This window comes from Alloyangia mangrovi (assembly GCF_002300555.2).
GTDB classification, from domain to species: domain Bacteria; phylum Pseudomonadota; class Alphaproteobacteria; order Rhodobacterales; family Rhodobacteraceae; genus Salipiger; species Salipiger mangrovi.
On record NZ_NTHN02000002.1, the window covers coordinates 53,136 to 107,045 of the forward strand.

Annotated in this window: 63 protein-coding genes (2 of these 63 running past the window's edge); 44 read left to right on the top strand and 19 right to left on the bottom strand. The window is 64.7% G+C overall.

The genetic code is table 11. The features are described from left to right. From CLG85_RS01580 to CLG85_RS27640, 16 genes are all read left to right on the top strand, one after another. Positions 1-103, top strand: the final stretch of a protein-coding gene (locus tag CLG85_RS01580; RefSeq protein WP_311734938.1) for an MT-A70 family methyltransferase. The gene continues 482 nt to the left of window position 1, outside the view; 103 of the gene's 585 nt are visible here — the last part of the coding sequence; the start codon falls outside the window, past its left edge; the stop codon is at positions 101-103. Beyond that, on the top strand, positions 100-258 hold the full coding sequence (locus CLG85_RS01585) for a hypothetical protein (RefSeq protein ID WP_176476446.1): 159 nt from the start codon (positions 100-102) through the stop codon (positions 256-258). Before CLG85_RS01580 ends, CLG85_RS01585 begins: the two co-directional genes overlap by 4 nt. Next, positions 255-440, top strand: coding sequence for a hypothetical protein (locus tag CLG85_RS01590; protein ID WP_095880516.1), 186 nt, complete (start codon positions 255-257; stop codon positions 438-440). The genes CLG85_RS01585 and CLG85_RS01590 overlap by 4 nt, the downstream gene beginning before the upstream one ends. After that, positions 437-1,006 carry a transcription termination/antitermination protein NusG gene (gene nusG, locus CLG85_RS01595; RefSeq protein ID WP_095880515.1) on the top strand — a complete coding sequence of 190 codons (570 nt, stop codon included), beginning with the start codon at positions 437-439 and terminating at the stop codon, positions 1,004-1,006. Before CLG85_RS01590 ends, nusG begins: the two co-directional genes overlap by 4 nt. Before the next feature lie 443 nt (positions 1,007-1,449). Further along, positions 1,450-1,965, top strand: coding sequence for a putative phage abortive infection protein (locus CLG85_RS01600; RefSeq protein ID WP_260348318.1), 516 nt, complete (start codon positions 1,450-1,452; stop codon positions 1,963-1,965). Positions 1,966-2,185: 220 nt separating this feature from the next. Next, a complete protein-coding gene (locus CLG85_RS01605) occupies positions 2,186-2,800 on the top strand; it encodes a putative metallopeptidase (RefSeq protein ID WP_095880513.1) in 615 nt (204 codons plus the stop codon). Positions 2,801-2,823: 23 nt separating this feature from the next. After that, on the top strand, positions 2,824-3,282 hold the full coding sequence (locus CLG85_RS01610) for a DUF2280 domain-containing protein (protein ID WP_095880512.1): 459 nt from the start codon (positions 2,824-2,826) through the stop codon (positions 3,280-3,282). Continuing rightward, complete coding sequence (locus CLG85_RS01615) at positions 3,266-4,729, top strand: PBSX family phage terminase large subunit (protein WP_217989674.1); 1,464 nt, start codon at positions 3,266-3,268, stop codon at positions 4,727-4,729. Before CLG85_RS01610 ends, CLG85_RS01615 begins: the two co-directional genes overlap by 17 nt. After that, a complete protein-coding gene (locus tag CLG85_RS01620) occupies positions 4,726-6,105 on the top strand; it encodes an anti-CBASS protein Acb1 family protein (RefSeq protein ID WP_217989673.1) in 1,380 nt (459 codons plus the stop codon). Before CLG85_RS01615 ends, CLG85_RS01620 begins: the two co-directional genes overlap by 4 nt. A gap of 10 nt (positions 6,106-6,115) precedes the next feature. Continuing rightward, positions 6,116-7,258, top strand: coding sequence for a hypothetical protein (locus tag CLG85_RS01625; protein WP_095880511.1), 1,143 nt, complete (start codon positions 6,116-6,118; stop codon positions 7,256-7,258). Positions 7,259-7,261: 3 nt separating this feature from the next. Beyond that, positions 7,262-7,705: a hypothetical protein gene (locus CLG85_RS01630; RefSeq protein WP_095880510.1), complete on the top strand. Its 444-nt coding sequence runs from the start codon at positions 7,262-7,264 to the stop codon at positions 7,703-7,705. Between the two features lie 13 nt (positions 7,706-7,718). Next, positions 7,719-8,777, top strand: a complete 1,059-nt coding sequence (locus CLG85_RS01635; RefSeq protein ID WP_095880509.1) for a major capsid protein — start codon at positions 7,719-7,721, stop codon at positions 8,775-8,777. Between the two features lie 61 nt (positions 8,778-8,838). After that, positions 8,839-9,198 (top strand): hypothetical protein, encoded by a 360-nt coding sequence (locus CLG85_RS01640; RefSeq protein WP_095880508.1) that lies wholly within the window; start codon positions 8,839-8,841, stop codon positions 9,196-9,198. Continuing rightward, entirely contained in the window at positions 9,198-9,611 is a 414-nt protein-coding gene (locus CLG85_RS01645) for a hypothetical protein (RefSeq protein ID WP_095880507.1), read from the top strand. The genes CLG85_RS01640 and CLG85_RS01645 overlap by 1 nt, the downstream gene beginning before the upstream one ends. Next, positions 9,608-9,991: a head-tail joining protein gene (locus tag CLG85_RS01650; protein ID WP_260348323.1), complete on the top strand. Its 384-nt coding sequence runs from the start codon at positions 9,608-9,610 to the stop codon at positions 9,989-9,991. Before CLG85_RS01645 ends, CLG85_RS01650 begins: the two co-directional genes overlap by 4 nt. Positions 9,992-10,801: 810 nt before the next feature. After that, on the top strand, positions 10,802-11,062 hold the full coding sequence (locus CLG85_RS27640) for a phage minor head protein (RefSeq protein WP_375796891.1): 261 nt from the start codon (positions 10,802-10,804) through the stop codon (positions 11,060-11,062). Between the two features lie 125 nt (positions 11,063-11,187). Here the strand turns inward: CLG85_RS27640 and CLG85_RS01660 are convergent, their stop codons facing one another. From CLG85_RS01660 to CLG85_RS01670, 3 genes are all read right to left on the bottom strand, one after another. Further along, on the bottom strand, positions 11,188-11,559 hold the full coding sequence (locus CLG85_RS01660) for a helix-turn-helix domain-containing protein (protein ID WP_095880504.1): 372 nt from the start codon (positions 11,557-11,559) through the stop codon (positions 11,188-11,190). Positions 11,560-11,570: 11 nt separating this feature from the next. Further along, a complete protein-coding gene (locus CLG85_RS01665) occupies positions 11,571-11,873 on the bottom strand; it encodes a type II toxin-antitoxin system HigB family toxin (RefSeq protein ID WP_095880503.1) in 303 nt (100 codons plus the stop codon). Positions 11,874-12,065: 192 nt separating this feature from the next. Continuing rightward, positions 12,066-12,548, bottom strand: a complete 483-nt coding sequence (locus tag CLG85_RS01670; RefSeq protein WP_141244403.1) for a hypothetical protein — start codon at positions 12,546-12,548, stop codon at positions 12,066-12,068. 368 nt (positions 12,549-12,916) lie between these two features. Between CLG85_RS01670 and CLG85_RS01675 the strand changes: the two genes are divergently transcribed. From CLG85_RS01675 to CLG85_RS01700, 6 genes are all read left to right on the top strand, one after another. Then, the gene (locus CLG85_RS01675) at positions 12,917-13,294 is read left to right on the top strand and encodes a hypothetical protein (protein ID WP_141244402.1); all 378 of its coding nucleotides are present in this window, start codon (positions 12,917-12,919) and stop codon (positions 13,292-13,294) included. 14 nt (positions 13,295-13,308) lie between these two features. Continuing rightward, positions 13,309-14,025 (top strand): phage antirepressor KilAC domain-containing protein, encoded by a 717-nt coding sequence (locus tag CLG85_RS01680; RefSeq protein ID WP_176476444.1) that lies wholly within the window; start codon positions 13,309-13,311, stop codon positions 14,023-14,025. Between the two features lie 70 nt (positions 14,026-14,095). Continuing rightward, the gene (locus tag CLG85_RS01685) at positions 14,096-14,578 is read left to right on the top strand and encodes a hypothetical protein (protein WP_095880498.1); all 483 of its coding nucleotides are present in this window, start codon (positions 14,096-14,098) and stop codon (positions 14,576-14,578) included. A 2-nt stretch (positions 14,579-14,580) separates the two neighbouring features. Further along, positions 14,581-14,970 (top strand): hypothetical protein, encoded by a 390-nt coding sequence (locus tag CLG85_RS01690; RefSeq protein WP_095880497.1) that lies wholly within the window; start codon positions 14,581-14,583, stop codon positions 14,968-14,970. A 24-nt stretch (positions 14,971-14,994) separates the two neighbouring features. Further along, positions 14,995-15,471, top strand: a complete 477-nt coding sequence (locus tag CLG85_RS01695) for a hypothetical protein (protein WP_095880496.1) — start codon at positions 14,995-14,997, stop codon at positions 15,469-15,471. 11 nt (positions 15,472-15,482) lie between these two features. Beyond that, positions 15,483-16,193, top strand: a complete 711-nt coding sequence (locus tag CLG85_RS01700; RefSeq protein ID WP_260348326.1) for a hypothetical protein — start codon at positions 15,483-15,485, stop codon at positions 16,191-16,193. A 2-nt stretch (positions 16,194-16,195) separates the two neighbouring features. On the opposite strand, the gene CLG85_RS01705 is transcribed toward CLG85_RS01700, so the two are convergent. Then, positions 16,196-16,495 (bottom strand): hypothetical protein, encoded by a 300-nt coding sequence (locus CLG85_RS01705; RefSeq protein WP_095880493.1) that lies wholly within the window; start codon positions 16,493-16,495, stop codon positions 16,196-16,198. 18 nt (positions 16,496-16,513) lie between these two features. On the opposite strand from CLG85_RS01705, the gene CLG85_RS01710 reads away from it, so the two are divergent. The 10 genes from CLG85_RS01710 (at position 16,514) to CLG85_RS01755 (ending at position 26,251) form a co-directional block, all read left to right on the top strand. Beyond that, positions 16,514-18,535 (top strand): hypothetical protein, encoded by a 2,022-nt coding sequence (locus CLG85_RS01710; RefSeq protein ID WP_141244401.1) that lies wholly within the window; start codon positions 16,514-16,516, stop codon positions 18,533-18,535. Beyond that, entirely contained in the window at positions 18,532-19,206 is a 675-nt protein-coding gene (locus CLG85_RS01715; protein ID WP_141244400.1) for a hypothetical protein, read from the top strand. Before CLG85_RS01710 ends, CLG85_RS01715 begins: the two co-directional genes overlap by 4 nt. Next, positions 19,203-19,790, top strand: coding sequence for a hypothetical protein (locus CLG85_RS01720; RefSeq protein WP_095880490.1), 588 nt, complete (start codon positions 19,203-19,205; stop codon positions 19,788-19,790). Before CLG85_RS01715 ends, CLG85_RS01720 begins: the two co-directional genes overlap by 4 nt. Further along, entirely contained in the window at positions 19,783-20,226 is a 444-nt protein-coding gene (locus CLG85_RS01725) for a DUF6950 family protein (protein WP_095880489.1), read from the top strand. The genes CLG85_RS01720 and CLG85_RS01725 overlap by 8 nt, the downstream gene beginning before the upstream one ends. Beyond that, entirely contained in the window at positions 20,216-22,303 is a 2,088-nt protein-coding gene (locus CLG85_RS01730; RefSeq protein ID WP_095880488.1) for a phage tail protein, read from the top strand. Before CLG85_RS01725 ends, CLG85_RS01730 begins: the two co-directional genes overlap by 11 nt. 9 nt (positions 22,304-22,312) lie before the next feature. Next, on the top strand, positions 22,313-24,409 hold the full coding sequence (locus CLG85_RS01735; protein WP_095880487.1) for a hypothetical protein: 2,097 nt from the start codon (positions 22,313-22,315) through the stop codon (positions 24,407-24,409). Between the two features lie 97 nt (positions 24,410-24,506). After that, positions 24,507-24,785, top strand: coding sequence for a hypothetical protein (locus CLG85_RS01740; RefSeq protein WP_095880486.1), 279 nt, complete (start codon positions 24,507-24,509; stop codon positions 24,783-24,785). A 66-nt stretch (positions 24,786-24,851) separates the two neighbouring features. Next, the gene (locus tag CLG85_RS01745) at positions 24,852-25,613 is read left to right on the top strand and encodes an N-acetylmuramidase domain-containing protein (RefSeq protein WP_235865277.1); all 762 of its coding nucleotides are present in this window, start codon (positions 24,852-24,854) and stop codon (positions 25,611-25,613) included. Beyond that, on the top strand, positions 25,613-25,960 hold the full coding sequence (locus CLG85_RS01750; protein WP_095880485.1) for a ubiquitination-like system serine protease family protein: 348 nt from the start codon (positions 25,613-25,615) through the stop codon (positions 25,958-25,960). Before CLG85_RS01745 ends, CLG85_RS01750 begins: the two co-directional genes overlap by 1 nt. Positions 25,961-26,047: 87 nt before the next feature. Then, positions 26,048-26,251, top strand: a complete 204-nt coding sequence (locus CLG85_RS01755; RefSeq protein WP_095880484.1) for a hypothetical protein — start codon at positions 26,048-26,050, stop codon at positions 26,249-26,251. Positions 26,252-27,506: 1,255 nt separating this feature from the next. Here CLG85_RS01755 and CLG85_RS01760 read toward each other — a convergent pair. From CLG85_RS01760 to CLG85_RS01780, 5 genes are all read right to left on the bottom strand, one after another. Continuing rightward, a complete protein-coding gene (locus CLG85_RS01760) occupies positions 27,507-27,773 on the bottom strand; it encodes a hypothetical protein (RefSeq protein WP_141244398.1) in 267 nt (88 codons plus the stop codon). Continuing rightward, complete coding sequence (locus CLG85_RS01765) at positions 27,770-28,174, bottom strand: helix-turn-helix domain-containing protein (RefSeq protein WP_141244397.1); 405 nt, start codon at positions 28,172-28,174, stop codon at positions 27,770-27,772. Before CLG85_RS01765 ends, CLG85_RS01760 begins: the two co-directional genes overlap by 4 nt. 87 nt (positions 28,175-28,261) lie before the next feature. Next, a complete protein-coding gene (locus CLG85_RS01770; RefSeq protein ID WP_141244396.1) occupies positions 28,262-28,765 on the bottom strand; it encodes a hypothetical protein in 504 nt (167 codons plus the stop codon). Between the two features lie 1,291 nt (positions 28,766-30,056). Beyond that, positions 30,057-30,818, bottom strand: a complete 762-nt coding sequence (locus CLG85_RS01775; RefSeq protein ID WP_095880480.1) for an ABC transporter permease — start codon at positions 30,816-30,818, stop codon at positions 30,057-30,059. Further along, a complete protein-coding gene (locus CLG85_RS01780; protein ID WP_095880479.1) occupies positions 30,815-31,747 on the bottom strand; it encodes an ABC transporter ATP-binding protein in 933 nt (310 codons plus the stop codon). Before CLG85_RS01780 ends, CLG85_RS01775 begins: the two co-directional genes overlap by 4 nt. 198 nt (positions 31,748-31,945) lie before the next feature. On the opposite strand from CLG85_RS01780, the gene CLG85_RS01785 reads away from it, so the two are divergent. Continuing rightward, positions 31,946-32,950 (top strand): DMT family transporter, encoded by a 1,005-nt coding sequence (locus CLG85_RS01785; protein ID WP_095880478.1) that lies wholly within the window; start codon positions 31,946-31,948, stop codon positions 32,948-32,950. Here CLG85_RS01785 and hemE read toward each other — a convergent pair whose 3' ends face one another. Further along, the gene (gene hemE / locus CLG85_RS01790) at positions 32,951-33,988 is read right to left on the bottom strand and encodes a uroporphyrinogen decarboxylase (RefSeq protein ID WP_095880477.1); all 1,038 of its coding nucleotides are present in this window, start codon (positions 33,986-33,988) and stop codon (positions 32,951-32,953) included. Positions 33,989-34,097: 109 nt separating this feature from the next. Here hemE and hemC point away from each other — a divergent pair, with 109 nt between their 5' ends. Continuing rightward, on the top strand, positions 34,098-35,060 hold the full coding sequence (gene hemC, locus CLG85_RS01795; protein WP_095880476.1) for a hydroxymethylbilane synthase: 963 nt from the start codon (positions 34,098-34,100) through the stop codon (positions 35,058-35,060). 46 nt (positions 35,061-35,106) lie between these two features. Here the strand turns inward: hemC and CLG85_RS01800 are convergent, their stop codons facing one another. Further along, positions 35,107-35,619, bottom strand: coding sequence for a DUF6446 family protein (locus tag CLG85_RS01800; RefSeq protein WP_095880475.1), 513 nt, complete (start codon positions 35,617-35,619; stop codon positions 35,107-35,109). After that, positions 35,616-36,575 (bottom strand): glycine--tRNA ligase subunit alpha, encoded by a 960-nt coding sequence (locus tag CLG85_RS01805; RefSeq protein WP_095880474.1) that lies wholly within the window; start codon positions 36,573-36,575, stop codon positions 35,616-35,618. Before CLG85_RS01805 ends, CLG85_RS01800 begins: the two co-directional genes overlap by 4 nt. Positions 36,576-36,775: 200 nt before the next feature. Between CLG85_RS01805 and CLG85_RS01810 the strand changes: the two genes are divergently transcribed. Continuing rightward, the gene (locus CLG85_RS01810) at positions 36,776-38,623 is read left to right on the top strand and encodes a serine protease (protein ID WP_260348330.1); all 1,848 of its coding nucleotides are present in this window, start codon (positions 36,776-36,778) and stop codon (positions 38,621-38,623) included. Between the two features lie 133 nt (positions 38,624-38,756). Here the strand turns inward: CLG85_RS01810 and CLG85_RS01815 are convergent, their stop codons facing one another. After that, entirely contained in the window at positions 38,757-40,046 is a 1,290-nt protein-coding gene (locus CLG85_RS01815) for a PQQ-dependent sugar dehydrogenase (protein WP_095883395.1), read from the bottom strand. A gap of 185 nt (positions 40,047-40,231) precedes the next feature. Here CLG85_RS01815 and dctP point away from each other — a divergent pair, with 185 nt between their 5' ends. The 5 genes from dctP to CLG85_RS01840 all read left to right on the top strand — a co-directional run bounded on the left by dctP (position 40,232) and on the right by CLG85_RS01840 (position 43,735). Beyond that, positions 40,232-41,245 (top strand): TRAP transporter substrate-binding protein DctP, encoded by a 1,014-nt coding sequence (gene dctP / locus CLG85_RS01820; RefSeq protein WP_095883396.1) that lies wholly within the window; start codon positions 40,232-40,234, stop codon positions 41,243-41,245. 9 nt (positions 41,246-41,254) lie between these two features. Next, positions 41,255-41,773 (top strand): TRAP transporter small permease, encoded by a 519-nt coding sequence (locus CLG85_RS01825; protein ID WP_224843464.1) that lies wholly within the window; start codon positions 41,255-41,257, stop codon positions 41,771-41,773. A 29-nt stretch (positions 41,774-41,802) separates the two neighbouring features. Beyond that, a complete protein-coding gene (locus CLG85_RS01830; protein ID WP_095883397.1) occupies positions 41,803-43,092 on the top strand; it encodes a TRAP transporter large permease in 1,290 nt (429 codons plus the stop codon). A gap of 16 nt (positions 43,093-43,108) precedes the next feature. Further along, the gene (locus CLG85_RS01835; RefSeq protein WP_095883398.1) at positions 43,109-43,483 is read left to right on the top strand and encodes an OsmC family protein; all 375 of its coding nucleotides are present in this window, start codon (positions 43,109-43,111) and stop codon (positions 43,481-43,483) included. 87 nt (positions 43,484-43,570) lie between these two features. Then, the gene (locus CLG85_RS01840) at positions 43,571-43,735 is read left to right on the top strand and encodes a hypothetical protein (protein ID WP_176476663.1); all 165 of its coding nucleotides are present in this window, start codon (positions 43,571-43,573) and stop codon (positions 43,733-43,735) included. 129 nt (positions 43,736-43,864) lie between these two features. On the opposite strand, the gene ilvC is transcribed toward CLG85_RS01840, so the two are convergent. Further along, complete coding sequence (ilvC, locus tag CLG85_RS01845) at positions 43,865-44,887, bottom strand: ketol-acid reductoisomerase (protein WP_095883399.1); 1,023 nt, start codon at positions 44,885-44,887, stop codon at positions 43,865-43,867. Between the two features lie 178 nt (positions 44,888-45,065). On the opposite strand from ilvC, the gene CLG85_RS01850 reads away from it, so the two are divergent. From CLG85_RS01850 to CLG85_RS01860, 3 genes are all read left to right on the top strand, one after another. Beyond that, entirely contained in the window at positions 45,066-45,521 is a 456-nt protein-coding gene (locus CLG85_RS01850) for an Lrp/AsnC family transcriptional regulator (RefSeq protein ID WP_095883400.1), read from the top strand. Then, on the top strand, positions 45,518-45,973 hold the full coding sequence (locus tag CLG85_RS01855; RefSeq protein ID WP_260348332.1) for an Lrp/AsnC family transcriptional regulator: 456 nt from the start codon (positions 45,518-45,520) through the stop codon (positions 45,971-45,973). Before CLG85_RS01850 ends, CLG85_RS01855 begins: the two co-directional genes overlap by 4 nt. 86 nt (positions 45,974-46,059) lie before the next feature. Further along, positions 46,060-47,184, top strand: a complete 1,125-nt coding sequence (locus tag CLG85_RS01860; RefSeq protein ID WP_095881034.1) for an aminotransferase class V-fold PLP-dependent enzyme — start codon at positions 46,060-46,062, stop codon at positions 47,182-47,184. A 437-nt stretch (positions 47,185-47,621) separates the two neighbouring features. Here the strand turns inward: CLG85_RS01860 and CLG85_RS01865 are convergent, their stop codons facing one another. Further along, complete coding sequence (locus tag CLG85_RS01865; protein WP_095881033.1) at positions 47,622-49,325, bottom strand: winged helix-turn-helix domain-containing protein; 1,704 nt, start codon at positions 49,323-49,325, stop codon at positions 47,622-47,624. A gap of 244 nt (positions 49,326-49,569) precedes the next feature. Between CLG85_RS01865 and CLG85_RS01870 the strand changes: the two genes are divergently transcribed. Further along, entirely contained in the window at positions 49,570-50,655 is a 1,086-nt protein-coding gene (locus CLG85_RS01870; protein ID WP_141244440.1) for a ShlB/FhaC/HecB family hemolysin secretion/activation protein, read from the top strand. Here the strand turns inward: CLG85_RS01870 and CLG85_RS01875 are convergent. The 4 genes in view from CLG85_RS01875 to CLG85_RS01890 are tightly spaced (at most 9 nt apart) and all read right to left on the bottom strand, a layout consistent with a single transcriptional unit that may run on beyond the window. Further along, positions 50,603-51,937 (bottom strand): enolase C-terminal domain-like protein, encoded by a 1,335-nt coding sequence (locus tag CLG85_RS01875; protein WP_260348333.1) that lies wholly within the window; start codon positions 51,935-51,937, stop codon positions 50,603-50,605. The genes CLG85_RS01870 and CLG85_RS01875 overlap by 53 nt on opposite strands. Beyond that, positions 51,934-52,389: a MaoC/PaaZ C-terminal domain-containing protein gene (locus tag CLG85_RS01880; RefSeq protein WP_095881030.1), complete on the bottom strand. Its 456-nt coding sequence runs from the start codon at positions 52,387-52,389 to the stop codon at positions 51,934-51,936. Before CLG85_RS01880 ends, CLG85_RS01875 begins: the two co-directional genes overlap by 4 nt. Beyond that, positions 52,389-53,432: a Gfo/Idh/MocA family protein gene (locus CLG85_RS01885; RefSeq protein WP_095881029.1), complete on the bottom strand. Its 1,044-nt coding sequence runs from the start codon at positions 53,430-53,432 to the stop codon at positions 52,389-52,391. Before CLG85_RS01885 ends, CLG85_RS01880 begins: the two co-directional genes overlap by 1 nt. Before the next feature lie 9 nt (positions 53,433-53,441). Further along, positions 53,442-53,910, bottom strand: partial view of an ABC transporter ATP-binding protein gene (locus CLG85_RS01890; RefSeq protein WP_260348335.1) — the 3' end only. It continues 626 nt past the right edge of the window; only the last 469 of its 1,095 coding nucleotides appear in the window; the start codon falls outside the window, past its right edge; it ends in the stop codon at positions 53,442-53,444.

Below are 53,910 nucleotides of genomic sequence, written 5' to 3' on the forward strand. Positions count from 1 at the left end.
CCCCGATGTCTGGCGCATCGAGCTTTTCAGCCGCCAGCGGCGCCCGGGATGGGACGTGATGGGCAACGAAACCCACAAATTTGAGCAGGAAGAGGCAGCATGAAACCCCCGTTTTTCAATGGTGAAATGGCGACCTACGAGAGCGTCGAGGCAGCGCTCAACGCCGGGTACAAGAGGCTCACGGGCCGAGACTTCACCGCGCAGCAGGTTCGTTCAGCGGCGGCCGCCGCGGCGTGCCGCGAGGAGGGCGACGCATGAGCGAGTTTTCCAGCCTCTACGCGCTGCAGCCGCAGACAGGCCAGCGCCTCCGGCACGAGTTCGGATGGCTCTACACCTACGAGGGCGTCAACTTCGCCGGTCAGCACTTCGGTCGCGGCGAGGATGGCATCCTCTACGCGCTCACCGAGGGCCAATTCTGGAAGAGGGAGGCCACGGAATGACCTGGTATTTGGGCATCACCACGACCCGCCTGATCGCGCCCCGGCCCGGAACCGAGAAGATCCGCGGGGAATTCGCGGTCGAGCAGCAGCTCCGCGACCTCGGGATCGAGGCTCACGCTCCCCGCCGGGTGACCTTCGTCCGCTCGGGCAAGAAGCGCTACGCCGAGGCGCAGGTGGGCGCATACCTCCCTGGCTATGTCTTCGCGGACATCCCGGCGCACCTCTATATGGACGCCGCATCCTGCCGCGGCCTGTCGCGCACCATGATGGCGATCCCGCTCAAGGAGGTGCAGAAGCAGGTGCAGACCTTCATCGCCGCGGCCGCCGAGGAAGAGGCCGAGGCCGATCGCATCCAGGCGCGCAACGACCGCGCCGCGATGAGCCAGTTCAGCTCGGGCGACGCGCTGGAGATCATCTCCGGGCCCTTCATGGATCAGGCCGTCGAGTTTCAGCGCATGGTGCAGAACGCCGAGGGCTGGCCGGAGATCATCGGCAATGCCTCGCTGTTCGGTCAGCGCGTGCGAATCCGGATCGATCCGCTCGACGTGCGGAGGGCAGGGTGCTGATGGAATGGTGCGGATCGAGTTGGTGAATGCGCAGGTTTTTTTCGGCCTATTCTTGCAGGGGCGTGCGCATCTTTGTACTTATCCGGGAGAGAATGTTTTAAGGGGATATCTTGTATGTCTGAGAAGAAATCGGGGGCAGGTTGGTTCGCGTTTCTGGCTGCCGTAATCGCTTTGGGTCTTTGGAGTTTCAACTTAGCGATTGGCCTTGGCTGGGCTGGGGGGGGGCGTGAAGGCATACGTCGGTGAGCGCGGGACGTTTGGCGACGTATTTGGCGCTGTCAACTCATTGTTTACCGGATTTGCGTTCATCGGTGTGGTCTATTCCTTCTTGTTGCAGAGGGAGGAGCTAAGGGTCTCAAGAGAGGAGTTAAGCGGAACGAAAAAAAATTCTCGCCGATCAAGAGGAAAATCAATTCGAGCAGAATCGCGCAAATAGGAAGAAGATGTTTGAAGATACATATTTTCAGATGTTTAGTTCCTTTGTTAACCTTTCGGAAAGTATTTCAATCCACAGGTTAGATGGAAGTCTTCTTACCGGAAAGGAGGCGCTGCGCTATGTTTTAAACCAAATTCATGCCCCCTGTTCAGATGCTCTCATTGGTGTAAAAAGTGGGGGGGTGGATGTCTTCCGGGATAAATACGATTATGTTTTTGACCGGCATGAGCAGAAGGTCTCACATTATTTCCGTGTACTCTACTCCATCGTGAAGTTTGTTGACGTATCGGACGTGGAGAATAAGCATTTCTACGTGAAACTTCTGCGTGCGCAATTGTCTGGAGCCGAAGCGGATCTTTTGATGCTTAATTATCTGTCACGGCACACCACGGAAAGATTTAACCATCTCGTGGAGAAGTACGGGCTTTTGAAGAACATAGATCTAGATGGTCGGGTGTACCGCGCTTTGTCTCACGAGATCCCGCCTGCAGCGCTCGGGCGAACTCGAATGGAGAAACTTTAGGAAGACAAGATGCTCGAATGAGCTGGCAGCGCACCTTTGTTTGGTACTTGTACTCGGTTCGGCACCCAAGTATCATTATTACCTGAACTAGCCGAATTGCGCTTGCACCAGCCCGGCGGCGGTCAGGTGGCGTACCGGACGGTGAATTCCGGAACAGGCGGGGCTCGATGGCTCCGCCACAGCAGCCTTCCCCACGCGCGGCAGACGAGGTGATCCGGTCATGATCCCCATGCCACCCTCCGATGTCGCGGACGCCCTCGGCGACGCCTTCGCCCCGGCGCCCAATATGGGGGTGTGGGCCCGCGAGACCTTCATCGCCGAGGGCGCCGACCTCTTGAACGAGGACCACGCGCACCTCCGCGCAGCCACGCCGGGCTTCCTCTGGACCAACGTCGGGAACACCAAGAAGGGGCGGATGGTCATCGGGCAGGCCGAGCCCGGCGCGCCGCAGGGGGCCATGGGCAAGTGGAGCCGCGCAAGGGCAGAGCTCCAGGTGGCCGAGTGGTTCGGCACCATCCCGGATTTCATCATCACGCTTCAGGCGGACTGGTGGCTCAGCGCCACGGACCCGCAGCGCTGCGCTCTGGTCGAGCACGAGCTCTACCACTGCGCGCAGGCAACGGACGCCTTCGGGGCGCCCAAGTTCAACAAGCAGACGGGCAGGCCCTCCTTCACCATGCGCGGGCACGACGTCGAGGAGTTCGTCGGGGTGGTCCGCCGCTACGGCGCGACGACCGCCGGAGTGCAGGAGATGGTCGACGCTGCGCTGGCGGGGCCGGAGATCGGCGAGGCCGAGATCTCGAGCATTTGCGGGGTCTGCCTGAGGGCCGCCTAAACCGGAAGGGCTCTTGAAGCGCCATGGCACGAGAACGACTGACCCCAGACCAGCAGACCTACGTTGTGCAGGCGCTCGCCTGTTTCGACAGCCCGAGCACCGTGGCCGCCGCGGTCAAGAAGGATTTCGGCCTGGTGGTCTCGCCGCAGTCCATGGAGGCCTACGACCCGACGAAGCGCTCGGGGGCCAAGCTGGCGAAGAAGTGGCGGGCTCTGTTCCACGAGACCCGCAAGGCGTTCCTCGAGGACACCAGCGCGATCGGCATCAGCCACCGGGCGGTGCGGCTCCGTGCGCTCCAGCGGATGGCGGACAAGGCGGAGTCGCAGGGCAACATGGTCCTGGCGTCCTCGCTGCTTGAGCAGGCGGCGAAGGAGACCGGCGGCAGCTACACCAACCGCCGCGAGGTGGGGGGCTTGGGCGGCGGGCCGGTGCAGCACGAGGTCCGCAGCCTGTCGGATTTCTACGGTGGCAAGGGAGAGTAGCCCGCCGACGCTGAACCCGGTCCTGAGGGAGTTCTGGCTTACACCAGCCCGCGAGCGCGTCCTCTACGGGGGCCGGTCCAGCTCGAAGTCATGGGACGCGGCGGGGTTCGCGGTCTTCCTGGCCACGCAGTGCCGCATCCGCGTGCTCTGCGCCCGGCAGTTCCAGAACAAGATCGCGGAGTCGGTCTACACGCTGCTCAAGATCCAGATCGACCGCTTCGGTCTTCGGGATCAGTTCGTCATCACCGAGAACTCCATCCGGCACAAGCTGACCGGCTCGGAGTTCATGTTCTACGGCCTCTGGCGGCACATCGACGAAATCAAGTCGCTGGAAAGCATCGACATCTGCTGGATCGAGGAGGCGCACAACCTCACCGCCGAGCAGTGGGAAATCCTCGAGCCCACCCTGCGCGGCGAGGGCTCGCAGTTCTGGATCATCTTCAACCCGCGGCTGGCCTCGGACTTCGTCTATCGCAAGTTCATCACCGGCACGCCGAGCGCGGTCATCAGCGGCAAGATCAAGGGCGTCGTCGGTGCCACCATCAAGCGGCTGATCAACTACGACGAAAACCCGTTCCTTTCCGACACCATCGTCAAGGTCATCGAGCGCAAGCGGGCCGAGGACGAGGAAGAGTACCGGCACATCTACCACGGCGAGCCCCGCCAGGACGACGACGCGGTCATCATCAAGCGGTCGTGGCTCATGGCTGCGATCGACGCGCACAAGAAGCTCGGGCTGGAGCCCGCTGGCCGCAAGCGCGTGGGCTTCGACATCGCGGACAGCGGCGCGGATTTCTGCGCCACCGTGATTGCCCACGGCTTCCTCGCTCTCCAGTGCGACGAGTGGAAGGCGGCCGAGGACGAGCTGCTCAAGTCCGCCGGGCGCGTCCACCGGCTGGCGCGGGAATCCGGCGCGGACATCGACTTCGACAGCATCGGCGTCGGCGCCTTCGCGGGCGCTCACTTCGCCGCCCTGAACGAGGAGCACGCCGTCCAGGTCACCTACCGCGGCTTCAACGCCGGGGGCGGGGTGCTGAATCCCGAGGCGCGGGTCGACCCGCACGACACCGACCCGAACGCGCCGACCAACAAGGACTTCTACGCCAACGTGAAGGCGCAGGCCTGGTGGGACATCGCCCGCCGCCTCCGCAACACCTTCAACGCGGTCGAGAAGGGGCACCGGTACGACGCCGCCGACCTGATCGCGATCAGCAGCGAGTGCGAACACCTCGACCAACTGATCGACGAGCTGGCCACGCCCCGCAAGGACGTCGACAACGCCGGGCGCTCCAAGGTCGAGAGCAAGAAGGACCTGGCGAAGCGTGACGTCGCCTCGCCGAACAAGGCCGACGCGTTCGTCATGGCCTTCGCGCCGATCCAATCGGCCCCGACGGTCCAGATGCTGCTGAGCTCCGCGGCCCGGGCGAAACTGAAAGGCAACCGATGACAGACCAGAAAGACCGCTCTGCCATCGTGAACGCGCTGGCGCTGCTCGCCAATGCCGCCAGCCGGCGCATGTCGACCATGTTCCCGGGCTACTTCAAAGAGGCCAAGCACAACCACTATCGGGACTTCGGCTGGCCGAACGAGGTCACCTTCGACCTGCTCTACGCGATGTACTGCCGGAACGGCCTTGCCCGCGCCGCGGTGAAGAAGACCGCCCGCAAGGTCTGGCAGGATCACCCGTTCCTGGTGGAGCGCGAGGAAGCGCACAAGGAGACGACCCTCGAGGGGGAAATCCGGCAGCGTTTCGCGGACCTCCGGGTCTGGCAGCGCCTCGCCGAGGCCGATCGCCGCAGCATGGTCGGCGGCTACGCCGGGGTGATCCTCCGGGTGGCCGACGACAAGCGCTTCGCTGAGCCGGTCGCCCGCGTCGGCGGTGGGCTCGACGGGCTGGTCGAGATCATCCCCGCGTGGGAGGGGCAGCTCAAGGTCTCCACTTGGGACACGGACGAGACCTCCGACACCTACGGGCAGCCGACCATGTTCTCGTTCAACGAGGCCGAGGTGGGCAACGACGCGCAGGGCCGCAACCGCGCCTTCGAGGTCCATCCCGACCGCGTCATCGTCTGGTCCGAGGACGGCACCGTCCATGGCCGCTCGATGCTGGAGCCGGGGTTCAACGACCTCCTCACGCTGGAAAAGATCACCGGCGCCGGGGGCGAGGGCTTCTGGAAGAACGCCAAGTCGGCCCCGGTCTTCTCGATCGAGAAGGATGCCCAGCTTGCCCAGATGGCTCAGGCCATGGGCGTGGACGTGTCGGAGATCGCCGACGCGCTGAACACTCAGACCGAGAACTGGCAGAAGGGCTTCGACCAGAGCCTGATGCTGCAGGGCATGAAGGCCGACACGCTGGCCATCACCCTTCCCATTCCCGAGCATTTCCGGGCGGGCGCGCTGGAGAACTTCGCCGCCTCGATCGAGATGCCCAAGAAGATCCTCACCGGCATGCAGACCGGCGAGCGCGCCAGCACCGAGGACGCCGACGAGTGGTCGCAGACCTGCATGGGCATCCGGTCGGACCGGGTGATCCCGGCCATCATGGAATTCGTGAACCGGCTGGAGCGCTTCGGCATCCTGCCCGAGCGCGACTGGTTCCTGCAGTGGGCCGACCTGACCGAGGCCAGCATCGGCGAGAAGATCGACCGGGCCGACAAGATGGCCAGCATCAACGAGCGGGCTTCCCGCACGGGCTCGGGCGAGATCGTGTTCACCTCTGACGAAATCCGCGAGACCGTCGGCAAGGAGCCCCTGAGCGACGCTGACGCGCTGCCCGATGACGACGAGGCGGACTTGGACCCGCCCGACGACGGCGAGGAATAGGAGCTTCCCCATGACGAAACGAGTTCGGGTCAACGTCCGCGCGTTGGCCAATACGAAGGCTGCCCGCCGCGAGAAGCGCAACGGGCGCGACGTGATCATCGTGCCGAGCGCCACGCTGCCCGACGACGTGGTCATGAACAACATCCTCTACCCGGCCGACGAGATCGAGAAGAGCTTCGCCAGCCTGAACCGCACGCCGGCGCCCGCCGGTCACCCGCTGATCAACGGCAAGTTCGTCAGCGCCCGTGACCCGGAGGGCATCAACATCGGCTGGATCGGCGCTTGGAACGAGAACGCGCGCCGCGAGGGCGGGCGGGTGCTGCTCGACAAGGTGATCGACGTGCAGACGGCGAACCAGTCCGAGCGCGGCAAGGCGGTGCTGGAGGCAGTCGACAAGGGCGAGCCGATCCACACCTCGACCGGCCTGCTGTGCAACCTCGAGGCCGCCAACGGCGACGTCGCCTACAAGCACATCGCCCGGGACATCGACTTCGACCACGACGCGATCCTGCTGGACGAGGAGGGCGCGGCCACACCCGATCAGGGCGTCGGCATGTTCGTCAACTCCGCCGGCCAGCCGGAAGAGCTCGAGGTCATCAACTCGGCCATCGACATGGCCGACCAGGAACTCGACTGGGCCGGGATGCACCTGCTCAGTGCGCTTGAGCGGCGCGAGCGCGCTTCCACGTGGGAGCGCATCAAATCCGCCATCATGGATGCCCTGCCGGGCGCCTCAGAGCGGGAACCCTCTGCAAATCAAGGAGAAGCAGACATGGCTGACGACAAGCAGCTTGAGCAGCTTTCCGCGAAGGTGAACGCCATCGAGGAAGGCCTGTCGAAGATCGGCGAAACCATCGCCAACGCCGTGGGCGAGGCGGTGAAGCCGCTGAAGGACCACGTCGAGTCGCTCGACGCCGCCAACAAGGCCAAGGAGGACGCCGAGAAGGCCGAACTCGAGGCCAAGGTGGTCAAGGCGAACATCCTCGACGAGGAGACCGCCAAGGCGACCCCGCTGAACACCCTGCGCGCCCTGGCGCCCAAGGCCACGGCTGGCAAGGCCGCCGCGCTCAACGGCGCGTTCGGCGGCTCCAGCGACAAGGACGAGTGGGATGGCTTCAGCCTGAACGCCGCCGCCAAGCAGAAGGAGGCCTAATCCATGGCGAACGTCATCTACCGCGGCCCGATCAAGGACGAGCCGGAGACTGTCTCCGACAAGACCGTGGCGGGCGCATACCTGCCGGGCATTCTCGTGACCGAGAGCGCCACGGCCCTCACCGTCGCCACGGCGGCCGACATCGAGGCGGATCTGCTGATCCTCTCCAACCGCCGCTTCTACGACCAGGGTGTCGGCGATGCCTACGCCTCGGGTGACACCGGCGTGGCCTACCGTCCGCGCCCCGGCGAGATCTACCAGACCCGCCTCGCAGCCGCGACCTACGCCAAGGGTGCTCCGCTCACCATCGGCGCGTCCGGTTATCTCACCGCCGCTGCTGCCGGGGAACGCGTCGTCGCGTTCTTCGAGGGCGTGGCGGGCGCAATCACCGCCGGCACGCTGAACGACGTTCGTATTGCGAACTCGTTCAACATCGCCGCAGCATAAGGAGGACGCACACATGTTCGTCTATAACTCCCGTCACCCGATGGGCGCCGAGAGCGGCGTGGATATCCCCGACCGCCTCGCGCTCGCGACGGATGAGCAGAGCCGCGTGATCGCTGCCAACCGCGCCGCCGCCGCCCGCCGGGATACCAGCTTCGAAGAGATGCTTGGCAACGCCGCCGGTGTCATCGGCAACGCGTCGGCCCTTCCGCGCGACGTCTGGGGCATCTGGGACCGTGAGGGCATCGAGGTGCAGCGCGAAGTGCTGGCCGTCTTCGGTGACCTGGCGGGCTCGGTGGGCATGCCCATGCAGATCGGCAAGCTGGTCCACTATTTCCAGCAGATCAGCGACTCCGGCGAGGCGCATGTCTCGATGGATGGCCGCTCCAAGGCCCGCACCGACCAGCCGCAGATCACCTACCAGGGCACCCCGCTGCCGATCGTGGACAGCACGTTCAGCTTCGGCTGGCGTCAGATGGCCGCGGCCCAGTCGGAGGGCTTCCAGCTCGACGGCGCCGCCCGCCGGAATTCCATGTTCAAGGTGGCGAAGATGCTCGAGGGCATGGCGATCAACGGCAACAGCAAGATCGTCGTCGGCGGCGACCAGCTGTACGGTCTCGGCAACCACCCGAACCGCAACACCCGCTCGACCACCAACGACCTCTCGGCCTGCACCGGCGCCGAGTGGCTGGGGGACGTGAACGCGACCCTGAAGCTGCTGCACGGCGACAACTACCGGGTGCCCGCCACCCTGTATGTCAACTGGGACGACTGGTTCTACGCCACCCAGACCGACTTCTCGGCGGCCTACCCGAACAAGACCATCGCGCAGCGCGTGCTCGAGAACGGTGGCGTCCGCGAGGTCATCCCGGCCTCGGACGTGCCCGCCGACACCATCTTCGCCGTGGTCAAGGACCGCCGCGTCGTGCAGGTGCTGAACGCCATGCCCATGGCCACCCGCCAGCAGTTCCGCGCCAACCCCGAGGACGACTACAACTTTGTCGTCATGGCGGCGCAGGCGCTCGAGATCAAAACCGACGCCGAGGGCAACTGCGGTATCGCGCACTCGTCGTGACCTCTGTGATGGGCCGGGTTCGCTCGGCTCATTGCCAGAGGTCATGCAAAGGAGTCTCCTCATGAAGACCAAGTTCGAGATCACCAAGAAGGGCGTCGAGGGCCAGAAGGTCGGCGATATCGTCGAGTTCGACGGCGAGAAGGTGCCCGGCTTCCTGCTGAACAAGGGCCGCGTGCTGACCGAGCGCGTCGCCGTGACCAACCCGGCCACCGGTGCTGTGCAGGAGTCGGCCCAAGAGCGTCAGGCGCTGCTGGCCGAGGCTGCCAAGGTGCTTGACGACGAGCACTTCAGCGCCGAGGGCGTGCCGGACGTCCGCGAGATCAACGCTCTCCTCGACGAAGGCGTCGCCAAGTTCGCGGCCGCAGAGCGCGACCAGCTCTGGCCGGGCATCGCTGAGGCCGTGAAGGCGGATCGCGGCTGATGACTGCCACGGTTGAGGGATGGATCGCCTACGCCGCGGCGCGGGGCGACACGGTCGCGGATGACGCCGACAGCGCCGCGGCGCTGGTGCGCGGGTCCGACTACGTCGCACGGTTCTACCTCAACCGGCTGACCTCCTCGGCGCCCGATCAGGTCGTCGACGAGGCCACCTACGAGGCGGCGAAGCTGGAGCTGACCAACCCGGGCTTCTTCTCGAAGACCTACACCGCCGACCAGCAGAAGGTGCTGACCAAGGTCGGGAGCATCCAGTGGACCGTGCGCGGCGACGCGAGCGGGGCCGAGGCGGCCACCCCGATCAGCACCACGATCGAGGCGATGTTCTATCCCTACATGCTGGAGCGCGGGAAGACCCCGGCTTTCCTGATGAGCATCGGCCGGAGCCCGGGCCTGTGAGCGGGGCGGATATCGCCGCGGAAGTGGCTGCCGCGATCGCAGAGGCAGGGGCCGAGACGGGCGGCGGGGTGCCGCTGGTGGGGACCATCACCCGTGTGACCGGCGCCGACGAGACCACCTATCCGCCGACGCCGGGCGGCGCGACCGACTATGCCTGCACCGTGGTTCTCGACCAGTACAGCGCCCGGGACCGAGAGGGCACCCAGATCGCCGCTCAGGACGTCAAGGCGATGATCGCCCCCGACGCCGAGACCGACCCGCGCAACGGTGACGCCTTGACCGTGGCGGGCAAGACCTTCAGCATCGTGAACGTGGATGCGATCCAGCCGGGGGGCGTGGTCTTGTACTGGGAATGCCAGGCACGAAAGGGCGAGGACTGATGGCCGACACGCGCGCTGCCTTCCTCGCAGAACTCGACAAGGTCGCGCCCCAGCTGCGCGACGCCTTCGAGCGCGCCATCCAGGACATCCGCAGCACCGCGCAGGCCCGCGCCATCGACGAAGCCATCAAGCGCGCGATCGAGACCGGCGACATCGCTGGCGGGGTGCAGCAGGTGGTCGCAGCCATCCAGCTTGGCAGCGAGTTCTTCGCCCCGCTCGATCGTGCCATTTCCGAGGCGTTCTACCAGGGGGGAGTATGGCAATTGTCCAACCTCCCAAAGCGCGTCTCGATAGGCTCGCAGGGGCCGCTGATCATTCGCTTCGACGGGCGGCACCCGAACGCGGAGGCGTGGACGCGCAGGCACAGCGCGGCGCTGATCACCGAGATCACGGACGACACCGAGAAGCTGATCCGGGAGACGCTGACTGAGGCAGTCGAGCAGGCGCGGCCCTACCGCCGTGTGACGCGCGAGCTGCTCGGGCGTACCGATGGCAACCAGAAGACCGGCGCGCTGATCGGTCTCCATTCCCGGCAGGCGCGGGCAGTGCGCGGCGCCCGGCGCGAACTGGATGCGCTGGACGTCCGCTACTTCACACGCACGCTTCGCGACAAGCGGTTCGACAGCGTCGTGCGCAAGGCGATCGAGGCGGGCCAGCCGCTGAGCGTCGCCGACATCGAGCGCATCACCGGGCGCTACTCAGAGCGCCTCCTGCATGCCCGGGCGAAGACCATCAGCCGGTCCGAGGGAAACCGGGCCATGAACGCCGGGCGCGCCGAGGGCGTGGTCCAGATGATCGAGCGGGGGGGAAATCCTTCCCGAGCACGTCAGCAAGCGCTGGGAAGCAACGCCCGGCCCGCGCACGAGAGACAGCCACCGCGCGCTCGGCGGGGCCGAGGTAAAGTGGGGTCAGCAATTCATCAGCCCCGTGACCGGCGCTGCGATGGACTGGCCGCATGACGAGGATGCACCAGCGGCGGAAACGATCAACTGCCGCTGTAGCTGCACTTTTAGGACGGACTGGCGGGCGGTGGCGCGCTGGCGCCGGGCCAAGGAAGGGCTCGCGGCCTAGCCGGGCTACTCAGCCGGGTGGTGCTTAGAGGGCTTGTCGGTCACGCGCACGACGAAAACGACTGCGCCAGCAATGGCGAGAGCGGCGACCGGGACGATGATGTCAAACAGGGTCACGGAAAGCCATCACGCGGCCACCAGATGATATGGTTTCACGAGGCAGCCAGCGGGAACCTGCCACTCGCTGTTGATCTTGTAGATCATTTCCACGGTCAGCGCCCGTTTGCGGTTCAAAACCTCAGAAGCGCGAGGGCGAGAACCAAGAAGGTTGGCAAGATCGGCCTGGGTGCGGCCTGTAGCTTCCATATGGGCCTTGAGAATCTCAACAGGATCGACCTCCGGCATGGGGAAGTGCTTGTCCTCATAGTGCTCCACGAGGTCCACAAGAATATCAAGTTCATCGCCGTCAGGAGTGCCGGGTTCGGCTCCCCAAAGAGCTTCGATCCGGCCAAGAGCGGCGCGGTGGTCTTCTTCGGTACGGATGGGGCGAATGCTCATATCCAATCCTCTCAGAACTGCGAAACCGTTAGGGCGTCGATGCGATCATACTCGGCGTGGGTGCCGACAAACTTGATAAACGCCACGCTGCGCCGGAAGTCGAACGCGCAGATCAGGCGGAAGTCACCACCGGCGATTTCGAAGCGGACACGTTCGGCGTTCAGAACTTTGGCCTTTGAGAAAGAGGCTTGCACGTCGCTCGTCGTCGCCCATTCGGCAGCGGCGGTAACACGATACCAGTGATCCAGCGAAGCACGCGCAGCCGGGTGCGTGTTCCCGAAAGCGACAATGGTGTTCCTTGCGATGATCCGCATGTCTGGCCTTGTGTTCCCGTATTGGGAATATACGCCGGAGCGTGCGAGTTTCAAGTCAAATGTGACTGCCTAAGGTCTTATGCAGCTGAGTGCGGTATGGCCGGTACGAAAACAGAACAGGCCATACCAGTGGAGCAGGTGGAGGAGGGTGGGCGGCGTTAGGTGCGGGAATAGAGGCCGTTGCACGGGTCTTCAGAATGGCAGTTCATCCGGCACATCCAAGCGATGTCCAACAGGACGAGATGCATCGTAGGAGAGCTTGAGCGTCTGCGGATAGTGCCCATTTCCATGGGTGGTGATCTCAATGTCTTCGCTGCTTCGAACGTTGACGATTTGAACGTCTTTGTTTGGACTCTGAAATCGGAAGGCGATCCCGTCATCTTCGAAATCTATCCCACGGACGAGTGGATGCCCGGATAGTACGACGCCGGCAGCCTCTCCAGGCTCAATGCCAGGTCCCAATGCGGACAGGTACCGTCCAACAAGAGATTCGATAGTGTCTCGGCTCTTGAGGGCCTGATCAAGCAGTCTCCTGGCAGCCTCAACTTCGGATGGAAGGCCTCTATCCTTCTGGAATTCAACGATTCTTTCGACCAGTTCAGTTGGAAGTTCATACACTCTACGCCTGGTCGCCGGGCTCGTATCTTGGATGTTTTCTGGAGTGTCCGAAGTCATGTGTAAGCCTCTTGTATACTCGTGTGACATACGCCCGCACATTTCTGTTGACAATTGTAAGTCTAGTTAACAAATATAGTGACATGATGTGTGCAAGAGGAAAGGTAAGGCCGATGAACCCTTATACGCAGAACGCTGTGGAGCGCGGGGCAAGATCGCGCATCGTAGTCGATCTTGCGGACGAACTGATAGCGGAAGTGGACGCGTGGGGAGTGCCTGCTGGCATGAGATCCAGAGCCGACGCGATCCGCAATTTGCTGAGGAAGGGGCTTGATGGCGAGCAACAACCAACCACGCAAAAGTAAAGGCCGGCGGAGCGGCAACTCCATCCGGCCTTGGTTGAAATCCACGTTCAAAGGGAATTCCAAGTGAAAGTACTAAATCGCCGCGGATTTATCAAGTCCGCACCAATCACCGCCTTGCTGGCGGCAACCCCGGCCGTCGCTTTCCAGGCGCCGATCACCGAAACGCCAGACCCTGATCCGATCCCCGACTGGCTCAACCAGTGGAAGGCAGCGCGTGCCCAGTGGGACGAAGCGCCCGAGGGCAGCGCGGACGACAAGGCGCTCTGGACCAAGGCCGAAGACCTCGCGCAGCGCATCCAAGAGGCCACGCCGCGCACGCATGACGGCGCCGTGGCGCAGCTCGAATGGGTTATCGCCGACAGCACCGAAGCCGACTTCCAGTACGGCCACCGCGAGGTGCTTGAGACGGCAGTCGCTTCCCTGCGGGGAGGTCTGGTCTGATGGAGCGCCAGAGTATGCACCAGATCGCAGCAGTATCCCCGGCAATGTTCGGCGAAGCGCTGACCATGAGCAGCCGCGAGATCGCGGAGCTTTGCGAGAAGCGTCATGACCATGTGTTGCGCGATATTGAGAGGATGCTACGAGATATTGACGCCCCCAACTTTGGGGCGGTTGATTTCGAGGCGCAGTATCCAGACGCAAAGGGCGAATGGCGGCGTGAGTTCCGCCTTCCTAAAGACCTGACCGTAACTCTGATCACCGGCTATCGAGCGGACCTTCGGTTCCGGGTGATCAAGCGCCTTGAAGAACTCGAAGCGAAACCAGCGATGCTCTCCGGCCCGCAGTTGATGGCTGCGGCGCTCATCGAGGCACAGGCCACGCTTTCGATGCAGAATGCCCAGATCGAAGAGATGCGCGAGGACGTGGCGGCGCACGAGCGGCTGACGAAGGCAGACGGCTCTCTCAGCATCACCGAGGCGGCCAAGAACCTCGGGCTTCGCCCGAAGGACCTCTTCACCTGGCTCGCCTCGAATGGCTGGATCTACAAGCGCACCGGCGGTGCGAACTGGCTCGGATATCAGTCGAAAACGAACGTCGGCTACCTCGAGCACAAGAGCACAACGGTGCTGAGGGCAGACGGTTCGGAAAAGATCACCGAGCAGGTCCGCATCACGGCCAAGGGGCTCGGGAAGCTGGCAAAGCTGATCCCCGGAGTGGCGCGCGAAGCCTGATCGGCTCAGAAGCACCAGCTAGACGCAGGGCGGTTCCTCCGGGAGCCGCCCAAGACGCGTGGAGGCAAGCATGACGCAGAACTTCGCCGCCGACGTCCGCCGCATGACCGAAAAGGCCAAGGCTAACATGGAGTTCGTCTTCAAGGCCTCGGTGCAGGACGTGAGCGAGATGATGACCCGTCGCCAGCCCAGCGTGAAGGACACCGGCGGCACCTTCCAGGAGGGCTACGTGCCCGTCGACGAGGGCGAGCTGATCAACAGCGTCGAGGTGAGCGTGAACGGCGCGATCACCGGGCAGGGCGGAAACGACGCGCCGCCCTACTTCGTTGCCTCGCTCGGCACGCTGCAACTCGGCGGGGCGGCCGAGGTAGTCTTCACCGCGCCGCACGCGCGCCCAATGGAATACGGCTTCCGCACCCGCGACGACAACGGCGACGGCGACAGCCAATACGCCGGGGGCGACGTCGACGTGCCCGGGCGCTTTTTCGTCCGCAACGCCGTCCAGAACTGGGGCGTCATCGTCGACCAGAACGCTCGGCTCTTCGAGGACTGATCATGAGCATCACCGCGGGCCATCAGGCCCTGATCCGCCGGGTGGTCACGATGACCGCCCCGCCCAACATCGCTTTGCCCAACGGGCCTGGTAAGGGCCTGCCGCGCTACGTGGTTCAGGCCGCCGGCGGCGCGCAGCAGCCCGCGACGATCTCGGGGAAGACCCGAGCCTTCCCGGAAATCGTCGTGCGCGTGGAGACCAAGGCATGGCCCGTCGGCCAATACGCGATCGAGAGCGACGCTCTGGTCGCGGCTCTCATCGCTCGCTTTCCGGTCGGCGTGAAATTCGACGGCGTCAAAATCGACCGCGCGCCCGAGGCGCGTACCGCGCTGCCGGTGACCGACGGCGTCTACTCTGTCCCGGTCATCATCCGGGGCACCTTCACCTTCTGACATCATGGCATAGGAGCTCAGACCATGTCGGACAGCCACATCGGAGCCACGCTCTACATCTCCACCACGCTTCCCGCGACGAACAACGCTGCCGGGTTCGAGGCGCTCACTTGGGTGCAGGTCAACGGCCTGATTCAGGAGCCGCAACTCGGAAAAACCGATGCGATGATTGACGTGCCGAACCTGACCACCGGCTTCACCAAGGCAGTGAAGGGCGCGGGCACCGGCATGGATAGCCAGGCGCAGTTCGAAGACGTGGCCAGCGACGCCGGGCAGACCGCCCTCATCGCCGCCGCCCAGAGCTACCCCGGCGCCTGCGCGGTCAAGGTCGGCTATGGCACCGGCACGGACAACGCTCTGCAGTCCGGAGACCCTGTGGTCTACGCGCAGGGCATTGCGCACAGCCACCAGCGTAACCAGGGCACCACGACCAGCTACAAGGGCTTCCAGGTGGGCTTCCGCCAGAACGCCACAGCTGTCGAAGCCACCGAGCCGGCATAAGGAGAACGAGAATGGACCTGACGAACCTTGACCTCCGCGCCGTCGTTTCCGAGGGCGCAGAATTCGAACTGAAGCATCCTGGCACGGGTGAGGGGCTTGGCGGTTTCCTGACCGTGCAGGGCTACGACTCCGAGGCCGTCGCGGATGCCGAGCGCGAGCTGCGCCGGCGCGCAATGCGCTCGAAGGACAAAGAGTCGGCGACCGCGCTGCTGGAGCGGATGCGCGTCGCCCGCGCCCAAGCGGCGCTCATCGGCATGCGTGGTGGTTCCGGCGAGACCGAGACAGTTGAGAAGGTGCGCGCGCTCATTGAGAAGCCCGGCTGGGTCTGGGTGGTCGAGCAGATTGAGGCCTTCGCGGGGGACCGGGGCAGTTTTTTTCGCGAGTGCCGGGACGAACTGACCTTCTGGGCCAAGTGCCTCGGCTACCTCCATGGAAAGCCTCAGGGGTGGGAGGAGAACCGGATGCAGAAGAACGGAAGTCGGTTGCCGGAAATGCCAGGCGCCGCTTCCCTTTATCTGGAACTCTTCACCCGGGTCGGCCCCGCGCAAGCCACCGGCATGGGAATGGCGCGGGTGCCGTATACCGAGATCGCGACGGCGGCCCCCTGGGCGTCAGAGGGCGAACGGCACCTCATCCGGGAAATGTCGGCTGCATACCTTGAAGGAATCAGCCTCGGGGAAGACCCGTTCGGTATCCACCCGATGGCCCAAGACGGCGCCTGACATCAGCTGCCGTGCCGCAACTTCGCGGCAGCGATGCGCTTGTCCAGCTCATCAGGATCGGGCGTTGCCACAGTGCGAGCCTCTGTAGATGCAAGCGGCGGCTGCGGTTGAGCGGCGGGCGCTGGCGTCGGTACCGGCGTCAGCAGCGTGACCACCCTGTCGAGCCCCGCGATCAGGGAGCCGGCGATAAAGCCCTGCACTGCGTAGGTGAACGCGAATAGTTCTCCTTCAGCCACGGCCAACACGGCGCAGACGGCGGCCGCGAGAAACGCGATCGCATAGGAAATCTTCAGTAGAAGCATGTGAACTCCGAGGTCCAAATGGTTGATATTGCACGTCTCGGCATTTCCGCCGACAGCCGCGGCGTCGTCAAGGCCACTACCGACCTCGACCGTCTCGGGGACAAGGCCGCCGACACCGAGAAAAGGGTGGTGTCGGCCGGTCGAAGCATGACCACGTCCATGGACGGGGTGAAAGACAGCGCCGTCGCGGCTGGCGACGGATTCAGCACCGCCGCTGCTCCGATGCGCCAGATGTTCCAGCAGGCTGGCGGCGGCCAGCACGTTATGCGGCAGATGTCGTTCCAGTTGAACCAGATGGCTCAGTCCGGCGCGGCCAACGGCATGTGGATGCAGGCGGTTATGGTGCAGATCCCGGACATGCTCGGGCTGTTTGGTAGCCTGCCGCTCGTCCTCGCCGGTGGCGCCGCGGCGCTTGCGGGCTCCTTCCTGCCTGCGCTGATCGGCGCTGGCGATGAGGCGAAGGAATTCACCGACAACCTGGATGAACTCCGAGACGCGCTGAATTCATACGTAGGCGCCGCCGACCTCGCCATGATGTCGACCGACGAACTGCGCGATCGTTACGGGGCCGCGGCAGATGGCATGCGGTCCACGCTCGATGTTCTCGAGCAGATTTCCCGCACGCAGGCGCAGAGGAAGATTGACGCGATCAACCAGTCCATCGCCGACATGATGGGGGCCGACTGGGGTGGCGGCGGTGACCTTCGCGGGGGCATTGCGGACTTCTTCGACGTCGACATCATGCTTGCGTTCACTGATGCACAGCGGGACGCTCGCGCAGAGGCCCGCCAGCTCACAGGCGAGTTCCTGAACCAGCAAGCGGCCTTGGACAGCGCTGCGGGCGACCTCGACGCGCAGATCGCGGTCATGCAGAACATGGTCCAGACCGCGCAGACGCTGGCCGACCTCAGCGGGGACCGATCGGACGAGGAGCTGGCGCTGATCCAGCACCTCGCCGAGACGCTGCAGCTCATGCAGGAGCAGCGCGGGAAGGTGCAGGAAGTCGTCGACAGCACCTACACACTGTCCGATGCGGCCTTCGATGTGGTGGACGCGGTCAAGCAGATCGATTTCTCGAACGCGATTGGCCAAGCAGAAACCTTCGCGGGAATCCTGCGCGAGGCGGCGGGCAACGCCTGGCGCATGGCACAGGCCAAAGCCAGCATCGAGAGCGGTCAGTTCGAACTCGGGATGGGCGCCGCGGCATACGGCGGCGCGCAGTCTTCGATGCGCTCGGCCACCGAAGAGTTCCTCAGCGAGGGCACTGTTCTGCCCGATCCGCCGAAGAAGCGCACCGGCCGGTCGGGCACGAGCGCCGCCGACAAGGCAAAGCGCGAGGCACAACAAGCCGCCGACGCCTTCGAGCGCCTGAAGCGCAGCCTCGACCCGCTGGCCGCGATCAACGGCGAGTATGCGGACAACCAGAAGATCCTCAACGACGCGCTGGCGGCAGGCAAGATCACCGCGGTCGACTTCGCTGTCGGCATGGCAATGGTGGACGAGGCGCACCAGAAGGCGATGGACGACCTCGAAGGCAGCACCGATCGCCTTCAGAACCTGCAGGACGGCGTGGCGGGCTTCACCGACGCGCTCTTCGACAACAGCACCTCGATCTCGGACTGGGCTGCGAACGCGCTCATCGAGTTTGCCAAGGTGCAAGCGCAACTCGCCCTCCTGAAGGCCTTCGGCATTTCGACCGACGGCGTTGACGCGAGCAGCACTTTCATCGGCTCAATCATCGACGGCTTCCGGGCCGGCGGCGGGCCGGTCAGCGCCAACCGGGCGTATGTCGTCGGCGAGAAGGGGCCCGAGCTGATGGTCCCGCAGACGTCGGGGGTTGTCGTTCCCAACCATCAGCTGGGCGGGCAGGGCGCACAGCCGCAGTTCACCAGCGGTGAGCTGTTCCTATCCGACAACGGCTCAATCATGGGCCGCGTACGCTACGAGCAGGCTCAGGGCCTCGCGGCGGCTGGTGCCGCGCAGAGAAGGCAGTTCGGCAGCACAGCGAACACATTCCGCGAGCGAGGCACGACCGGATGACACGACCCCTTGTGACAGTGCCACTCGACCTGCTCGAGACTTCTTCGATCGACTGGGACATCGACTGGCGCGGGCAGCCGGGCACAGAGAGCACCGCGGACACGACCCAGGTCGTCTTCAACCGCTTCCCGCGCTGGGTCGGCTCCCTTTCCCTCACCCACACTCGGGAGCTCATCGGCCGATGGCGGGCGCTGCGCTGGTCGGCTCAGGGCAGGGCGGGGATCTACCAGCTTCCGATGATCGATCCCGGCGTCTTCAACCCGCTCAAGATGCTCACCGATCAGCAGGCCGCGCTCGGCAACCAGCTCACATTGCCGAACAGTGCCGAAGCCTACATCGGCCCGGTCGCGGTTGCGGCAGAGGCCGCGGCGGCAGGTGCTTCGCAGATCCGCATCAGTATTCCGGTCATGGGGCTGGCGCCCGTGGTGGGACAGATCATCAGCGCCGACGACTGGCCCATGGGCATCACCAGCGTGACGCCCGAAGGGATGGATACCTACCTGCTCGGGATTCAGATGCCCTTGCGAGCGGCCATCGCCTCCGGGGACACCATTCGCTTGGTCGGCACGGGGCGCTTTGAGGTAATCGACGACATGGCAGGGCGTGCTGGCTACGGTCAGCACTTGGTCAGCACCCCAAGCATCGAGTTCCGCGAGGTCCTGACCAGATGAGATTCTTCCCGGAGAGCTTCAACCCGCGCGACCCTGTCGTGTGGGGTCTCGACCTCGTGGCGCTCGACACGCCCGACGGGATCGCGCGCTTCATGATCGGCACCGATGGTGTCTTCACCGATAGCCTCGGGCGGCCCTGGTACGGCTCGCAACTGCTGACCCTCTCGGGGATGGAAAGCGCGATCAACGGCGTGGCGCCGGCGGGCAAGGTCGGCATGGCCTTCCTACAGGACCCGGACGGACCGAACGTGATCGAGAGCCTGAAGGAATATGGCGCGGCCTATCTCGACGGGCGGCCCATAGACTTCTTTGTCCAGCCGCTGGCCGGGCCGCACGAGTTCTCGGCTCCGAGGTTGGCGCCGCGGCAGTGGGCCCGCCGGACCATGCGCACCATGGGCAAGACGCTCACCGGGCCGCTGCAGCGTGAAATCTGGGTCGGCTTCGAGGCCTACAGCGAAAAGCGCCGTACCGCGCGCCGCATCGCGATGAATACCGAGGGGCATGCCGAGCTGATCGGCGAGAGCAACCCCTCGCTCGAGTTCCTTCCCACCAGCGAGTTCAAGGGGACCGTCTGGAATGACTGACATCATCCCCGCCGAGGTTCACGTGCCTGCCATCATGCAGGAGATGAACCGTTGGTCCCTGCGCGAGTTCCAGTGGGGCGAAATGGACTGCTGCACAACCGTTGCGGACTGGGTGTGGCGCCTGAAGGGCGCCGACCCGATGGCGCACCTGCGCGGGATGTACGACGATCCCGCGAGCTGCCAGCGGCTGACCAAGATCGTGACCGCGCCCGTGGTGGCCTTCGAGCGCTGCTTCGAGACCATTGGAGGCCTGCCGCGCGTCGGGGCGCCACGCCGCGGCGATATCGCCGTCTGCGAGCGCTACGGCGAGCGGTTTCCCATCGGGGCCATCTGGCTTGGCCGGCAGTGGATCAGCAAGGGCAAGGACTGTGTGACCTATCTCGATCCGCGGATTGTCCGGCCTTATGCAATCTGGGGGGTCGGCTATGCGGAATAATCTGCACAGCTCGACCGCGCTCACCCTGCCGCAGCCGGTCCATGCGCCTCAGGCCGTGGGGTTCGTCCTCGGCGCGTTCGGGGCCAGCGCGGCCACGGCTGCCGCTGTCGGTGGTGCTGCCGCAGGCGCCGCTGCCACGGCAGGGGCGACCTTTGCGGCCTCGGCCATTGGCGGAGTCGTCATCAATGCAACGGTGGGCATCGGCCTTTCGGTTCTTGCGCAGGCTCTGTCTCCCGCGCCGACCGTTGCGAAGCCCTCCGTCCAGATGCGCAACCCTGCACAGCCGGTGACCTATGCGCAGTTCGCGCTCGGCAAGGTGCGCAACGGCGGCTTCCTCGGTTTCACCGAGAAGTCGGGCAAGTACCGCTACAACATTTGCGTGATCGCTGCGCATCCGATCAACGGCATCGTCACGCACTACATCGACGAGCGCCCGGTCACCGAGATCAACGTCGGGGATGATAACAGCATCAGCCAGCCGGATGTCGGCGGCAAGGGCAAGCTCTGGCCCTTCCTCGGTTCGCCCGCCCAGCTCCTGCACCCGGACGTCTACGCGAACTTCCCGCAGCTAACCGCGGCGCACGACTTCAAGGGGCTCTCGGGCTGCGTCGTGCGCGGCAAGGCGCCGGGCAACCCGGAGCACCTGACCGAGTATTACCCAGGCGAGATCATCTGGGCCTATGCGCCGGTCTTCGAGGGCTACACCGGGATCTACGATCCGCGCACCGACAGTACCGGCTACACCAACAACGCCGCGCTGATCCTCGCCTGGTGGCTCACCGAGGTGCAGGGCATCGAGGTGGACTGGGATGACGTGGCGATCGAGGCGGACGTCTGCGACGAGGACGTCCTGCAGCGCGACGGCGTGACCACGCAAAAGCGTTGGACGATCAACACGGTGATCTCCGACGATCAGGACTTCGAGACGCAGCGCGCGCAGCTCTGCGCCGCGTGTGATGCCTTCCTCTACGAGCGACCGGACGGCAAGGCGGGCTTCTACGTGGGCCGCTACATCGCGCCGGATGTGACGCTGACCGACACCGACTTCTGGAGCCTGAGCCCGAGCGAGGGGCAGACCGGCAGCAGCGCACCGACCGAGATCGCGCCGGAGTACACCGAGCCCGACAACCACTACCGGGAGTTCCCGGGCGGGGCCTACGTCTTCTCCGAGGCTTCGCGACGGGTGCGTGAGACGCCTCAACTCTTCGCGATCGACAACCACAACCAGGCGCAGCGCGTGGCGAAGCGCATCGGCCTCATGAAGCGAGCCCGCTGGAAGCTCGAGGGTACTATCGGGATGATCGGCTACGAGCTGATCGGCAAGCGCTTCGTGAAGATCGAGCACGCCGAGGCCGGGATCGACGCCGTCTTCGAGATCGGCAAGCTGGCCCGCACCAGCATCGGCACCTTCGACATCACCGCGCAAACGGTCGAGGCCTCCGACTTCGACTTCGATGCGGTGACCGAGGAGCCGGATCGGCCCGAGATCACGGAAGTCACCGGCCTAGACGATGGTGTCGATGACGTGACCGGCGTTACGGCAGTCAGCAGCGCGCAGGGGCAAATCACCGTTAGCTGGGATGCGCAGGACGAAATCTATCAGCAGCGCGCCCGGCTGACCGACATCAACGGCGACGAGATCGTCCTGACGCAGACGCAGGACGATACCGCGCTGGTCTTCACCGGCCTGGTGCCGGGGGCCGACTATGTCGTCGAGGTCCGCAACCAGAGCGCCACGCGCAACGGCACGTGGATCGCGGCGACGCCCGATATCGTCACCGCCTCGGGTACCGCGCCCGGCGTGCTTACCGTCGACACCGCCACCGCCGACGTCGGCGAGGTGAACTTCACCGGCACCGCCGGCACCAACACGGCCGGCGTCATCATCTACCGCGCCACCGCCGATGACTTCGCTCTGGCGTCGTACATCTCCGGCGTGATCCCGGTTGGGTCGTTCGCCGACTTCGACGTCACGGCCACTTCGGCCACCGGCGCCGCCTACTTCTGGGCCGTGCCGATCACCGGCTCGGGCGTCGAAGGCGTGCCGGTCGGCTCCTACTCCCTCACCGTCACCTAAGAGGCACTCATGGCATTTCTCCGCACGACCGTGACGGGCAGGATTTATCTGCCCGATGGCTCCGTGATGCCCGATGGCGCGAACATCATCTTCACCTTGCGATCCTGGGATAAGGACGCGGACTTGGATGCGGTCGCGCTCCCTGGGCCCATCGTGGCAACTGTCGAGGATGGCGCGATCTCGGTGCAGCTGATCCGCACTGCCTCGACCGACCTGCAGGTCACGTATGATGTCGGGTACCTCTATCGCAATCCATGGACCCAATTGCCCGTGCCGGGGCGTCTCGGTGTCATTGCGATCAGCGGTGCGGGGCCGGTCGACCTCGACGACATTCTTGCATTGCCTGCGCCCGTGCCGAACGTGCCGGATGCTCTGGCGCAGGCAGTCGCCGCGGCTGCGGATGCCATGGCTGCTGCACAATCGGCGAACGCCGCCGCGCTCATGGCCCTGGTCGGGACCGGAACTGGCTTCGACAGCGTGCAGCAAGTGCAGGACAGCACAATCGGTTATGGCGAAAACAGCCTCACGCACAACGGCGAGACGGTGACGGTCAACGTCGCGGCGGGCGACCGCTGGGCGATTAAGGAGGGCGGAGCCTACGTCGTGCTGGATGCCGCGGCGACCTCATGGGTGCGGCAAACCGATGGCGGTGTGAAGTTGGGCCCTCCAGCAGGGCCGGCGACCATTACCAGTCCGCTGCGTCCGCAATGGTTCACCGGGTACACCTCTCTTGAGACAGGGGACTGCACGGCTGCGATTCAGGCCGCGATCCAATATGCTCAGGACCAGAACCGAACGCTGCTCCTTGATGAGAGCGTGACGGTCGAGTTTCTCGACCTTCTTCCGGGGACGCGTCTCGACATGGGTGGGCGGCGCTATAATCCGGAAAGCGGTGACGGATCGCCGTTGCGTGCCAAATCTTCCATCGCGGACGATGGCGGCGATCTGTACCTCCTCCGCCTGTGGAATAAGACTGACGCATCGTGGATCAAGCGAGGCGTCCAGCTCTACAACATCGACATCTTCGGCAACCGCGGGAATCAGACCGAAGCGATTGGTGGCCTGATCCTTGACCACACGGGCTGGACGAACCCGACACGACCGGCGCCGGTCCATCATGTCGAGAATTTTCATGGTCGCGGGATCGCGGGTGTTGGCATCAAGCTCGGGCAGTTCATCAACGACAGCCGCCTCTCTCATGGTCGCCTGTACCAGATCAGCAAGAACGGCCTCGAGTACGGCAGCGCTGATTGTGAGATCACCGACTACAACATCGGCAACACCTACGGTCACGCTTTCTATATCTCCGGATCGGAGCTCCGAATTTCGGACTGCAAGGGCTGGGGCGCTGGGGCCTATAACACCACGGACCCCGAGACCGATGAGAGCATCAACCCCACCGAAAGCGACAACTTCCACTTCTTCAAGGCCAGCGGCGTCTACGGCGTCAACCTCATGTCCCAGGAAGCAGCGCGGCGCGGGTTCACCTTCACTGGCTCCGGCACCTATTGCTCGGATATTGCACTTCTGAATGCCGACAGCGACGGCGACAACCGCGTTGGCGGGGCAACCACGCCGGCCTTCGAGATCGCGCAGGGTACCCGGATCAAGGTACGGGGCCACGTCGGGAAGCGGAACGCTGGTTTCACGAATGGTCCTGCCCGCGGTGCGCGGGTCACCTCTGGCAGCGTCGAATGCGACATCGAGATCACCACCGACGCAGAGCTCACCTCGACCGCGCTGGCCCCGACCTCAGAGGGCGGGAGCAATACCATCGTCGTGAACCGCAACGACAAGCGCCGGTATGATGCGGATGTGGTTTCCACCTACAAGCCTGACCCGCAGGTGGCACTTCACCACCGCATCCAGATGGAAGATAGCGCGCTCACCGTCAACAACCCGGACACTAAGATCGACGGCTGGGAACTGACCCTCGATTTCCGCCAGGCATCGACCAGCGGCGCGGCGCGCACCATCACCTTCGGCAGCGACTTCATTGTCCCGGCGACCTGGGTGCAGACCACATTGGCCACCGGGCGCGACCTCATCACGTTCCGCTCGGACGGAACCTCGTGGTTCCCGATCAACGTGCTGAACGACTACTGATTGAAATCGCTGCCCGGCGAAGTTTCGATCCTTGGCTGGGAGGCGACCACGACACGACAACTTGCGCCCGCTTCAGCGGGCTTTTCTTGGGGGTAGCATGCCGCAAGTGAAATTCGACAGCACGGTGAGCGCCGGCAATCTCCTCTCGATCCTCTCGATGGTGGTCGGCCTGACTGCGGGTTACGTCACCCTGCGCAATTCGCAGGAAGCACAGGCGCTGGCGATCGAGCGCCTGGAGAACGAAGGCCGCGCCCGCGAGGCGCGGCTGCGGGCGGCGGAGATGACGCAGGCCGGGCAGGCGTCCGACCTTCGCAGCATCTCCGCCACGCTGCAGAAGATCGACGGGAAGCTCGACAGGCTCTCGCTCGACCGCTGATCCAGTCCAACAACCTGAACCAGGAGCCCCGCCATCGTGCGGGGTCTTTGCGCATGGGAGAATGCGATGCGAGACGAAATCCGTGCCCTGCAGATGGCGCTCAATGAGCTCGGCTTCGATGCTGGGCCCGAAGACGGGATCCTCGGCGACCGCACGCGCGGGGCATCGGGTGACTTCCTTGCCAGCCGGGATGTGCCCTCCACCATTGCGCCGCCGCGCTTCACCGGCGCTGCGAAGCCGCTCGAGGATATCGACCTGCCCAAAATCGGCGCGCAGATCGGGGTGGGTGAGGACGAGCTGCATGCGGTGATGGATGTCGAGGCGAAGGGCTCGGGCTTCGACAGCCTCGGTCGGGTCGCGATGCTCTTCGAGCCGCATGTCTTCTACCGCGAGCTGGGGCCCGGTGCCGCGCGCGACAAGGCCGTGGGGCAGGGGCTCGCCTACAAGAACTGGCGTTCCGGCGGCTATCCCTCCGACAGCTACCCGCGCCTCCTGGCTGCGATCCAGATCGACGAGGAGGCCGCTCTGCGCTCGGCGAGCTGGGGGCTGGGCCAGATGATGGGCTTCAACGCGCAGATGGTCGGGTTCAACACTGCCCGCGCCATGGTCGAAGCCTTTGCTGACGACGAGGAGGCGCAGCTTCAGGCCATGGTCGATTACATCGTCGCGGCCGGTCTCGATGACGAGCTGCGGCGCCACGACTGGTCCGGGTTCGCTCGGGGCTATAACGGGCCGAGCTACGCGACTCACGGCTACCACACGAAGCTGCGCAGCGCCTTCCTCCGCTGGGACAAGATTGCGGACACCCCCTATCCGGAGGCGGCGTGATGGCGCGGCTTGGTCGTAAGCTCCGCTCGCTGCAGGACGGCATGGTCGCCTTCATGTGCCCCGGCTGCAGGATGATGCACCAGGTCGGAGTGGGGGAAGGCCCCGGCCCGCGGTGGGGCTACAACGGCAACCCGGACGCGCCGACCTTCTCGCCGTCGATCAAGGTCAAGGGAACCGAGCGGCTCGCTGATCAGCAGCACGCTGCCATCATGCGCGGCGAACCGTTCGAGTCGAAGCCGCTGCTCTGTCACAGCTTCGTGCGCGAGGGACGCATCCAGTTCCTGAACGACTGCAGCCATGCGCTGGCGGGGCAGACGGTCGATCTTCCTGCCCTCGATCTGCCCTGATGCACATCCCCTTCATTCCGATCACCGACTGGCGCCTCGCGCTGGTCCTCTCTGCGGCTGCGTGCCGCCTACCGAAAGGACAAGACCATGAAAGCTCTGAGCAACGTCTACGTCAGGCTCGCCCTCTACATCCTCTCTCCGCTGCTGACGGCGCTGGTTGCCGCGTTCCCCGGCTGGGGCATCGGCTATACGGACGGGGTGCTGACCATTGATCTCGCCACGCTAGTCGGGGCGATCGTCGTTGCGGTCGGCCTTTCCGGCAGCGTCTTCGCGAAATGGGGCGTGAAATAGCGCCTCGATGAGATCGAGCATATCGCCTGATGCGCGCCGGGCGCTTCCCGGTAGCGGCCTTCGGGCTGCAAAGCACAGCAGGAACTCTGTTGAGCTGTCATTGTTGGAACTCCCTGGCCTTCGGGCCGGGGCATTTTCTTTCAAGAGCCTCCCATCTTCTCCTCATGCCGCAGTGCGGGAAGAACAGTGATGCCAGGCCAGACGCTTGATGATGATCGTGAGGTACTGAATGACTTGTGGCAGCTCTTGCTTTCAAGTGTGGGTCGAAAAGCACGCTAGGCGTGAGAAAATTTGTGGTCTGCTATGCGTCGGTAGAAGCTCCTTCTTGCGATCAGTAATCAAAGGGAAGTTTGGCTCAATCTCTGGGTCTCGGCGAATATTTGGGAGAGCTTTTATGGTTTCAGCTAGGTGCGCTGCATTTCTTCTTGGGATTTTTGCTTCTGGTTCGTCAGCATTGGCGGAGACGCGGGCTACCGTGATTGAGGTTCCTGATGCACCGATCGAACTAAAAAACGTTTTCGGCAGAGTATACTCGCGGCGGTCAGTATTCTCGTGAGGGAATAGAGTACAATTTGACCATTGAGAGTAGCGCAGACTCTGACATCGTCGCATATTCGGTGGGTTTCGTGGCTTTCGATGTGTTCAACGACTCGATGGGTCGCGGGCTAAATGGTGTTTCCGTTGAAGAATTGAGCCCTGGAGAATTCTCGAGAGCTTCGTGGACCCATAACGTGCTCAGTCCGTTTCTTTTTGAGAAGTGGGGGTCGGCATACGCATACCCAAGTGCCGTTAGATTCCGGGATGGTGAGGTTTGGAAGATCGACCAGAGCATCATTGTAGACAGAATGAGAGAAATTGAATCTAAATTCTCTCTGGAGGATCTTGGATCAGGTGAGTAAGTCTCCGCGCTCTTCGATATAAGGTAACATTCGGATGAGGTCCGGCCATAGCGCCGGGCTTCTTCGTTCCTTGATCCCACTTTGTTCTCTCCCTATCTCCGCCCCATGTGGACGCGCAGACGAACGATGATCGCGGGCCGGGATGACGGCGAGAGCGACTGGGAGGTGCTCAGGGACGGGCACCAGGTCGGGCACATCTTCGCGAACTTGCTTCTAATCTTCCGAGGGCCCCAGAGTTGGTTTGCTTATGCGCCCTCGCAACGCCAGCGCAATGCGGAGAGCTTGGGAGGAGTGCTGGTTGCAGCGGGACAGCGCGCGGTTATTTCCAATGGAGCGCGGTGAAATATTAGATATAATTAGGATATGAGTTCGCCTAAAATTTGAATTACTCGCAGGAAAAGAGCTAAAGCAAGGATCGCTAGCATCCAATTTGGCATGAGACGAGACATGTCTTGAAGAACGTGAGCGCGTTTTCTGAGCATCTGAGATTTTTCTCTCGTCGTTTCGTCCTTTTCGAGGTGGTCAGCCTTTATCTCCGAGAGACGGGAGATTCCTAAATGCGTGGTGGCCCAAATCGCTGGCAGCATCACCAGAAGAGTAATTAAGGCATCCCATTTGCTCATACTCTCTTAGAGACCTTCAGCTCGAGTTTGAAGCCTAATGCTGCAGCCAGCGCATAAAGGCGCCAAAGCGTTGGCCCGGACGGGGACTTTCCGTTCGCTGTGCGGGACAATGCTCCATGATCATAACCGAAACGAGCATCAATCTCGCGGCCACTCAGACCACTCTCACGCAACATCGAAGCAAGAGCGTGCGCGCCGGCGACGCGGGCAACATCTTTCCCGATCCCATCGAACAACACTTTGCGTTCGTGTGCTGGCAATGCCTTGAGAATGTCGTTGAACACTTGTCCGCCACCAGAACGTACCTGCGCCTCTGGTCTCGTACCGCCGACGGGTTCGACCAAGAACCTCTTGTCGACGTCCAAGATGATTACATCTTTATCTTTATCTGCATCACTCATCTGAACCCCTAGTCTTTGATGTGAGAGTTTTTAAGTGTTGCCTTGAGAGACAACATAAAGCGCTGTTGCTGCGCAAGTCAACGCACATTATCTTGTGTTGCGGGCGATCTCGATCGCGATACGTGCGACCTCAGCATCACGATGCGCCTCAAGCAGACCAGATACATGCGCCTCGTCGCCGATCTTGAAAATCAGCAGGCGCGGGGAAGGCCTCAAAGTAAAGAGGATAGCGCAATGCAGACTGCTTAGGCGGGGATCATAGCGCGAAAAATAGCCATCTTCGTCCTCATCTGACAGGGCATCAATACTAGCGAACGGTATGCAGTCACCGGTCGCGCGATCTTGGTCGATGTCCCCTAAGAATGCACCAAATCCAAGTGGTGGAAATCCTGGTTTGTAGTGATCTAGTGAGAGGAGGTACCTAAGTGCAAGGCAATTTCCATTTGGACATGCTTCTCCAATATATATGAGGCTCGCGTATATTCGAAGAAAGGATTTATTAATTCTTGCCTTTCTTTCAGGTCCATACTCTTCAATCCCTGGGGGTCCCTGAATGAAGCCTTGGGTGAAGTAGACATTTAATCTCGGCATAAATTTCCCCTAAATGTTCAAATTATCTGTGAAGTTAGGGTTTAAATGGTACGGCTCTTCTTTGAGGGGCAGAATCTGTATAAGTTTTAAATTTCCACGCAGGTGAAGTCTTGGTGCGGCATATATTTAATAGGTCGCCTTGCGAGGTGACGTGGGATCATATTTGAAAGTTCCGAGCTATTCAAGGAATTAACCGCACCCGGTAACTTTTGGCAAGTGCTCGGTGCTCGCCGCGCAGCTGATCGCGGATTGTCGCCCTAGGTCACACCTTCCTTTTTCGCTATAAGTGTCTCCAAGGCAGATTCGTTCCTGTTACGTCGCAGTGAGTGAATAAGTTCTAAGCACCTGTAGTTGAATATTTTTATTCCATCTCGCAGTTCCCGTCATGAAGAGGCTACAGTGTAAGGGGTAAGCGGCACATCGATTAGCTCGACCGGTGAATTGGCTCGCGCGAAGTTTGACTTCCATAGAGGAAATTCACCTATCGTTCCGGCTCACTAAACCTGCTTGAGCTGGAGTTTGTTCGATAGGTGGCGAAAAGATCATTTAAGAAGAGCAGCTTGGGATTAGCATCGATAGCTTTGCCACGCCCTGCTTTATTCACTTGAAAGCGATTCCCGATTTCCGGTTCCAGCGGCATGCGGGTGCGTGGCCAAGTGTCATAGGGATTCTTTTCCTTGAGCCTGTATTGTTCTCGGTCTCTCAGGGGCTCATGTGGACGCTGGAGAGAACGGTAATTGCGGGGATGATGCTCATCGACGACGTGAGGGTCTACGGGGATTGGAAGCCGGTTGGCCGTGTCTGCATCACGCAAATCAGCGACCTGGTGTTAACTGGATGTGGATCGTCTAGATCGGACCTGTCGCCCAGCGGTGTGCGAAGAGTCTCGAGGATGCGCTTGAGGAGGTAAGGCGTCGGCCAGCGTAAACACGTGTGCCAATACTGTGCCAATACGCGAGCCCTGAAGGGTCTCAAATGAGGTCAAAAGGCGTTCAAACCGGGAACAAATGCCTGACATTGTCTCCAAAAGAGCCCTCCGAAGGCAGAGGCCACAGGTTCGAATCCTGTCGGGTGCGCCATTTTCCCTTAGATTTCCGAGCCTCCGCCAAGCTCAGAATGCGGAAGGTTGCATAGGCGCTTCGGCAGGCTGGTTCCGGCGTTGGTTTAAGCCCTGCACAGCGTCGACCAACATGCGCAACTTATGCGGACCAGGTCTGCTGTCCACCCTGGTCAGCGGCTCGCCCAGCACCACGCCACCCGGAAGTCTCTTGAAGGAACCCAGAGATCGGGCTCAGCTGCGCAGGCGCCAGCCGGTGCGGAAGATCCACCAGATCACCGCAAGGCAGAGCCCTGTGAAGCCGGCGATGGCCAGAAGGCTCAGCCCTACCGGCACGTCGGCCATTCCGAAGAAGGCCCAGCGGAAGCCCGATATCAGGTAGACCACCGGGTTGAAGAGGGTGATCGTCTGCCAGACCGGCGGCAGCATGGAGATCGAGTAGAAACTGCCGCCAAGGAAAATCAGCGGCGTGACCACCAGCAGCGGAACCAGCTGCAACTGCTCGAAATTTCCGGCCCAGATGCCGAGGATGAACCCCAGCAGCGAGAAGCTGATGCAGGTCAGCAGCAGGAAGGCCACCATGGCGAAGGGATGCGCCACGTGCAGCTCGACGAAAAGCGTCGCCGTGAGGAGGATCACCGTGCCGATGAACAGCGCCTTGGTTGCCGCCGCGCCGACGTAGCCGATGACGATCTCGAGGAAGTTCACCGGCGCCGAGAGCAGCTCGTAGATGGTGCCGATGAACTTCGGGAAGTAGATGGCAAAGCTGGCGTTGGCGATGGCCTGCGAGATCACCGAGAGCATCACCAGCCCCGGCACGATGAAGGCACCGTAGCTGACCCCCTCGACCTCGTCGATGCGCGAGCCGATGGCGGCGCCGAAGACCACGAAATAGAGCGAGGTCGAGATCACCGGCGACAGGAAGCTTTGCATGAGCGTGCGGAAGAAGCGGCTCATCTCGTAGCGGTAGATGGCCCAGATTGCCCGGGGGTTCATGCTGCGTCCTCCGAGCCGTGCACCATGCTGACGAAGATCTCCTCGAGCGAGCTCTGCCGGGTCGAGACGTCGCGCACGGCGATGCCCTCGGCTGCGAGATCGGCCATAAGCCGGGCGATGCCGCTGCGCTCGGCGGTGCTGTCGTAGCTGTGCACCAGCATGTGTCCGTCCTCTTCCAGTTCGAGCCCGCGGCCCTGAAGCACGGCGGGCAGGGCGCTCAGGGGTGCATCGAGCGAGATGCGCAACTCCTTGCGGCCGAGCCGGGTCATCAGGCTCTGCTTCTCCTCGACCAGCAGGATGCGGCCGTGGTTGATCACCCCGATGCGGTCGGCGATGGCCTCGGCTTCCTCGATGTAGTGAGTGGTCAGGATGATCGTCGTGCCGCGCGCCTTGAGGTCAGCCACGATCTCCCACATGTCGCGGCGCAGCTCTACGTCGACCCCGGCGGTGGGCTCGTCGAGGAAGAGCACCCGCGGCTCGTGCGACAGCGCCTTCGCGATCAGCACGCGGCGCTTCATCCCGCCCGACAGCTCCCGGATCGGCGTGTTGCGCTTGTCCCAGAGAGAGAGCCGCCGCAGCACGTCCTCGATCAGCGCGTCATCGCGCTTGAGCCCGAAGAGCCCGCGCGAGAAGCGTACGGTGTTGAGCACCTTCTCGAAGGGCTCGAGGTTGATCTCCTGCGGCACCAGCCCGACGAGGCGTCGGCTCTCGCGGTAGCCGGTAATCACGTCGTGCCCGCCGACGCGGATGTCCCCGCCCGAGGGGGTCACCAGCCCGCAGATGATCGAGATCAGCGTCGTCTTGCCCGCGCCGTTGGGGCCAAGGAGCGCGAGGATCTCGCCCTCCTCGATGGCCAGGTCGACGCCCTTCAGGGCCTCGAAACCGCCGTCGTACTTCTTTGTGACCTGCGCCACTTCGACCATGGGCATGGGATGACCTCCGCGTCCTGTGAGCGCCAACCTAGGCCCGCCGGGGCAAAGCGCAACGTGCGATCCCGCAGGGAAGACTGTGCGGCGCTCCCTTGCTGCCAGTTTCCGGCAGGAGGAGAGCTGCGGCCTCCTCGAAAGGAGGTTGAGCGCGCGCGTTTGGATATGGCGCTTGCCTGCGGGCCGGGCTAGAGCCGGGGCATGACACTCGCCGCAGCGCCCACCCATCTTCACCGTCCCGGCCTCGGAATCGCGCTGATCTGCGCGGGGGTAGCGGGGATTTCAATCAACGACATGCTGATCAAGTTGCTCTCGGGCGGCTATCCGCTGCACCAGATTGTCGCGACACGCGCGGCGGTCGGCCTGTGCATCATTCTCGTCATGCTCAAGCTCGAGGGCGGATGGAAGCTCCTGCGCAGCGACACGCCGCTGCTGCACCTGGCGCGCGGGGTGCTGGTGGTGCTGGCCAACATGAGCTTCTACGCCTCGGTGGCGATCATCCCGCTGGGGCAGGCGACAGCGCTCTTCTTCGTGGCACCGCTCTTCATCACCCTCCTTTCGGTGCCGATCCTCGGCGAGAAGGTGGGGCCATGGCGGCTCGGCGCGGTGTTTGTCGGCTTCCTCGGAGTGGTGGTCATGCAGCAGCCCTGGGCGGAGGCGCCGGAGGGGGCCGAGGCCTCGAGGCTGGTGCTTTTGCTGCCGGTGATCTCGGCGCTGCTCTACGCGCTTCTGCAGGTGCTCACGCGCAAGCTTGGCGTCACCACCCGGGCCTCGGCGCTGGCGGTGCACTTGCAGGTGATGTTCCTTGTGGTCTCGGCCGGCTTCTACCTCGTGGCGGGCGACGGGCGCTACATGGACTCCTTCGAGAGCGAGGCCGCCCGATTCCTGCTGCGCCCCTGGGTGCTTCCGAGCCCAGGCGACGCGCTGGTCTTCCTGGCCCTGGGCTGCATCTCGGGCTGCGTCGGCTACGCGATGAGCGCCTCCTACCGGATGTCCGATGCGGCAGTGATCGCGCCCTTCGAATATGTCGGGCTGCCCCTGGCAATTTTCTGGGGCTGGCTGATGTTCGGGGAATGGCCGATCCCCGCTACCTGGATCGGCTGCGCGCTGATCGTCGGGGCGGGGCTGGTGGTCTTCCTGCGCGAACGGTCGCGGGCAGCGCCGCAGCCGGGACGGCGGCGCGGGAGCACCGCCGTCAGGCGCTGATCAGGCGGTGACCGTACTGCGCACGGTGTCGATCATCAGCTGAACGTTCTCGGGATCGGCGTCGGGCGTGATGCCGTGGCCGAGGTTGAAGATATGCGGCCCCTTCGAGAAGGCCTTCACCACCCGCTGCGTCTCGCGCACCAGCGCGTCGCCGCCGGTCACCATGTGCGAGGACGCCAGGTTGCCCTGCACACAGCCGCCGGTCTGCACGTGCTCGGCGGCCCATTCCGGCGTCACGCTGTCATCGACCGCGACGCAGTCTGCGCCGGTGGCCGCGTGGAAACCGATGTAGCCCTCACCCGCCTGACGCGGGAAGGCGATGACCGGTAGGCCGGGGAAGCGGGTCTTCATCTCCTGGGTAATGATGCGGGCGGGCTCCAGCGCGTACTTGCGGAAATCGTCACCCTCGAGCGAGCCGGCCCAGCTGTCGAAGAGCTTGACCACCTCGGCCCCAGCTTCGACCTGCTTGGTCAGATACTCGATGGTGCCCTGCGTCAGCACGTCGAGGATGCCCTCGAAGAGCTTGCGGTTCTCGGCCTTCAGCGCGTGTGCCGGGCCCTGATCCTTGGTGCCGCGCCCGGCGATCATGTAGGTCGCCACGGTCCAGGGCGCGCCGGCGAAACCGATCAACGTGGTTTCGGACGGCAGCTCGCGCGAAAGGATCTTCACCGTCTCGTAGACCGGGTTCAGCGTGTCGTGGATCGCCGCAACCGGCTTCAGCGCGGCCAGATCCGCGTCGGTCTGGATGGTCGAGAGGCGCGGCCCCTCGCCGGTGACGAACCACAGGTCGAGTCCCAGAGCCTGCGGCAGCAGCAGGATGTCGGCAAAGAGGATCGCCGCGTCGAAGCCGTAGCGGCGGATCGGCTGCAGCGTCACCTCGGCGGCGAGCTCGGGGTTGTAGCACAGCGACAGGAAGTCCCCGGCCTTTTCGCGCGTGGCGCGGTACTCGGGAAGGTAGCGCCCGGCCTGGCGCATCATCCAGATCGGCGGGGTGGGCAGGGTCTCGCCGGCCAGCGCGCGCAGGATCGTCTTGGTCATGGGAACCCCCGTCTTTCTCTTGGGTCTTGCAGGTCAATCTCTTGGCGGCGGCAATATGTCAAAACGGCCCCCATTGCCACAGCTTCTCCCGCGACATAAAGCTCTGGCCATGACACGCGAATTGCCCTCTCCCGACCAACCCCTGAAGATCGGCACCCGCGGCTCGCCGCTGGCGCTGGCCCAGGCGCATGAGACCCGCGACCGGCTGGCCGCGCATTTCGACCTTCCCGCCGAGGCCTTCGAGGTGGTTGTGATCAAGACCACCGGCGACGACCGCGCGATGATCGCAGCGGACCGGCCGCTGAAGGAAATCGGCAACAAGGGGCTCTTCACCAAGGAGATCGAGGAGCAGCTGCTGTCGGGCGGCATCGACATCGCCGTGCACTCGATGAAGGACATGCCGACCGAGCAGCCCGAGGGATTGATCCTCGACTGCTACCTGCCGCGCGAGGACGTGCGCGACTGCTTCATCTCGCCGTCGCATTCCGCCATCGCCGAGCTGCCCGAAGGCACGGTGGTCGGCACCTCCTCGCTGCGCCGCCGGGCGCAGCTGCTGCACCGCCGCCCCGATCTGCAGGTCGTCGAGTTCCGCGGCAACGTGCAGACACGGCTGAAGAAGCTCGAGGACGGCGTCGCTGCCTGCAGCTTCCTCGCCATGGCGGGTCTCAACCGGATGAACATGGCCGGAGAGCACATGACGGCCATTGATCCCGAGGACATGCTGCCCGCCGTGGCGCAGGGGGCGATCGGCATCGAGCGCCGTACGGATGATGCGCGCGTCGCCGAGATGCTGAATGCCATCCACGACCGCCCGACGCAGTTCCGGCTGGATGCCGAGCGGTCCTTCCTGCGCACCCTCGACGGCAGCTGCGAGACGCCCATCGCCGGGCTGGCGCTGCTCGAGGGCGACGCGCTCTGGCTGCGCGGCGAGATCCTGCGCCCCGACGGGAGCGAGGCGCTCTCGGGCGAGCGTCGCGGTCCGGTCACCGAGGGCGCGCGGATGGGCGCCGATCTGGCGCGCGAACTGCTGGACCGGGCAGGCGACGGATTTTTCGACTGGAAGAAGAGCTGACAGGTTCAGCCGGGGCGCGGGCCGGAGATGGCCTGCGCCCTGCCGCTCACCTCTCTGGGCAATCCTCTCCGAGCGGCGTGCCGTCATAGGCCTTGTCGCCGCATTCGTTGATCTCTTCCCAGATGTAGCCGTGCCCGTCCTCGGTGACCGCCACGACCCGGTCGATGCCAAACTCGATGTTGCGCTGCGAGGTGTAGACATGCGCTGTGCCGGCAGCGATCTGCGCGCCGATGGCGTCGGAGTCGAAGCAGCCGAACCATGTGGGCGCATTGCGCGGCTCGGCGCCTTCGTAGCGCTCGAACACCGGGTCGAGCGTGTCGGGACGCTCCGAGGTGGTGAAGCAGGCGCGGTATCGGATCGGCGAGGAGGAGGCGTCGATCCCCTCGAAGTCGCGGAACGGGATGTCGCGCGGCGCGCCCCGATCCTGCGGGGTCAGCACGACACGGGCCTCGGCCTCGGGCAGGGGCTCGTAAAAGTAGTAGACCTGCGCGTAGTAGACGACCGCGCCAAAGATCAGCGCGGCCGCAACGATGAAGATCGCGAGGATCTTGCCGCTCACGCGGCGTTCTCCGCCGCCTCGGCGGTCCAGCCGCCCGCCTCGGTGCTGACGAAGGCGTCGGCGCATTTCTTCGCCAGCGTCCGTACCCGACCGATATAGGCCTGGCGCTCGGTGACCGAGATCACCCCGCGCGCGTCGAGCAGGTTGAACAGGTGCGAGGCCTTGATGCACTGATCGTAGGCCGGGTGGGCCATGACGATGCGCTTGCCGGTCTTGGGGTCGTCATGCGTGCGCGCGAGGATCGCCTCGCACTCGGCCTCGGCTTCCTCGAAGTGGCGCAGCAGCACCTCGGTGTTGGCGACGTCGAAGTTCCAGCGCGAGTATTCCTCCTCGGTTTGCCGGAAGACGTCGCCGTATTTCAGCGCGATCGGCGAGTCGGGATCGTTGAAAGGCATGTCCATCACGTGGTCGATGCCGAGCACGTACATGGCCAGCCGCTCGAGCCCGTAGGTCAGCTCGCCCGAGACCGGGTGGCAGTCATGGCCGCCGACCTGCTGGAAATAGGTGAACTGCGAGACTTCCATGCCGTCGCACCAAACTTCCCAGCCAAGCCCCCAGGCGCCCAGCGTCGGGCTTTCCCAGTCGTCCTCGACGAAGCGGATGTCGTGCAGGCTCATGTCGATGCCGATGGCCTCGAGCGAGCCGAGATAGAGCGCCTGCAGGTCCGGCGGGCTCGGTTTGATCAGCACCTGGTACTGGTAATAGTGCTGCAGCCGGTTCGGGTTCTCGCCGTAGCGCCCGTCGGTCGGGCGGCGCGAGGGCTGCACGTAGGCGGCGGCCCAGGGCTTCGAGCCGAGCGCGCGCAGCGTGGTGGCCGGGTGGAAGGTGCCCGCACCCACTTCCATGTCGTAGGGCTGCAGCACGGCGCAGCCCTTGGCGGCCCAATAGGTCTGCAGCCGCAGGATGATCTCCTGGAAACTGCGCGGCTTGCTGCTCTCGCTGCGGATCTCGCTCATGGCATCTTTCCCCTTGCGCGCCGCCTGTGCGGGCGCCCGTCGTCCAATGGTCGGCTGCCTGATTATGCGTGCAACGGTCAAGGGTCAATGCGCCAGCCTGACCATCTTTTGAGATGACGCGAGCGGGGGGGTCTGTTACAGAGTCCTTTCAGAAAACAAGAGACGATCACAAGACCGGGGCCCGAGGAGCGAGTGAAGCCATGTTCAGATCCATACTATTAGCAGGCACTGCGGCCGTCATGCTGGCGCAGGGCGTGGCAGCGCAACAGGGCGAGGTGGTCTATATCCAGATCGAGGCCCAGCCCAGCCTGAACGAGGCCGAGGCGCGTCTGCGCGACTACGCGGGCGGGTTGCGCGACGTGAACGGTTTCTCGTTGGGCGGAGGCTGGTACGGCATCGCGCTCGGCCCCTATGATCCCGAGGTCGCCGCCGAGCAACTGCGGAGCCTGCGGGCCGCGGGCCGCATCCCGCGCGATTCCTATCTCGCCGCCGCCGGCGAATACGGACGGCAGTTCTGGCCGGTGGGTGCGGGCATTGCCGGCACTGCCAGCCAACCGGCCGTCACCGCGGCGCCGCTCGACCCGAGGCCCGATGAAGAGCGCGCGGAGCCCAGCAGCGAGCAGACCGCCGCGCTCGCGCAGGACCTTGGGCAGGACCCTGGCGAGGCGCCGCAGGAGGCTGCCGCCGCCCCCGCCGCCGCGCCCGTCACGACCCCCGAGATCCCCGAGGAGACCGTCTCGGAGGCCCGCCGCAGCGAGGCGCAGCTCAGCGCCGCCGAACGCCAGCAGTTGCAGGTCGCCCTGCGCTGGTCGGGACATTACGACAGCGCCATCGACGGCGCCTTCGGCAATGGCACCCGCATGGCCATGGGCGCCTGGCAGCGCGACAACGGCTACGAGGTCACCGGCATCCTCACCACCCGCCAGCGCGCCGACTTGCTGGGCAAGTACAACGCCGTGCTCGAGGGCACCGGCATGCAGGAGGTGAACGACGCCCGCGCCGGGATCGCCATCGAGCTGCCGATGGGCTTGCTGGAGTTCGATCGCCACGAGGCGCCCTTCGCGATCTACAAGGGCAATGGCACGCTCGAGGGGGCACAGGCGCTGCTGATCAGCCAGCCGGGCGACCGCAAGGCGCTGAACGGGCTCTACGAGATCCTGCAGACGCTGGCGATCGTGCCGGTGAACGGCGCCCGCAACCTGCGCCGTGACGGCTTTACCCTCGCCGGCGAGAACGCGCGGATCACCAGCCACACCGAGGCGGTGCTGCAGGGCGGGCAGATCAAGGGCTGGACGCTGGTCTGGCCGGCCGGCGACGAGGCTCGCTTCGAGCGCGTCGTGAACATGATGAAGACCAGCTTCCGCGTCACGCCCGGCGTGCTCGACCCGGCCTCGGTCAGCGATGACGGCCAGTCGCTTGACCTGGTCTCCGGCCTGCCGATCCGCAAGCCGCGCGAGACCGTGGCGGGCTTTTTCGTCGACGCGCGCGGCACGGTGCTGACCTCTGCCGCCGCCGTGGCGGGCTGCGGGCGGCTCACCCTCGATGGCAGCTACGACGCAGAGCTCCTGCAAAGCGATGCGGAACTCGGGGTGGCGCTGCTGCGCCCGACTGCGGCGCTGGCACCGCGTGGCGTGGCGCGGCTGCGCACCGACATGCCGCGGATCAACTCCGAGGTGGCCGTTGCGGGCTTCCCCTACGGCGGCGTGCTGAGCGCGCCTACATTGACCTTCGGCGCGCTCGAAGACGCGAAGGGTCTCGGCGGCGAGGAGACTCTGGCGCGGCTGGCGGTCGAGGCGACGCCGGGCGACGCGGGCGGGCCGGTGCTCGATGCCGGCGGCGCGGTGGTCGGCGTGCTGATGCCGCGCGATGCAGGCGCCAAGCAACTGCCGGAGAACGTGGCCTTCGCCACCGACGCCTCGGCGCTGCTTGCCTTCCTGCAGGGCGCCGGCATCCCCGGCAACGCCTCGCGGGGCGAGGGTGTCATGGCCCCCGAAGACCTCACCGCCGCCGCCCGCGACATGACCGTGGCGGTCAACTGCTGGGAATGAGCCTCGCAAGGGGCCTGGGCACAGACCTCGGCCCTTCTTCTAGGCGGAAGTATCCCGGGGGGTGAATTCGCCGCAAGGCGAAGAGGGGGGCAGCGCCCCCCCTCTCTCTTTTTCCGATCTGTACTGACGGGCTTCAGGCCCCGGTCACCCGCCAGATGATGTCGCCCACGTCATCGGCCATCAGCAGCGACTTGCCGTCCGGCCCGATGCAGACCCCGACCGGCCGCCCGTAGGAGACGCTCTCGTCCTCGGCGAGGAAGCCCGACAGGATATCGCGCGCCGGCCCCGAGGGTTTGCCGTTCTCGAAGGGCACGAAGACCAGCTTGTAGCCGCTCAGCGTCGAGCGGTTCCACGAGCCGTGCTGGCCGATCACCATGCCGTCCGGGAAGCCGGGCAGGGTGCCTTCGGGCATCCAGCACAGACCCAGCGAGGCGGTGTGCCCGCCAAGCGCGTAGTCGGGCTGGATCGCGCGCGCGACCAGCGCCGCGTCCTGCGGCACGCGGTCGTCGACGATCTGCCCCCAGTAGCAGAAGGGCCATCCGTAGAAGCCGCCATCCTGCACCGAGGTGAGATAGTCGGGCGGGGTCTCGTCGCCGAGCCCGTCGCGCTCGTTGACCACGGTCCAGAGCGCGCCCGTCGTCGGCTCCCAGGCCATGCCCACCGGGTTGCGCAGGCCCGAGGCGAAGACGCGGGACTCGCCGGTGGCCAGGTCCAGCTCCCAGATCGCGGCGCGGCCTTCCTCGGCCTCCATGCCCTCGTCGGCGATGTTGCTGAGCGAGCCGACCCCGGCGTAGATCTTGCTGCGGTCGGGAGAGACGATCAGGCTGCGGGTCCAGTGGCCATGCGGCTTGAACTCGACCAGCTTCCGGCCCTCGCCGGTGAGCGAAGTTGCGCCCTCCTCGTAGGGGAAGGCGACGATGCCGTCGGTGTTGCCGACGTAGAAGGTGCCATCCACAAGCGCCATGCCAAAGGGTTGGTTCTGGTTTTCGAGGAAGATCTCGCGCCGCTCGGCGACGCCGTCGCCATCCTCGTCGCGCCAGAGGGTGATCCGGTTGGCACTGGTGCCGAGCGCCCGCGCCCGGCGCATGGTGGCATGCATGGCGCGGTCGAAGAGGGTCTTCGGCGGACGGCCCTGCTGCATCGCCTCGGCGACCAGAACGTCGCCGTTCGGCAGCACCTCGATCCAGCGCGGGTGCAGCAGCTCCGAGGCAAAGGCGTTGACCTTCAGCCCCGGCGCGGCGGTCGGTGTGTGGCCCGGCTCCCAACCCTTCGCGGTCGGCATCTTCAGGGTCATGATCCCCTGTTTCTTGGCCTCCGGTATGCTAGGATTTGCACCGAACGCCTGTGTGCCCGGCGCGCTTGCGCGCCGAAGTAGAACCATTGTGCCGCCGATCATCGCGGTCACGCGTGCCATGAAGTCCATGTCAGCCCCCAGCCAGTGTTTGCGCGAACCTATCGCAGGCGAGGCGAAGGGCAAAGGGGTAGCGCGACGTTTGCACGCACCCGCACCCGGCGATTGCTCCCTGAGGTCAAGCGCTTGCGGGCATTGAATACGCCGGGCATTTTGCTATCGAGCGCCCCCGTGATCGGCCGAGAGGAGAGACGCCAATGACCATCCGCATTCGTACCGCCCTACTGGGCGCCGCGCTCGCCGGGACCGCCGCAACCTCGGCGGTCGCCGAAGAGTGGCGTCTCAACAACTTCCTGCCGGAGACCCGGCCGGAGACCGCACAGATCGAGCAGTTCGCCGAGGACGTGAACGCGGCGCTCGCCGACAAGGATTTCAAGCTGACCGTCTACAGCGGCGGCTCGCTGGGGCTTAAGAACACCGACCTGCTGCGCGTGCTGCCGCGCGGCGCGGTCGAGATGAGCCTGATGTGGTCGAACTACCTCGGCCGCGACGCGCCGGCGCTGAGCTCGGTCTTCGTGCAGGGCGCGATCAGCACCGTCGACGAGCTGAAGGCGGTGCTGCCGGTGGCGCAGGAGATCTACGAGGAAGAGTACACGGACTGGGGGGTGACCACCGTTGGCTTCGTGGCGATCCCGACGCTCTCGGTCTCGGTCTTCTGCCGCGACGAGCCGATCCACACGCTCGAGGACCTCAAGGGCGTGAAGCTGCGGGTCTGGGCGCGCGAGCAGGTGGAGACCTTCACCAAGCTTGGCGTCGCCGCGCAGATCATCCCGCAGGAAGAGACCTACGTGGCGCTGAAGACCGGCGTGGTGGATTGCGCGCTCTACCCGGCACTTTACGCCAGCACGATCTCGCTGCAGGAGGTGACGAAATACGCCTCCTTCCTCTACCCGATGGCCTCGGCGCCCTACACGCTGGGCGTCGCCACGGACAAGTGGGAGTCCACCGATCCCGAGATCCGGACGGCGATCACCACGGCGGCGGATGCGCTCTGGGAGCGCACCAACCAGTACGACAAGGACGCCGAGGCCGAGATGGCCGCGCGCGAGAAGCTGGGCGAGATGGGCGTGACCTGGGGCGAGGACTTCCCCGAGGCCGACCGGGCGCAGTTCATGGAGGCCGTGTCCGAGACCTGGCAGATGCTCGCCGAGGAAGCCGGTGGCAATGCAATGGACTACCGCGCGCGCGTGCTCGAAGCGCTTGGCCGCTGATCCGCTGCGATGAGGGCGCTGAGACACATGCTGTCGCGGGGGCTGGAGCTTCTGGCCCTCGCCATGGCGCTGCTGGCCGCATTTGCCATGGTGGGGATCGTTGGGATCATCACCACCAGCGTGATCATGCGCCGCTTCTTCAACGCACCGTTGCATGTCACCGAGGACATGGTCGGGCTGATGCTGAGCGCCATGCTCTTCCTGGCCCTGCCGCTGGTGACCCTGCGAGCCGAGCACGTGAGGGTGTCGATCGTCGCCGACGCCTTGCAGAGCCGGATCCCGCGCCTATTGCGCATCGCCGCGATGCTGGTCGGCGTGCTCTTCTTCGGCTGGATCCTGCTGGAGTCCATCCCCTGGTTCGAATTCGCCTGGAAGCGGAACCTGAAGTCCGAGACCGCCCGCGTGCTGCTCTATCCCTGGATGGCGGCTTTGCCGCTCTCGGTGGCGGTGACCTGGGTGATCTTCGCCGGGCGGCTGCTCGGGCTGCTGGCGCCGGAGCGGCCGCACGCGCCCGAAGAGCTGCAATGACCATGACCCCCTCAAAGGACAGGTAGCCCATGTTCTGGACCACGTTGATCGGTGTCATGGTGTTCTGCGCCTCGACAGGCGTCGCGCTTGGCGCGGCGCTTGGCCTCACGGGGCTGGTGCTGCTGCACGTCTATTCCAATGGCGCGACCTCGCTGGCGGTGGATGCGATCTGGAACGTCTTCAACTCTTTCACCCTCAGCGCGGTGCCGCTGTTCATCCTGCTGGGGGAAATCCTGCTGCACAGCGGGGTGAGCAACCGCGCCTATTCCGCCTTCGCACCGCTCTTCCGCCGCGTGCCGGGCGGCTTGCTGCACACCAATATCGCAGTCTGCACGCTCTTCGGTGCGGTCAGCGGCTCGAGCATGTCGACCGCCGCCGCCGTGGGCGCGGTCGCGTACCCCGAGATGGTCCGGCGCGGCTATGACAAGGACGTCATCGTCGGCAGCCTCGCGGGCGGCGGCACATTGGGCCTGCTGATCCCGCCGAGCCTGTCGTTCCTGATCTACGGCGCGCTCACCGAGACCTCGATCGGGCGGCTCTTCATGGCGGGGATCCTCCCGGGGCTGATGATCGGGCTCATGTTCATGGGCTACATCCTCGTCAAGGCGCTGCGCCACCCCGAGATCGCCCCGCGCGACGAGAGCGGCCTGCCGCTGCGCGACATCCTGCGCGGCTTCAGCCAGGTCTGGCCGCTGCTGATGCTGATCGTTGCGGTGATCGGCAGCATCATCGGCGGCATCGCGACCCCCACCGAGGCCGCGGGGCTCGGCGTCGTGCTGGCAACCGTCATCTCCTTCCTTTGGGGAGACCTCACATTGCGCAAGCTGCTCGACGCGGTCTTCCATTCGACGCTGCTCTTTGCGGCGATCGGCTTCGTGGTGCTGGGCGCGACGATCCTCGCGCAGTCGGTGAGCATCCTCGGCATCCCGCAGCAGATCCTGAACGCCGTCGCGACAAGCGGGCTGGGGCAATACACCATCCTCATGATCGTGGTGCTGATCTACCTGCTGCTCGGCTGCTTCTTCGACGGGCTGTCGCTGATGATCATGACCCTGCCAGTGGTCTTCCCGCTGCTGACCGGGCTCGGCTATGATCCGATCTGGGTCGGCGTGCTGATCACCATCGTCATCGAGATCGGCCAGGTGACGCCACCGGTGGGGCTCAATCTCTCGGTGCTGTCGAGCCTGACCAAGAACGAGATCAGCCTCGGCCGGGTGGCAACGGCGACGGTGCCTTACTGGCTCATCCATCTTTTCGCGCTGGTGGTGCTGACGATTTTCCCGGTGATCGCGCTCTACCTGCCCAACCTGTTGTTCTGAGGAAAGGTTTTCTCTCATGGCCCTGAAACTCCGTCCCAAGCGCTTCGGTCCGGTCTCGGTGCTCTTCAACCCCGAAGGCCCGGTGCGCTTCGTCTCGGGCGAGGGCGGCGAGCCGCTGCCCCATCCGCCCTATGACAAGCCGGTACTGACGCTGATGGCGTCGGTGGCGCATTGCCTTGTGGAATCGCTGCGCATCGTCGCCAAGCGTGACGAGGTGGCATTGCCGGCCTATGCGATCACCGTGACCGCCGAGAAGGCCATCGACGAGCCGGGGCGCCTGCAGTCCATGGTCTGCCGCATCGAGGGCTATCTGCCCGAGGAGATGCTGCGCGAGGCCAAGTCAATGTGCACCGTCAGCAACACGCTGAACTGCAAGATCACCCTGGAATGAGGCCGCCATGCCCATGCGCGCGGCTTGTGAAGCCGTGCCGGATGGGGCATGTGACATCATCTTCGTGGCAACGGAAAGGATCGTGTCATGGACTATAGCAAGATGGGCGGTGGACGCCCGGGCTCGAACAAGCCGAAGTTCAGTGCGGAAGACATCAAGCGCGAGGGAAAGGCCGGCACCGGCGGCAAGGCCAGCAAGGAAGAGCTCCTGGCGCGCATGAAGGCGCAGAACGAGGCGAAGAAGAAGGACTGACCCTCGGGTCGGACCAAGGCGGCGTCTCTCGGCCCGGCATCAATGCGGCGTCGCCGGGCTGCCTGGAAAGGCCGCAAAAGCAAAAGGCGCGGGAAACCCCGCGCCTTTCGTCTGTCCGGGAAGTCCCGATCAGTTCTTGGACTTGTCAACCATCTTGCCGGCCGAGATCCAGGGCATCATGCCGCGCAGCTTGGCGCCGGTGGCTTCGATCTCGTGCTCGTCGTTGGCACGGCGCGAGGCCTTGATGGTCGGCTGGCCCACGGCGTTCTCGAGCATGAAGTCGCGGACGAACTTGCCCTGCTGGATGTCGGTCAGGACCGCCTTCATTGCCGCCTTGGTCTGCTCGTAGGGCAGGATGCGCGGGCCGGTGACGTACTGGCCGTACTCGGCGGTGTTCGAAATCGAGTAGTCCATGTTGGCGATGCCGCCTTCATAGATCAGGTCGACGATCAGCTTCACTTCGTGCAGGCACTCGAAGTAGGCCATTTCCGGAGCGTAGCCGGCTTCCACCAGCGTCTCGAAGCCGCAGCGGATCAGCTCGACGAGGCCGCCGCAGAGGACTGCCTGCTCGCCGAAAAGGTCGGTCTCGCACTCTTCGCGGAAGTTGGTCTCGATGATGCCCGAGCGGCCGCCACCGATGGCCGAGCAGTAGGACAGGCCGATTTCCAGCGCCTTGCCCGATGCGTCGTTGTGAACCGCCACGAGGCAGGGCACGCCGCCGCCCTTGGTGTATTCGCCGCGCACGGTGTGGCCCGGGCCCTTCGGCGCCATCATGATGACGTCGACGCCAGCCTTCGGCTCGATCAGGCCGAAGTGCACGTTCAGGCCGTGGGCGAAGGCGATGGCGGAGCCTTCTTTCAGGTTGTCATGCACGTACTTCTTGTAGGTCTCTGCCTGCAGTTCGTCGGGCATGGTGAACATGATCAGGTCGCACCAGGCCGCCGCTTCGGCGATACCCATGACCTGCAGGCCTTCGGCTTCGGCTTTCTTGGCCGAGGGCGAGCCCTCGCGGAGAGCGACGACGAGGTTCTTGGCACCCGAGTCGCGCAGGTTCAGCGCGTGGGCGTGGCCCTGGGAGCCGTAGCCCAGGATGGCCACTTTCTTGTCCTTGATCAGGTTGATGTCGCAATCACGATCATAATAGACGCGCATGGGTCTTTTCCTTCCTTGGTGCAGCCTTGCTGCAGGTCTTGGTTCGAGCGGTTTGTTGCGCCGCTTCGTTGTGAGACGCAATTTACGAACTCGGCGGTGATGAGGGTTGCGTTTTTTCTTGAATATTTCGCCTGAAGATGAAAGATCATTCGCGGAATGATAATTTAACGGCGAAATCATGCTCGACGACACAGACAGGCGCATCCTTCGCCAGTTTCAGGCCGCGCCCGACCTGCCCGGCGCCGAACTGGCGGAGCGGGCAGGGGTCACGCCTTCGACTCTCGCCCGCCGACTCGCTGCCATGCGCGAGAAGGGCGTGCTACGCGGCACGCGCGGGGTGATCCACTGGCCCGCCCTTGGCTATGAGCTCGAGGTCTCGCTGCGCGTGGCGCTCGACAAGACCGTCTCCAGCGCATTCGACGAGTTCATCGCGGCGGCGCGGCAGGTGCCCGAGGTGATCGAGATCCAGACCTTCCTCGGCTCGATCGACGTGCGGCTTGCGGTGATCGCCCGCGACCTTGCACACTATCAGCAGCTCTATCGGGGCCGCATCCTCACCCTGCCGCATATCTCGGACATCGAGGCGCTGATGCACGTGGCACTGGTCAAGTCCGACGAGACGGTACCGCTATGATCGACCTCGATGACATTGACCGTGCACTGGTGCTGGCGCTGGCCAAGGACGCGGGCGCCAGCGCGGGGGCCCTGGGGCGGCGGTTCGGCCTTTCGCAGCCGGCCTGCTGGCGGCGCATCCAGCGGCTGCGCGAGGCCGGAGTGTTTCGCAAGCCCCGGCTGGATCTCGACCTCGAGGCGCTGGGGTTCGGCGTGACGGTGTTCCTCGGCGTGAAACTCGCGACCAAAGGTCGGGTCAGCCTAGAGGACTTCGAGCGCGCCGTTTCGGCCATTCCCGAAGTGCAGATCGTCGAGCACGTGCTCGGCGCCTTCGACTACCGGCTTCGGGTGGTGGCGCGCGACATTCCCGATTTCGAGCGGGTGCTGCGGCGGCGGATCATGACGCTGCCCGGCGTGGGCCGGGTCGAGGCCAACGTGGTGCTGACCGAGGAGCGCCGACCCGGGCCGCTCTGAGCCCGCTCTGCGGCCCGCGACCATCGGAGGTTTTGCCAATCCGCGCGATCCGCGCTAACCCCTTCGCAACAACAAAGGAGGTAGCCATGGCGCTGCGCAAGGATGTGGACCCGACGGGTCTCGACGAATTTTCGGTGGTCTTCACGGATCGCTCGCTCAACCACATGTCCGCCGCGTTCCAGGAGGTCATGCGCGACATCTCTGCGGGGCTGCGCGAGGTCTACGGCGCGGCGGGAATCGCCGTGGTTCCAGGCGGCGGCACCTACGGGATGGAGGCGGTGGCCCGCCAGTTCGGTCGCGGCGCCAAGGCGCTGGTGGTGCGCAACGGCTGGTTCTCCTTCCGCTGGAGCCAGATCTTCGAGGCCGGCGGCTTCGGTGGCGAGGTCACGGTGATGAAGGCGCGCGCCACCGGCAACGGCGCGCAGGCGCCCTTCGCCCCGGCGCCGATCGAGGAGGTCACCGCCAAGATCCGCGAAGAGCAGCCCGACATCGTCTTCGCCCCGCATGTCGAGACCGCCGCCGGGATCATCCTGCCCGACGACTACGTGACCGCGCTCGCTGCCGCCGCGCATGAGGTCGGCGCGCTGATGGTGCTCGACTGCATCGCCTCGGGCTGCGCCTGGGTCGACATGAAGGCGACGGGCGTCGACGTGCTGCTGTCCGCGCCGCAGAAGGGCTGGAGTTCGACACCCTGCGCGGGGCTCGTCATGATGTCCGAGCGCGCTCTGGCGCGTCTGGACGAGACCACCTCGGACAGCTTCGCGCTGGACCTGAAGAAGTGGCGCCAGATCACAGCGGCCTATGAGGCGGGCGGCCATGCCTATCACGCCACCATGCCGACCGATGGCCTGCGCATGTTCCGCGACGCGATGAACGAGACCCGCGAGTTCGGCTTTGCCGAAGCCAAGGCGGCGCAGTTCGAACTGGGCCGCAGGGTGCGTGAGCTGCTCGCGTCCAAAGGGGCCGTTTCGGTCGCCGCCGAGGGCTTCGGTGCCCCGGGCGTGGTGGTCAGCTACACCTCCGACCCCGAGGTGCAGTCGGGCCGCGCCTTTGCCGCCAAGGGTGCGCAGATCGCCGCAGGTGTACCGCTGCAGGTGGATGAACCCGCGGGCTTCTCGACCTTCCGTCTCGGCCTCTTCGGCCTCGACAAGCTCAAGGACGTGGACGCCACCGTGGCCCGTCTGGACAAGGTGCTGGGCGAGGTTCTCTGAGCCTGCCGCAAGACCCCGGGGCGCGCCGAACGGCGCGTCCCCTCTATGAAAAAGCCTGTGCTGCGCGGTCGGGCCCCGTACCCGGACGTTCCCGCGAGATTGGCCATGGTGGCGGCCAGCAGGATGCCCGACGCCTTTGCCACACGCGCCCGGGCCGCAGCCGCTTGTGCGGGCGCTGCCCGCATCGTCAGGCAGGAGGGCGGAGCGTGCTGGTAAAGACGGTCTGCCCGGCTCGGAACCCCGGAAGCAGGTTCGGACCGGGCAGACCTCTGAACCGGGAGCACGGCGGGACCAAGGAGGCCGTGCTTCGGATCTTGCTCGGAGCTTTGCGGGACGGAAGCTACCCTATGCTCCGGCTGTGAGGATGCATCGAGATTCTCGACCAATTGTTGCAGAATGCGAAATTCTGACGCCAAGCAGCGGCAGGGGCGTCCTGGTCAACCGAGCTGTGCCATGACCGCCGGATATCGCGCGACGACCTCTTCCGGGACGGCCTCGGTGCCGAAGCGGCGGCAGACCAGCGCCAGCGGGCTGAGAATCGCGTTGTTGCGGTGCTCTTCGCGGGAAAACAGCCGGGCCGAGACGTAGTTGGTGTGCATCAGGGTGCCCAGGGCCATGCGGCGAGACATGGCCATGGCGGCAAGGCGGCCGCGCAGCGACGGGCTATAGGGATCGCCGAACATCGGCTCGAAGAAGAGCGGTGCCAGGACGGACACGCTGTAGAGCTGCCGCTTGGCCTCGTCGAGGCCGTCGCGGTTGCCCGAGGCGACGAGGATCTGGCATTTGATGGTGAGCGCGTAGAGATGCGATTTGGTCCCGGGCTCGATGAGGTTCAGCGCCTGATCGATACAGGGCAACGCGTCGGGGATCCGGCCCATGTAGGCTCGGATCTGGGCGATCAGCGGCAAAGAGGCCACCAGAGACAGGCTGGCGCGATGTGCCTCTTCGGCGACCTCGAGGGCAAGTTCGGCGTAGCCGCGATCGAGAAAGTGCAGCAGCTTGGCGGCCACGATCGCCTGGTCGGGCCTTTCCTGCACGTAGGGCAGGGCGTCCAGAACCAGGGCCTCGATCTGATCCTCGTCCTCCCTGCGGTGGTCCACCCCGTCGGCAAAGAGCCTGTGGCCCAGCATGATGTATTTCGTGTGGAGATGCGCAGCATGCATGATCCGGAGGCTCGCGTCGTCGGGAGAGGCCTCGCGCAATTCGACGATACGGCGCTCTGACTGCCGCCACTCGAGCAGGTAACGGCGGTCGTTCGCATCCGATTTTGCGCTCAGCTTGGCGATGCTCTCGGTTGGCGAGGCCTCGGCTTTCCATTGCCAGAAACCGGCGGTATACATCGCCACGGGCAGCGGCCCGTCGGCCTCCGTGGCGCTCGCCTTCGCGTGCCAGGCGTCGTTGAGCAGTCGCCGCACGAAGCGGGGCAGGGCCCCCGTGTCCCCCTGCAGGTCGCTCTGGTCGGTTTCGAGCGTCAGGCGGTTCATCGCGAGGATGCGGCCGGAACCGCAGAGCTTGACCGCGGCCACGCAGTTAATCTGCCCCGCCTCGGATAAGAAGGTCAGCTCGATCATCTGGCTGGGTCCGGTTCCGGAGGCACCGGTGCGCACCTGGGCGTCGGGCATGAAGATGACGCTCGGCCCCTCGAGCAGTTCGCCCTTTACGACCTCGTGCAATCGTCGCGCGAAGCTCTCCGCGCGGGGTCGGAGCGGGCCGAGCAACTCGAGCCCGTTCAGCGGCCCCACGAGCAGGTCGGCGCGGACCGGCTCGCGCAGCATCGCAGGGGGGCCGGCGACCCAGACGTAGCCCTCGCCGTAGCGGGTGGCGATAAAGCGGGGGCTGCGGGCATTGTCGGACAGCTTGCGGCGCAGGCGGTTGATGACGAAATCGATGTTGCGCTCGCTGCGGTCGGAGCCGACTTCGGTCAGCGCGTCGAGCAGCATTTCCCGGGTGGCGATGCGGTCCGGATGCCGAGTGAGCAGCGCGAGCGCGCGGGCCTCGGACCGGGTGAATCGCAGGGTTTCTCCGTCGCCGGTCTGCGCGGATGCGAAATCTTCAGCGAAAGTGAGCGGGCTAAATTGTTCGGCGTTTGAAATGGGGCGCTCCGCGATTTCACGAGATTGGTCACATATTCCTGTAGAAATTTACGATTTCTTGGCAATTGCCTTTATGGTAGCACAATCTATCGCATTTCTCGTCTTCTTGAACCTGTCGATTTCTGTCCTCGGAATAATAGCGCTTGTTGCCGCAAAGAGAGAGTGCCAAGTATGCCCGCTTCATTCGCTTTTAGGTTGAATATCATAGCAGTTTTCGTTATATTTTTCATAACGTTAGAACCGCATAGGGCCGCGGCGCAGTCTTTTTTTTGCTGATTTTGTCGTGGATCCGGTGACTGGAGTGGATCGCGGCTCGACCTCTCAGGTGCGCAAGGTCGATGAATTCACCGCCGTCGCCACGATTTCGTCCACCGGCTCGGAGCCGATCGGACGCTACATCGGGTCTCTGGGCATGTCCGTACCATTTTCTACAGAATACGGTAGCCAGATCGATGTTCTCGGGGTGATCGGTGGGCCGGATGTCGACGGCGGGCTGGAGCTGCGCGCGGGTGGGCTCGGGTATCGGCTTGGACTCGGCATCGGCACGACGGTCTACGTGAACTATGACCACGGCGATTACCAGCTCGGCACCAACGAGCTGATGCCGCTGGAGGTGAAGGGCGTGCACGAGACGCTGGCACTCGGGCTGCGCCATGTCTGGTTGCTTGGGCAGGACAGGCTGACCGCTTCGGTCGAGCTGGCGGCAAAGCAGCGTACCGACGAGATGTTGGGGTTCGACGTGACCGACGAGGACCTGCGGCTTCTGCGGATCGGGCTGATGCATGAAACCGGCAAGCCCTTTGCCTTCCGCCGCCGACTTGCGCTGTCGGTGACCAAGGGGCTGTCGGGCTTCGGCGCCTCGCTCGCCGGAAACCCGCTGCCGAGTGCGCGCGGCGTCACGCCGGACTTCCTGCGCGTGGCCTTCAGCGCCGAGGTCTCAATTCCGCTCCCGGGCGCCACCTACGTGAATGGCGGGGTGATTGGTCAGTTCACCGAGGACAGCCTGCCGGTCACGCAGCGCTGCGGCTATGGCACCAACGCCTATTCGCGCGGCTTTGACCGAAGCTATGTCTTGGCGGACCGCTGCTTCGGCGGGCGGATCGAGCTTGCGCATGACTTCCAGCCGCCAAGCATGGCCACCGGTGCGCTGCGCCGGACGCAGGGCTTCGTCGGGCTCGACGGCGGACGGCTGCGCAATATGGGCAGCCCGGTGTTCACCGGTGAGCGAGACGGTTGGTCAAGCGCCAGCTGGGGCGTGCGCACCCTGCAGGGCAACTTCCTCGGAGAGCTCGCGCTGACGCATGTCACATCCGAGCCCGAGGGTGTCACGCCGCAGGATGAGACACGCCTCTGGTTTCAGGCAGCCTACCAGTTCTGACGGCTGCGGGGATCACCCGACCGCGAAGTCGCGGCGGGTGGCCTCCTTGATCTCGATTGAGAAGCCCGGAGCGGAGCGCCCTGTAGGCCCCGTTCCGCACCACGCAGGGAGCGGTGAAATGCTCGTGCAGGTGGTCGACGTATTCGGTGCGGCGGTCGTCCTTGGCGCCGCAGACGGCCACATAGTCGATCATGCTCAGGTGCTGGACATACTCGCAAAGCCCGACACCGCCGGCGTGTGGCCAGACCGGCAGCCCGGCCTTCGCGGCCATCAGCTGCACCGCGAAGACCTCGTTGAGCCCGCCGAGGCGACAGGCGTCGATTTGCACCACGTCGATGGCGCCGGCGGCGATGAACTGTTTGAACATCACCCGGTTCTGGCACATCTCGCCGGTCGCCACCTTGATCGGGGCGACCCCCTCGCGGATTGCCTTGTGGCCAAGGATGTCATCGGGGCAAGTCGGCTCTTCGATGAACCAGGGCTTGGCAAAGGACAGGCGGTTCACCCAGTCGATCGCCTGGGGCACCTCCCAGACCTGGTTGGCGTCGATCATGAGCGTGACCTCGGGCCCCAGCTCCTCGCGGAAGATGGTCAGGCGGCGGATGTCGTCCTCGACGTCGCGGCCGACCTTCATCTTCACATGGGTAAAGCCCTGTGCCCCCGCCTCGCGGCAGAGTCGCCGCAGCTTGTCATCGGGATAGCCGAGCCAGCCGGCCGAGGTGGTGTAGCAGGGATACCCTTCCTCGAGCAGGGTGGCGATGCGGGCGGGTTTTCCGCGCGCGGCCTCCTGCAGCAACTCCAGCGCCTGCGCGCTGTCGAGGAAGTCGGTCATGTAGCGGTAATCGGGAATGCGGGCGAGCTCTTCGGGGCTCATCTCGGACACGAAGCGCCAGACCGGCAGACCGGCCTCGCGCGCCATCAGGTCCCAGACCGCGTTGACCAGCGCCCCGGTTGCGAGGTGGATGACGCCCTTTTCAGGCCCCACCCAGCGCAGCTGGCTGTCGCCGGTGATTTCGCGCCAGAAGGCACCGGGGTTGGCGCGGATATCGTCGGTGTCGCGGCCGATCACCTGTCCCTTCAGCGCTTCGATGGCGGCGACGCAAAGCTCGTTGCCGCGCCCGATGGTGAAGGTCAGCCCGTGGCCCTCGTGTCCGCCGTCCGTCTCCAAGGTGACATAGGCGGCCGAGTAGACCGGATCGGGGTTCATCGCGTCGGAGCCGTCAAGCCCGCCTTCCGAGGGGAAGCGCAGGTCCCATGTCCGCAGGCCGGTGATCCGGGTCATGCCGCAGCAACCTCTTTCTTTTGCACTACGTAGATATGCTCGCAGGCCAGCACCACCTCGCCCTTCTGGTTCAGCACCTGCACCGTCTCGAAGAGCTTGCCGGACTGCGGGCGCTTGGGGTCGTCCTCCTTGCGGGCGGCTGTGATGCGGGTGCGGATGGTGTCGCCGATGAACACCGGCTTCACGAAGCGCAGCCGGTCGTAGCCGTAGGAGAAGGCCAGCGGGTTGATCTCGGTCGCGGTGAGCCCGACCCCGATGGCGAAGATCATCGTGCCATGGGCGATGCGCCCGCCGAACTCGGACTTGGCCATGAACTCGGCGTCCATGTGGTGCGGGAAGAAATCGCCGGTGTGCCCGGCGTGGACGACGAAATCGGTCTCGGTGATGGTGCGGCCGTAGGTCTCGCGGACCTCGCCGATCTCGATCTCTTCAAGGTAGCGGGGGCGTTCCATCACGGGGTCTCCTGAATGGCGGTCAGCGGCGCGGCGGAGGCGGCATAGCAGGCCTCGACCAGTGCCATGGTGCGCCAACCGTCGGAGACGGGGGCAATCAGCGCCTCCTCGCCCGCGGCGGCGCGCTGCAGGTTGTGCATGCGGCCGGTGAAGCTCTCGGTGAACCACGAGCCGGTGAGCGGGATCGTCCGCCAGCCGCTGCCATCGTTGATCTCGAGCACGTCAGGCTCGCCCTTCGGATAGTCGAGGTTGACCCCCAGCTTCATGAAGGCCGCGCCCTTGGTGCCCGCGACGCGCAGCTCGCAGGCCTGGTGCGGGCGGCCGAAGTCCCAGTCGTGGTTGACCGACAGAAGGCAGCGCAGGTCGGGACCATAGTCGAGGATCGCCGCGGTGCGAGTCTGGGCGACGGCGTGGCTCGGATGGCCGAGGGTGCGGGCCGAGACTCCCCGCGGCTCGCCGACGAGGTGGCGGATGAGGTCGAGGTAGTGGATCGAATGCATGGCTATCTCGATCCGCGGCAGTCCCTCGAGGAAGGTCCAGAGGCCCCAGGGCGTGGCCAGAACGCCGTGCATCTCGATATCGACCACCTGGCCCAGCAGGCCCTTGTCGATGGCATCCTTCAGCGCGACCGCCATGGGGGCAAATCGCAGCTGGAAGTTCATCGCAGCCAAGAGGTTTCGCTCGCGGCAGATCCGCAGTACCTCGGTGGCGCCCTCAAGAGTGCTGCCCATGGGCTTCTGGATCAGCACCGCTGCGCCTTCGGGCAGCGTCTCGAGGATGCCGGCATGAGCATCGGGCGGGGTGGCGAGGTCGAAGACCGCGCCCGGCATCGCAAGCGCCTCGGAGACGGTGAGCGCTCGGGTGCCGTGCTCGGCGGCCAGCGCCTCGGCCTTGGCACGGTCGGGATCGGTGATGCCCGCCACCTCGTAGCCACCCGCCGCCCAGGCGGGAAGGTGGGCGTCACGCACGATGGAGCCCGCGCCGAAGATGACGATGGGGCGGCGGACACTCGGCGTGTGCCAGTCCTGTTTGAGTGTGGTCATGGGGCGTCCTCAGTCGCGCAGGGTTAGGCCGGTCTCGGCGTCGAAGAGATGCGCGCGAGAGAGATCAAGATGGAAGCGCAGCAGCTCGCCGCGCTTCACGGAGCGCGGGTTCAGCATCCGCGCGGTCCAGCTCTGCCCACCGAGCTCGGTGAACAGCAGCGTCTCGTTGCCGAGGGGCTCGGACAGCATCACCGGCAGTTCGCGGCTTTCCACCGCGTGGCCGCTCTCGCTGTGGATGCCGTGCCCCTCGGGGTAGATGTCATCGGGGCGCAGACCGAGCACAACGCGGCGCCCTTCGGCGACGTGGAAGGCGGTCGGCAGGGGCAGTTCGGTGCCATCCTCGAGCCGCAGCGCGCGCCCAGCCGTCACCACCGCCTCGGCCATGTTCATCGGCGGCGAGCCGATGAAGCTCGCGACGAAACGCGAGGCGGGTCGGTTGAACACCTCGTCGGGCGTCCCGACCTGCTCGATCACCCCG

What these genes read in the sequence shown, in the direction of transcription:
- CLG85_RS01585 (WP_176476446.1), top strand. Translation starts at nt 100, where the DNA reads ATGAAACCCCCGTTTTTCAATGGTGAAATGGCGACCTACGAGAGCGTC.
- CLG85_RS01590 (WP_095880516.1), top strand. Translation starts at nt 255, where the DNA reads ATGAGCGAGTTTTCCAGCCTCTACGCGCTGCAGCCGCAGACAGGCCAG.
- nusG (WP_095880515.1), top strand. Translation starts at nt 437, where the DNA reads ATGACCTGGTATTTGGGCATCACCACGACCCGCCTGATCGCGCCCCGG.
- CLG85_RS01600 (WP_260348318.1), top strand. Translation starts at nt 1,450, where the DNA reads ATGTTTGAAGATACATATTTTCAGATGTTTAGTTCCTTTGTTAACCTT.
- CLG85_RS01605 (WP_095880513.1), top strand. Translation starts at nt 2,186, where the DNA reads ATGATCCCCATGCCACCCTCCGATGTCGCGGACGCCCTCGGCGACGCC.
- CLG85_RS01610 (WP_095880512.1), top strand. Translation starts at nt 2,824, where the DNA reads ATGGCACGAGAACGACTGACCCCAGACCAGCAGACCTACGTTGTGCAG.
- CLG85_RS01620 (WP_217989673.1), top strand. Translation starts at nt 4,726, where the DNA reads ATGACAGACCAGAAAGACCGCTCTGCCATCGTGAACGCGCTGGCGCTG.
- CLG85_RS01625 (WP_095880511.1), top strand. Translation starts at nt 6,116, where the DNA reads ATGACGAAACGAGTTCGGGTCAACGTCCGCGCGTTGGCCAATACGAAG.
- CLG85_RS01630 (WP_095880510.1), top strand. Translation starts at nt 7,262, where the DNA reads ATGGCGAACGTCATCTACCGCGGCCCGATCAAGGACGAGCCGGAGACT.
- CLG85_RS01635 (WP_095880509.1), top strand. Translation starts at nt 7,719, where the DNA reads ATGTTCGTCTATAACTCCCGTCACCCGATGGGCGCCGAGAGCGGCGTG.
- CLG85_RS01640 (WP_095880508.1), top strand. Translation starts at nt 8,839, where the DNA reads ATGAAGACCAAGTTCGAGATCACCAAGAAGGGCGTCGAGGGCCAGAAG.
- CLG85_RS01645 (WP_095880507.1), top strand. Translation starts at nt 9,198, where the DNA reads ATGACTGCCACGGTTGAGGGATGGATCGCCTACGCCGCGGCGCGGGGC.
- CLG85_RS01660 (WP_095880504.1), bottom strand. Translation starts at nt 11,559, where the DNA reads ATGAGCATTCGCCCCATCCGTACCGAAGAAGACCACCGCGCCGCTCTT.
- CLG85_RS01665 (WP_095880503.1), bottom strand. Translation starts at nt 11,873, where the DNA reads ATGCGGATCATCGCAAGGAACACCATTGTCGCTTTCGGGAACACGCAC.
- CLG85_RS01670 (WP_141244403.1), bottom strand. Translation starts at nt 12,548, where the DNA reads ATGACTTCGGACACTCCAGAAAACATCCAAGATACGAGCCCGGCGACC.
- CLG85_RS01680 (WP_176476444.1), top strand. Translation starts at nt 13,309, where the DNA reads ATGCACCAGATCGCAGCAGTATCCCCGGCAATGTTCGGCGAAGCGCTG.
- CLG85_RS01685 (WP_095880498.1), top strand. Translation starts at nt 14,096, where the DNA reads ATGACGCAGAACTTCGCCGCCGACGTCCGCCGCATGACCGAAAAGGCC.
- CLG85_RS01690 (WP_095880497.1), top strand. Translation starts at nt 14,581, where the DNA reads ATGAGCATCACCGCGGGCCATCAGGCCCTGATCCGCCGGGTGGTCACG.
- CLG85_RS01695 (WP_095880496.1), top strand. Translation starts at nt 14,995, where the DNA reads ATGTCGGACAGCCACATCGGAGCCACGCTCTACATCTCCACCACGCTT.
- CLG85_RS01700 (WP_260348326.1), top strand. Translation starts at nt 15,483, where the DNA reads ATGGACCTGACGAACCTTGACCTCCGCGCCGTCGTTTCCGAGGGCGCA.
- CLG85_RS01705 (WP_095880493.1), bottom strand. Translation starts at nt 16,495, where the DNA reads ATGCTTCTACTGAAGATTTCCTATGCGATCGCGTTTCTCGCGGCCGCC.
- CLG85_RS01710 (WP_141244401.1), top strand. Translation starts at nt 16,514, where the DNA reads ATGGTTGATATTGCACGTCTCGGCATTTCCGCCGACAGCCGCGGCGTC.
- CLG85_RS01715 (WP_141244400.1), top strand. Translation starts at nt 18,532, where the DNA reads ATGACACGACCCCTTGTGACAGTGCCACTCGACCTGCTCGAGACTTCT.
- CLG85_RS01720 (WP_095880490.1), top strand. Translation starts at nt 19,203, where the DNA reads ATGAGATTCTTCCCGGAGAGCTTCAACCCGCGCGACCCTGTCGTGTGG.
- CLG85_RS01725 (WP_095880489.1), top strand. Translation starts at nt 19,783, where the DNA reads ATGACTGACATCATCCCCGCCGAGGTTCACGTGCCTGCCATCATGCAG.
- CLG85_RS01730 (WP_095880488.1), top strand. Translation starts at nt 20,216, where the DNA reads ATGCGGAATAATCTGCACAGCTCGACCGCGCTCACCCTGCCGCAGCCG.
- CLG85_RS01735 (WP_095880487.1), top strand. Translation starts at nt 22,313, where the DNA reads ATGGCATTTCTCCGCACGACCGTGACGGGCAGGATTTATCTGCCCGAT.
- CLG85_RS01740 (WP_095880486.1), top strand. Translation starts at nt 24,507, where the DNA reads ATGCCGCAAGTGAAATTCGACAGCACGGTGAGCGCCGGCAATCTCCTC.
- CLG85_RS01745 (WP_235865277.1), top strand. Translation starts at nt 24,852, where the DNA reads ATGCGAGACGAAATCCGTGCCCTGCAGATGGCGCTCAATGAGCTCGGC.
- CLG85_RS01750 (WP_095880485.1), top strand. Translation starts at nt 25,613, where the DNA reads ATGGCGCGGCTTGGTCGTAAGCTCCGCTCGCTGCAGGACGGCATGGTC.
- CLG85_RS01755 (WP_095880484.1), top strand. Translation starts at nt 26,048, where the DNA reads ATGAAAGCTCTGAGCAACGTCTACGTCAGGCTCGCCCTCTACATCCTC.
- CLG85_RS01760 (WP_141244398.1), bottom strand. Translation starts at nt 27,773, where the DNA reads ATGAGCAAATGGGATGCCTTAATTACTCTTCTGGTGATGCTGCCAGCG.
- CLG85_RS01765 (WP_141244397.1), bottom strand. Translation starts at nt 28,174, where the DNA reads ATGAGTGATGCAGATAAAGATAAAGATGTAATCATCTTGGACGTCGAC.
- CLG85_RS01770 (WP_141244396.1), bottom strand. Translation starts at nt 28,765, where the DNA reads ATGCCGAGATTAAATGTCTACTTCACCCAAGGCTTCATTCAGGGACCC.
- CLG85_RS01775 (WP_095880480.1), bottom strand. Translation starts at nt 30,818, where the DNA reads ATGAACCCCCGGGCAATCTGGGCCATCTACCGCTACGAGATGAGCCGC.
- CLG85_RS01780 (WP_095880479.1), bottom strand. Translation starts at nt 31,747, where the DNA reads ATGCCCATGGTCGAAGTGGCGCAGGTCACAAAGAAGTACGACGGCGGT.
- CLG85_RS01785 (WP_095880478.1), top strand. Translation starts at nt 31,946, where the DNA reads ATGACACTCGCCGCAGCGCCCACCCATCTTCACCGTCCCGGCCTCGGA.
- hemE (WP_095880477.1), bottom strand. Translation starts at nt 33,988, where the DNA reads ATGACCAAGACGATCCTGCGCGCGCTGGCCGGCGAGACCCTGCCCACC.
- hemC (WP_095880476.1), top strand. Translation starts at nt 34,098, where the DNA reads ATGACACGCGAATTGCCCTCTCCCGACCAACCCCTGAAGATCGGCACC.
- CLG85_RS01805 (WP_095880474.1), bottom strand. Translation starts at nt 36,575, where the DNA reads ATGAGCGAGATCCGCAGCGAGAGCAGCAAGCCGCGCAGTTTCCAGGAG.
- CLG85_RS01810 (WP_260348330.1), top strand. Translation starts at nt 36,776, where the DNA reads ATGTTCAGATCCATACTATTAGCAGGCACTGCGGCCGTCATGCTGGCG.
- CLG85_RS01815 (WP_095883395.1), bottom strand. Translation starts at nt 40,046, where the DNA reads ATGGACTTCATGGCACGCGTGACCGCGATGATCGGCGGCACAATGGTT.
- dctP (WP_095883396.1), top strand. Translation starts at nt 40,232, where the DNA reads ATGACCATCCGCATTCGTACCGCCCTACTGGGCGCCGCGCTCGCCGGG.
- CLG85_RS01825 (WP_224843464.1), top strand. Translation starts at nt 41,255, where the DNA reads ATGAGGGCGCTGAGACACATGCTGTCGCGGGGGCTGGAGCTTCTGGCC.
- CLG85_RS01830 (WP_095883397.1), top strand. Translation starts at nt 41,803, where the DNA reads ATGTTCTGGACCACGTTGATCGGTGTCATGGTGTTCTGCGCCTCGACA.
- CLG85_RS01835 (WP_095883398.1), top strand. Translation starts at nt 43,109, where the DNA reads ATGGCCCTGAAACTCCGTCCCAAGCGCTTCGGTCCGGTCTCGGTGCTC.
- CLG85_RS01840 (WP_176476663.1), top strand. Translation starts at nt 43,571, where the DNA reads ATGGACTATAGCAAGATGGGCGGTGGACGCCCGGGCTCGAACAAGCCG.
- ilvC (WP_095883399.1), bottom strand. Translation starts at nt 44,887, where the DNA reads ATGCGCGTCTATTATGATCGTGATTGCGACATCAACCTGATCAAGGAC.
- CLG85_RS01850 (WP_095883400.1), top strand. Translation starts at nt 45,066, where the DNA reads ATGCTCGACGACACAGACAGGCGCATCCTTCGCCAGTTTCAGGCCGCG.
- CLG85_RS01855 (WP_260348332.1), top strand. Translation starts at nt 45,518, where the DNA reads ATGATCGACCTCGATGACATTGACCGTGCACTGGTGCTGGCGCTGGCC.
- CLG85_RS01860 (WP_095881034.1), top strand. Translation starts at nt 46,060, where the DNA reads ATGGCGCTGCGCAAGGATGTGGACCCGACGGGTCTCGACGAATTTTCG.
- CLG85_RS01875 (WP_260348333.1), bottom strand. Translation starts at nt 51,937, where the DNA reads ATGACCCGGATCACCGGCCTGCGGACATGGGACCTGCGCTTCCCCTCG.
- CLG85_RS01880 (WP_095881030.1), bottom strand. Translation starts at nt 52,389, where the DNA reads ATGGAACGCCCCCGCTACCTTGAAGAGATCGAGATCGGCGAGGTCCGC.
- CLG85_RS01885 (WP_095881029.1), bottom strand. Translation starts at nt 53,432, where the DNA reads ATGACCACACTCAAACAGGACTGGCACACGCCGAGTGTCCGCCGCCCC.